Source organism: Roseovarius sp. B-10 (genome assembly GCF_056859295.1).
In genome coordinates this window covers 1-55250 of sequence record NZ_JBSXOE010000017.1, presented here as the reverse complement: position 1 = coordinate 55250, position 55250 = coordinate 1, and the positions used below count along the sequence as shown (strand labels likewise).

53 protein-coding genes, 1 tRNA gene and 1 pseudogene (1 of these 55 running past the window's edge) are annotated in these 55250 nt (G+C 67.2%); 16 read left to right on the top strand and 39 right to left on the bottom strand.

Translation table 11 applies throughout. From position 1 onward, the window contains the following. The 25 genes from AC13D8_RS02170 to AC13D8_RS02050 all read right to left on the bottom strand — a co-directional run. A protein-coding gene (locus AC13D8_RS02170; RefSeq protein ID WP_482967427.1) for an NADH-quinone oxidoreductase subunit J crosses the window boundary here: on the bottom strand, positions 1–473 show its 5' portion. It extends 136 nt beyond the left edge of the window; only the first 473 of its 609 coding nucleotides appear in the window; it begins with the start codon at positions 471–473; its stop codon lies off the left edge, out of view. Then, positions 470–883, bottom strand: a complete 414-nt coding sequence (locus AC13D8_RS02165; protein ID WP_104018784.1) for a carboxymuconolactone decarboxylase family protein — start codon at positions 881–883, stop codon at positions 470–472. The genes AC13D8_RS02170 and AC13D8_RS02165 overlap by 4 nt, the downstream gene beginning before the upstream one ends. Next, positions 880–1374: an NADH-quinone oxidoreductase subunit NuoI gene (gene nuoI, locus AC13D8_RS02160; RefSeq protein WP_104018783.1), complete on the bottom strand. Its 495-nt coding sequence runs from the start codon at positions 1372–1374 to the stop codon at positions 880–882. Before nuoI ends, AC13D8_RS02165 begins: the two co-directional genes overlap by 4 nt. Positions 1375–1377: 3 nt before the next feature. Then, complete coding sequence (nuoH, locus tag AC13D8_RS02155) at positions 1378–2415, bottom strand: NADH-quinone oxidoreductase subunit NuoH (protein ID WP_129433340.1); 1038 nt, start codon at positions 2413–2415, stop codon at positions 1378–1380. Positions 2416–2428: 13 nt separating this feature from the next. After that, positions 2429–2806, bottom strand: coding sequence for a hypothetical protein (locus AC13D8_RS02150; RefSeq protein ID WP_104018781.1), 378 nt, complete (start codon positions 2804–2806; stop codon positions 2429–2431). A 2-nt stretch (positions 2807–2808) separates the two neighbouring features. Further along, positions 2809–4821 (bottom strand): NADH-quinone oxidoreductase subunit NuoG, encoded by a 2013-nt coding sequence (gene nuoG, locus AC13D8_RS02145; protein WP_482967426.1) that lies wholly within the window; start codon positions 4819–4821, stop codon positions 2809–2811. A gap of 6 nt (positions 4822–4827) precedes the next feature. Next, complete coding sequence (locus AC13D8_RS02140; RefSeq protein WP_482967425.1) at positions 4828–5232, bottom strand: DUF5333 domain-containing protein; 405 nt, start codon at positions 5230–5232, stop codon at positions 4828–4830. A 125-nt stretch (positions 5233–5357) separates the two neighbouring features. After that, positions 5358–5711 carry a hypothetical protein gene (locus AC13D8_RS02135; RefSeq protein WP_482967424.1) on the bottom strand — a complete coding sequence of 118 codons (354 nt, stop codon included), beginning with the start codon at positions 5709–5711 and terminating at the stop codon, positions 5358–5360. Further along, positions 5708–7006, bottom strand: coding sequence for an NADH-quinone oxidoreductase subunit NuoF (gene nuoF / locus AC13D8_RS02130; RefSeq protein ID WP_482967423.1), 1299 nt, complete (start codon positions 7004–7006; stop codon positions 5708–5710). The genes AC13D8_RS02135 and nuoF overlap by 4 nt, the downstream gene beginning before the upstream one ends. Before the next feature lie 4 nt (positions 7007–7010). Next, positions 7011–7232 carry a DUF5337 domain-containing protein gene (locus AC13D8_RS02125; RefSeq protein ID WP_482967422.1) on the bottom strand — a complete coding sequence of 74 codons (222 nt, stop codon included), beginning with the start codon at positions 7230–7232 and terminating at the stop codon, positions 7011–7013. 12 nt (positions 7233–7244) lie between these two features. Further along, on the bottom strand, positions 7245–7964 hold the full coding sequence (locus tag AC13D8_RS02120) for an NADH:ubiquinone oxidoreductase (protein ID WP_482967421.1): 720 nt from the start codon (positions 7962–7964) through the stop codon (positions 7245–7247). Positions 7965–8000: 36 nt separating this feature from the next. Further along, positions 8001–9167: an NADH-quinone oxidoreductase subunit E gene (locus AC13D8_RS02115; protein ID WP_129433318.1), complete on the bottom strand. Its 1167-nt coding sequence runs from the start codon at positions 9165–9167 to the stop codon at positions 8001–8003. A 1-nt stretch (position 9168) separates the two neighbouring features. Next, positions 9169–9447, bottom strand: a complete 279-nt coding sequence (locus AC13D8_RS02110; protein ID WP_482967420.1) for a hypothetical protein — start codon at positions 9445–9447, stop codon at positions 9169–9171. Between the two features lie 2 nt (positions 9448–9449). Next, complete coding sequence (locus AC13D8_RS02105; protein WP_482967419.1) at positions 9450–9584, bottom strand: hypothetical protein; 135 nt, start codon at positions 9582–9584, stop codon at positions 9450–9452. Beyond that, positions 9581–10801, bottom strand: coding sequence for an NADH-quinone oxidoreductase subunit D (locus AC13D8_RS02100; RefSeq protein WP_482967418.1), 1221 nt, complete (start codon positions 10799–10801; stop codon positions 9581–9583). Before AC13D8_RS02100 ends, AC13D8_RS02105 begins: the two co-directional genes overlap by 4 nt. Further along, the gene (locus tag AC13D8_RS02095; RefSeq protein ID WP_482967417.1) at positions 10801–11019 is read right to left on the bottom strand and encodes a hypothetical protein; all 219 of its coding nucleotides are present in this window, start codon (positions 11017–11019) and stop codon (positions 10801–10803) included. Before AC13D8_RS02095 ends, AC13D8_RS02100 begins: the two co-directional genes overlap by 1 nt. After that, positions 11019–11624: an NADH-quinone oxidoreductase subunit C gene (locus AC13D8_RS02090; protein ID WP_482967416.1), complete on the bottom strand. Its 606-nt coding sequence runs from the start codon at positions 11622–11624 to the stop codon at positions 11019–11021. Before AC13D8_RS02090 ends, AC13D8_RS02095 begins: the two co-directional genes overlap by 1 nt. Then, positions 11621–12241 carry a NuoB/complex I 20 kDa subunit family protein gene (locus AC13D8_RS02085; RefSeq protein WP_482967415.1) on the bottom strand — a complete coding sequence of 207 codons (621 nt, stop codon included), beginning with the start codon at positions 12239–12241 and terminating at the stop codon, positions 11621–11623. Before AC13D8_RS02085 ends, AC13D8_RS02090 begins: the two co-directional genes overlap by 4 nt. Then, the gene (locus AC13D8_RS02080) at positions 12232–12597 is read right to left on the bottom strand and encodes an NADH-quinone oxidoreductase subunit A (RefSeq protein WP_104018769.1); all 366 of its coding nucleotides are present in this window, start codon (positions 12595–12597) and stop codon (positions 12232–12234) included. Before AC13D8_RS02080 ends, AC13D8_RS02085 begins: the two co-directional genes overlap by 10 nt. Before the next feature lie 217 nt (positions 12598–12814). Next, positions 12815–13600 (bottom strand): crotonase/enoyl-CoA hydratase family protein, encoded by a 786-nt coding sequence (locus tag AC13D8_RS02075; RefSeq protein WP_482967414.1) that lies wholly within the window; start codon positions 13598–13600, stop codon positions 12815–12817. A 53-nt stretch (positions 13601–13653) separates the two neighbouring features. Continuing rightward, a complete protein-coding gene (locus tag AC13D8_RS02070; protein WP_482967413.1) occupies positions 13654–14520 on the bottom strand; it encodes a hydroxymethylglutaryl-CoA lyase in 867 nt (288 codons plus the stop codon). Continuing rightward, the gene (locus tag AC13D8_RS02065) at positions 14520–15179 is read right to left on the bottom strand and encodes a glutathione S-transferase family protein (protein ID WP_482967412.1); all 660 of its coding nucleotides are present in this window, start codon (positions 15177–15179) and stop codon (positions 14520–14522) included. The genes AC13D8_RS02070 and AC13D8_RS02065 overlap by 1 nt, the downstream gene beginning before the upstream one ends. Beyond that, positions 15176–17113 (bottom strand): acetyl/propionyl/methylcrotonyl-CoA carboxylase subunit alpha, encoded by a 1938-nt coding sequence (locus AC13D8_RS02060; protein ID WP_482967411.1) that lies wholly within the window; start codon positions 17111–17113, stop codon positions 15176–15178. The genes AC13D8_RS02065 and AC13D8_RS02060 overlap by 4 nt, the downstream gene beginning before the upstream one ends. 45 nt (positions 17114–17158) lie before the next feature. Beyond that, positions 17159–17677 carry a thermonuclease family protein gene (locus AC13D8_RS02055; RefSeq protein ID WP_482967410.1) on the bottom strand — a complete coding sequence of 173 codons (519 nt, stop codon included), beginning with the start codon at positions 17675–17677 and terminating at the stop codon, positions 17159–17161. Between the two features lie 73 nt (positions 17678–17750). Then, positions 17751–19355 carry a carboxyl transferase domain-containing protein gene (locus tag AC13D8_RS02050; protein WP_482967409.1) on the bottom strand — a complete coding sequence of 535 codons (1605 nt, stop codon included), beginning with the start codon at positions 19353–19355 and terminating at the stop codon, positions 17751–17753. Between the two features lie 137 nt (positions 19356–19492). On the opposite strand from AC13D8_RS02050, the gene AC13D8_RS02045 reads away from it, so the two are divergent. Further along, positions 19493–20104: an OmpW/AlkL family protein gene (locus AC13D8_RS02045; RefSeq protein ID WP_482967408.1), complete on the top strand. Its 612-nt coding sequence runs from the start codon at positions 19493–19495 to the stop codon at positions 20102–20104. Between the two features lie 68 nt (positions 20105–20172). On the opposite strand, the gene AC13D8_RS02040 is transcribed toward AC13D8_RS02045, so the two are convergent. The 4 genes from AC13D8_RS02040 to AC13D8_RS02025 form a co-directional block, all read right to left on the bottom strand. Further along, positions 20173–21741, bottom strand: a complete 1569-nt coding sequence (locus tag AC13D8_RS02040; protein WP_482967407.1) for an AMP-binding protein — start codon at positions 21739–21741, stop codon at positions 20173–20175. A gap of 111 nt (positions 21742–21852) precedes the next feature. Then, entirely contained in the window at positions 21853–23016 is a 1164-nt protein-coding gene (locus AC13D8_RS02035) for an isovaleryl-CoA dehydrogenase (protein WP_482967406.1), read from the bottom strand. Between the two features lie 164 nt (positions 23017–23180). Next, positions 23181–24380 (bottom strand): DegT/DnrJ/EryC1/StrS family aminotransferase, encoded by a 1200-nt coding sequence (locus AC13D8_RS02030; RefSeq protein WP_482967405.1) that lies wholly within the window; start codon positions 24378–24380, stop codon positions 23181–23183. 81 nt (positions 24381–24461) lie between these two features. Then, the gene (locus AC13D8_RS02025) at positions 24462–25127 is read right to left on the bottom strand and encodes an HAD-IA family hydrolase (protein ID WP_482967404.1); all 666 of its coding nucleotides are present in this window, start codon (positions 25125–25127) and stop codon (positions 24462–24464) included. A gap of 146 nt (positions 25128–25273) precedes the next feature. Here AC13D8_RS02025 and glmU point away from each other — a divergent pair, with 146 nt between their 5' ends. Continuing rightward, positions 25274–26629 (top strand): bifunctional UDP-N-acetylglucosamine diphosphorylase/glucosamine-1-phosphate N-acetyltransferase GlmU, encoded by a 1356-nt coding sequence (glmU, locus tag AC13D8_RS02020; protein WP_482967403.1) that lies wholly within the window; start codon positions 25274–25276, stop codon positions 26627–26629. Beyond that, entirely contained in the window at positions 26629–28452 is a 1824-nt protein-coding gene (glmS, locus tag AC13D8_RS02015; protein ID WP_482967402.1) for a glutamine--fructose-6-phosphate transaminase (isomerizing), read from the top strand. The genes glmU and glmS overlap by 1 nt, the downstream gene beginning before the upstream one ends. A gap of 18 nt (positions 28453–28470) precedes the next feature. Here the strand turns inward: glmS and AC13D8_RS02010 are convergent, their stop codons facing one another. Further along, positions 28471–28878, bottom strand: coding sequence for a hypothetical protein (locus tag AC13D8_RS02010; RefSeq protein ID WP_482967401.1), 408 nt, complete (start codon positions 28876–28878; stop codon positions 28471–28473). A gap of 83 nt (positions 28879–28961) precedes the next feature. Between AC13D8_RS02010 and moaA the strand changes: the two genes are divergently transcribed. From moaA to AC13D8_RS01995, 3 genes are read left to right on the top strand one after another with little or no spacing between them, the layout of a single operon-like run. Next, positions 28962–29969, top strand: coding sequence for a GTP 3',8-cyclase MoaA (gene moaA / locus AC13D8_RS02005; protein WP_482967400.1), 1008 nt, complete (start codon positions 28962–28964; stop codon positions 29967–29969). After that, on the top strand, positions 29969–31264 hold the full coding sequence (locus AC13D8_RS02000) for a 3-deoxy-D-manno-octulosonic acid transferase (RefSeq protein ID WP_482967399.1): 1296 nt from the start codon (positions 29969–29971) through the stop codon (positions 31262–31264). Before moaA ends, AC13D8_RS02000 begins: the two co-directional genes overlap by 1 nt. A gap of 43 nt (positions 31265–31307) precedes the next feature. After that, positions 31308–32336 carry a glycosyltransferase family 4 protein gene (locus AC13D8_RS01995; protein WP_482967398.1) on the top strand — a complete coding sequence of 343 codons (1029 nt, stop codon included), beginning with the start codon at positions 31308–31310 and terminating at the stop codon, positions 32334–32336. Positions 32337–32367: 31 nt separating this feature from the next. Here AC13D8_RS01995 and der read toward each other — a convergent pair whose 3' ends face one another. Genes der through AC13D8_RS01980 form a run of 3 tightly spaced genes read right to left on the bottom strand, consistent with a single transcriptional unit; the run spans position 32368 to position 35927 of the window. Beyond that, entirely contained in the window at positions 32368–33822 is a 1455-nt protein-coding gene (der, locus tag AC13D8_RS01990; protein WP_482967397.1) for a ribosome biogenesis GTPase Der, read from the bottom strand. A 48-nt stretch (positions 33823–33870) separates the two neighbouring features. Then, entirely contained in the window at positions 33871–35226 is a 1356-nt protein-coding gene (locus AC13D8_RS01985; protein WP_482967396.1) for a PQQ-like beta-propeller repeat protein, read from the bottom strand. 14 nt (positions 35227–35240) lie between these two features. Continuing rightward, positions 35241–35927, bottom strand: coding sequence for a tetratricopeptide repeat protein (locus AC13D8_RS01980; protein ID WP_482967395.1), 687 nt, complete (start codon positions 35925–35927; stop codon positions 35241–35243). A gap of 197 nt (positions 35928–36124) precedes the next feature. Here AC13D8_RS01980 and AC13D8_RS01975 point away from each other — a divergent pair, with 197 nt between their 5' ends. Together AC13D8_RS01975 and AC13D8_RS01970 are read left to right on the top strand one after the other, a co-directional pair. Next, positions 36125–37369, top strand: a complete 1245-nt coding sequence (locus AC13D8_RS01975) for an efflux RND transporter periplasmic adaptor subunit (protein WP_482967394.1) — start codon at positions 36125–36127, stop codon at positions 37367–37369. Then, entirely contained in the window at positions 37366–41157 is a 3792-nt protein-coding gene (locus tag AC13D8_RS01970) for an efflux RND transporter permease subunit (protein ID WP_482967393.1), read from the top strand. The genes AC13D8_RS01975 and AC13D8_RS01970 overlap by 4 nt, the downstream gene beginning before the upstream one ends. Before the next feature lie 19 nt (positions 41158–41176). Here the strand turns inward: AC13D8_RS01970 and AC13D8_RS01965 are convergent, their stop codons facing one another. Both AC13D8_RS01965 and AC13D8_RS01960 read right to left on the bottom strand, forming a co-directional pair. Next, positions 41177–41842, bottom strand: a complete 666-nt coding sequence (locus AC13D8_RS01965; protein ID WP_482967392.1) for an alpha/beta hydrolase — start codon at positions 41840–41842, stop codon at positions 41177–41179. Continuing rightward, the gene (locus AC13D8_RS01960; protein WP_104019167.1) at positions 41839–42468 is read right to left on the bottom strand and encodes a DNA-3-methyladenine glycosylase family protein; all 630 of its coding nucleotides are present in this window, start codon (positions 42466–42468) and stop codon (positions 41839–41841) included. Before AC13D8_RS01960 ends, AC13D8_RS01965 begins: the two co-directional genes overlap by 4 nt. A gap of 99 nt (positions 42469–42567) precedes the next feature. Between AC13D8_RS01960 and AC13D8_RS01955 the strand changes: the two genes are divergently transcribed. From AC13D8_RS01955 to AC13D8_RS01940, 4 genes are all read left to right on the top strand, one after another. Beyond that, positions 42568–43440 carry a TIGR01459 family HAD-type hydrolase gene (locus tag AC13D8_RS01955; RefSeq protein ID WP_482967391.1) on the top strand — a complete coding sequence of 291 codons (873 nt, stop codon included), beginning with the start codon at positions 42568–42570 and terminating at the stop codon, positions 43438–43440. Between the two features lie 101 nt (positions 43441–43541). Next, positions 43542–43985 (top strand): MaoC family dehydratase, encoded by a 444-nt coding sequence (locus AC13D8_RS01950; RefSeq protein WP_482967390.1) that lies wholly within the window; start codon positions 43542–43544, stop codon positions 43983–43985. 371 nt (positions 43986–44356) lie between these two features. Continuing rightward, positions 44357–45337: a glycosyltransferase family 2 protein gene (locus AC13D8_RS01945; protein WP_482967389.1), complete on the top strand. Its 981-nt coding sequence runs from the start codon at positions 44357–44359 to the stop codon at positions 45335–45337. 127 nt (positions 45338–45464) lie between these two features. After that, a complete protein-coding gene (locus tag AC13D8_RS01940; RefSeq protein ID WP_482967388.1) occupies positions 45465–46973 on the top strand; it encodes a DEAD/DEAH box helicase in 1509 nt (502 codons plus the stop codon). 289 nt (positions 46974–47262) lie between these two features. On the opposite strand, the gene AC13D8_RS01935 is transcribed toward AC13D8_RS01940, so the two are convergent. Further along, entirely contained in the window at positions 47263–48546 is a 1284-nt protein-coding gene (locus AC13D8_RS01935) for an ATP-binding protein (RefSeq protein WP_482967387.1), read from the bottom strand. Positions 48547–48593: 47 nt separating this feature from the next. Between AC13D8_RS01935 and AC13D8_RS01930 the strand changes: the two genes are divergently transcribed. The 4 genes and pseudogenes from AC13D8_RS01930 to AC13D8_RS01915 form a co-directional block, all read left to right on the top strand. Further along, a complete protein-coding gene (locus AC13D8_RS01930; protein WP_482967386.1) occupies positions 48594–49532 on the top strand; it encodes an MBL fold metallo-hydrolase in 939 nt (312 codons plus the stop codon). 58 nt (positions 49533–49590) lie between these two features. Then, positions 49591–49665, top strand: a tRNA-Asn gene (locus tag AC13D8_RS01925). Positions 49666–50051: 386 nt separating this feature from the next. Further along, complete coding sequence (locus AC13D8_RS01920) at positions 50052–50657, top strand: hypothetical protein (protein WP_482967385.1); 606 nt, start codon at positions 50052–50054, stop codon at positions 50655–50657. Positions 50658–50756: 99 nt separating this feature from the next. Further along, positions 50757–50996 (top strand): annotated as a pseudogene (locus AC13D8_RS01915) (transposase); the annotation flags it as partial. Positions 50997–51166: 170 nt separating this feature from the next. On the opposite strand, the gene AC13D8_RS01910 reads toward AC13D8_RS01915, so the two are convergent. The 3 genes from AC13D8_RS01910 to AC13D8_RS01900 form a co-directional block, all read right to left on the bottom strand. Then, entirely contained in the window at positions 51167–52381 is a 1215-nt protein-coding gene (locus tag AC13D8_RS01910; RefSeq protein ID WP_482967384.1) for an efflux RND transporter periplasmic adaptor subunit, read from the bottom strand. A 9-nt stretch (positions 52382–52390) separates the two neighbouring features. Further along, on the bottom strand, positions 52391–54754 hold the full coding sequence (locus tag AC13D8_RS01905) for an ABC transporter permease (protein ID WP_482967383.1): 2364 nt from the start codon (positions 54752–54754) through the stop codon (positions 52391–52393). Positions 54755–54764: 10 nt separating this feature from the next. Beyond that, on the bottom strand, positions 54765–55250 hold a 486-nt coding region (locus AC13D8_RS01900; protein WP_482967382.1), incomplete at its 5' end, for an ABC transporter ATP-binding protein.

The following is a 55250-nucleotide window of genomic DNA, read 5'->3' as shown; positions in this document are numbered from 1 at the left end:
ACCAGCAGGATCAGCCCGGCGAGCTGGAACAGGATGAAATATGTGTCGTAGAGCAGCATCCCGAGCGCCGCCGTGTTCTGCACGCCATCGGGTGTCACCGCCGCGCGCGCGTCCATCGCGCCATCGGCCATCTGCCAGTTGCCGAAGACCAGCCCGAACTGCATCAGCAGGATCACCCCGATGAGCAGCGCCAGCGGCATGTATTTCGCCATCTCCGCCTTCAACTCGGCGAAATCCACGTCGAGCATCATCACCACGAAGAGGAACAACACCGCCACCGCGCCGACGTAGACGATGATGAGCAGCATCGCCACGAATTCCGCACCCAGAAGCACGAAGAGCCCCGCCGCGCTGATGAACGACAGGATCAGCCACAGCACCGAATGCACGGGGTTGCGGCTGATGACGGTCAACAGCCCCCCGGCAAGCAGCGCCGTGGCGAAGAGATAGAAGGACATCGCCGCAATCGTCATTTTTCCGATCCTTTCTCGTCGTCCTCGTCCATCACCTCGCGGGCGAAATCCATCGCCCGGGTCATCGAGGGCACGCCGGCAAACATCGCCATCTGGGCGATGGTCTCGGCGATCTCTTCCTTGGTCGCGCCCGCCTCGAGCGCGTGGCGCACGGTGAGGCGGATTTGGGTGTCGCTCTGTGCACCCAGCATGGTCAGCCCCGCGAGCGTGAGCAGCAGCCGCGTCTTGGCGTCAAGCCCCTCCTTGCTGAGGCCCCGACCGAAACTCATCTCCATGAATTCCTTGGGCATGGTCGGCCACAGCTTCTCGAACCCCTTGGGCGAAAAGCTCTCGAGCGCGGGATTCACGGCCTTGGCCATCTCCTGCGCCTGCCGCATCATCATCTCGAAGGGGTTCTGGCGGTCACTCATCTGTAGGGTGCATCCATCTCGAGGTTGCGGGCGATTTCGGCCTCCCAGCGATCGCCGTTCGCAAGCAGTTTTGCCTTGTCGTAGAACAGCTCTTCGCGGGTCTCGGTGGCGAATTCGAAATTCGGGCCCTCGACGATGGCATCCACCGGGCACGCCTCCTGGCAGAAGCCGCAATAGATGCATTTCGTCATGTCGATGTCGTAGCGCGTGGTGCGGCGGCTGCCGTCGTCGCGCGGCTCGGCATCGATGGTGATCGCCTGCGCGGGGCAGATCGCCTCGCACAGCTTGCAGGCGATGCACCGCTCCTCGCCGTTAGGGTAGCGGCGCAGCGCGTGCTCGCCGCGGAACCGGGGCGAGAGCGGCCCCTTCTCATGCGGGTAGTTGAGCGTCGCCTTGGGCGCGAAGAAGTACTTGAGGCCCAGCTTGAAGCCCACGAAGAAATCCTTGAGCAGGAAATACCCGGCGGCGCGGTTATAGTCGATCTGCGTCATGGATCAGCCTCCAATCGCCCAGCGGGCCCAGAACCCGCCGAACACTTCGAATTTCGCGAGGAACGCCACGATCACGACCCAGCCGAGCGACAGCGGCAGGAACACCTTCCAGCCGATGCGCATGAGCTGATCGTAGCGGTAGCGCGGGGTGATCGCCTTGACCATCGCGAAGAGGAAGAAGAAGAACGCCATCTTGGCGATCATCCACACAACCCCGTCGGGCAGGCCCGGAATCGGCGACAGCCAGCCTCCGAAGAACAAGAGCGAAGTGAGCGCGCACATCAGGAAGATGGCGATGTATTCACCGGCCATGAACAAAAGGAAGGGCGTCGCGGAATATTCCACCTGATAGCCCGCCACCAGCTCGGATTCGGCCTCGGGCAAATCAAAGGGCGGGCGGTTGGTTTCGGCCAGCGCGGAGATGAAGAACAGGAACACCATCGGCAGGTGCGGCAGCCAGTACCAGCCGAAGAAGCCGTAGGCGGTATCCTGCGCCGCCACGATGGCGCCGAAATTCAGCGAGCCGGTGGAGATGATGACGCCGATGATGATGAGTCCGAGCGACACCTCGTAAGAGATCATCTGCGCCGCCGAACGCAGGCTGCCGAGGAACGGATACTTGGAGTTCGACGCCCAGCCACCCATGATGACGCCGTAGACCTCGAGCGAGGAGACGGCGAAGACAAAGAGGATCGCCACGTTGATGTCGGACAGCACCCAGCCCTCGTTGAGCGGGATCACCGCCCAGGCGAGCACCGCCAGCACGAAGGAGGTAAGCGGCGCCAACATGAACACCGTCTTGTCGGCACCGGCGGGCACGACCACTTCCTTGACCACGTATTTGAGCGCGTCGGCGACCGTCTGAAGCAGACCGAAGACGCCCACCACGTTGGGCCCCCGCCGCATCTGCACCGCCGCCCAGATCTTGCGATCGCCGTAGACGAGGAACAGCAGCGACACCATGACGAAGCCGACCACGGCAAGGCACTGCGCGAGGATCAGCACGAAGGTGCCGAACGGGGTTGTCAAGAATTCAGCCATTGGGTCCTTGTCCTCACACCATCGGTATTCCGTTTTCCGCGCAATTGGCGGCTGTCACTTGGGCGTCGATCGTCCTCAATCCGCGCGGCAGCGCCGCCGAGATCGTGTAAATCGCATCGCCGCGCCAGATTCCACCCTCTTCGGTCACGAGGGTACGCACATGGCGCGCAAAACCGTAGCCGCGGATGAGCGCGTATTGCGCGGCCGCGCACTCGGCATAGCGCTCGACATCGGCCTCGTCGCGCGCCCCGCGCATGGCGACCCGGAAATTCACGAGGTCACCATCCAGAAGCCCCGTCTCGATTCCGTCATAGACGGGCGCGAAGACGGGCTCGGCGTCGCCCTCGGCACAGCCCGACAGGGCCAGCGCGGATATGAGCACCGCCGCCATTCTCACTCCGCCGCCACCGGTCGCTCGCGGCGCGCCTTGGCATTGGCGCTCAGCTCCGCCATCAGTTCGCTGGCGCGCGCGATCGGGTTGGTCAGGTAGAAATCCGCGATCGCCGCCTCGAGCTGCCCTGCCCCGAGTTCGGCGGCGGGAACCGGCTGCCAGTCGTTTTCCGGCACCTCGTCGATGCGCGCAAGGTGCGGCACCTCCGCCACCAGCGCCTGCCGAAGCTGCGCGAGGTTGTCCCACGGTAAGGTGCTGTCCAGCTCGCCCGAGAGCGCGCGCAGGATCGCCCAGTTCTCCTTGGCGTCGCCCGGCGGGTGGCCGGAGCGCAGGGCAAGTTGCGGGCGGCCTTCGGTGTTGACGAAGACGCCCTGCTCTTCGGTCCAGGCCGCCGCCGGCAGGATCACGTCGGCGCGGTGCGCGCCGCGGTCACCGTGGCTGCCCTGGTAGATGGCAAAGGCCCCGGCGGGAATGTCGATCTCGTCGGCACCGAGGTTGTAGACCACGTCGGCGCCGTCGAGCGCCGCGTCGATCCCGCCTTCGCAGGTGGCATCCACGTCCATCGCGCCGACCCGGCCCGCCGCCGTGTGCAGCACCAGAAGGCCCGCGCCCTGCGTCTCGGCCAGTTGCATGGCATGGCTGAGCGCCGCCGCGCCGCCCGGCCCGCGCAGCGCACCCTGTCCGACGATGACCAGAGCGCCCTCGGTCGGGGTCGCGTCCTTGACGAGCCGCGCGAGGAACTTGTTGCGCGCGCCCATCTGCGTGGCCTCGAAGGTCAGGTCTGCCGGTTGGCCGACATGGATCACCTCTGCCCCGGCGAGCCACGCCTTGCGGATACGCGCGCCCAGCACTGGCGCCTCTGTGCAGGGGTCTGTGCCGATGAGGGTGATGTGCTTCGCCGTGTCGATTTCCTCGATCCGCGCGGTGCCGGCATAGCCGGAGCGATTTCCGGCAGGCAGTTGCGCGTCGTCGGTGCGGCACTCGACCATGCCGCCGCGCCCCTCGACCAGCGACTTGAGCGAGAACGCGGCCTCGACCGGGGCCAGATCGCCCACCAAGCCGGTGAGCTTCGAGGCCCCCTTGATCGCCTTGGCCGCCGCGCCCAGCGCCTCCGGCCAGGTGGCGGGGCGCAGCCGACCATCCTCGCGGATGTAGGGCTTATCGAGCCGCTGACGGCGCAGCCCGTCCCAGACGAAGCGCGTCTTATCGGAAATCCATTCCTCGTTCACGCCGTCGTGGTTGCGCGGCAGGATGCGCATGACTTCGCGGCCCTTGGTATCGACGCGGATACTGCTGCACAGCGCGTCCATCACGTCGATGGTCTCGGTCTTGGTCAGCTCCCACGGCCGCGCGGTAAATGCATAGGGCTTGGACACCAGCGCGCCCACCGGGCACAGGTCGATGATGTTGCCCTGGAGGTTGCTGTCCAGCGTCTCGCCCAGGTAGGCGGTGATCTCCGCATCCTCGCCGCGGCCGGTCTGGCCCATGACATGCAGGCCCGCCACCTCGGTGGTGAAACGCACGCAGCGGGTGCAGGAGATGCAGCGCGTCATGTGCGTCTCGACCAGCGGACCGAGGTCGAGATCCTCGGTGGCGCGCTTGGGCTCGCGGAAGCGCGAGAAATCGACGCCATAGGCCACCGCCTGATCCTGAAGATCGCATTCGCCGCCCTGATCGCAGATCGGGCAATCGAGCGGGTGGTTGATGAGCAGGAACTCCATCACCCCCTCGCGCGCCTTTTTCACCATCGGCGATTTGGTCAAGACCTGCGGCGGGCTGCCATCGGGGAAGGGGCGCATGTCCTTGACCTGCATCGCGCAGCTTGCGGCCGGTTTCGGTGGGCCGGGCTGCACCTCGACGAGGCACATCCGGCAGTTGCCGGCGATCGACAGCCGCTCGTGGTAGCAGAAGCGCGGGATTTCCACCCCCACCTGCTCGCAAGCCTGGATGAGGGTCATCGCGCCCTCGACCTCGACTTCCTGCCCGTCGATGATGATCTTGCGTAGGTCAGCCATCTTCTCTCACCTTGCTACCAGAAGCGCGCCGATCCGGCTCTGCTTCGCGATTTCGCTCTCGCCCAGCGCGCACAGGCTCGGCCCGTCATCGGGGACCGCGCCCTGCGCCCGGATATATTCGTTGCGCCGTGCGCGCATCTTTTGCTTCTCGGCCTTGTCGTTCACGTAGGCGTCGATCTCGGCATCCGAATAGCCGCGCCGCCGTGCCTCGGACTTGAGCGCGTTCATCCGCCCGATCGCGGTAAAGATGCGCGGGCTGATGCTATCGCATTCCTTGCGTATCTCGTTGGCGACCGCGATCTCGAACAGCGCGGTGTTGATGTCCGTTTCCTGCGACAGCGACGCCGCGCTCGCCGCGGGCACCATCGCCGCTACCGCGAGCGCGGCCAGTCCCGTACCTGTCATGCGCATGGCCTGTCTCCTTTCACCTGTCCGGCGGGCACGGGCCGTGACGGCCCGCCCGTATGCCCCACAGATGGGTGCGCGGCGGCCGGTCATGCAATAACAGGCGCGCGGGGCCGCGGGTATGCAACGGATCACTTCCATATGATACAGCGCCCCGATACCGACAGACGATCCCCGGAACGGGCATAGACCGGCCCCTCCTGCCCCTCGGCCACGCCAGACCACGCGATCTCGGACGTGCCGAAGTTCTCGATACAATAGCGCGTCGCCTCATGAACCGCGGCCTTTTGCGCGCCCTCGATGCCGCGCCCGGCGCGGCGCACCGTGGCGGTGAAATCGCGGCGATCTTCCCGCTCGCCACGTGCCTTGCCAGGATAGTAATTGCCATCGAAGAGCACACGCTCCTTGCGCTCGGTGCACCCTGCCACGAGAGCAAGCGCAAGCAGCGCCACGGCCCCAAGCCGGTATTTGCCCGCGTGCCTCATTCCGCCGCCACCGCCGATGTGCGACCACGCTCGCGGGCGCGGATGCGATCCTCGATTTCGTCGCGGAAGTTGCGGATAAGGCCCTGGATGGGCCAGGCCGCGGCATCGCCCAGCGCACAGATCGTGTGACCCTCGACCTGCTTGGACACCTCGAACAGCATGTCGATCTCTTCGACACCCGCCTCGCCGCGCACCAGCCGGTCCATCACCCGCATCATCCAGCCGGTCCCCTCGCGGCACGGCGTGCATTGCCCGCAGCTTTCGTGCTTGTAGAACTTCGCCAGCCGCCAGATCGCCTTGATGATGTCGGTGCTGTTGTCCATCACGATCACTGCCGCCGTGCCGAGGCCGGATTTCAGCTCTTTCTGCAGGTGGTCGAAATCCATGATCGCATCGCGCATGTGCTCGCCGCGCACGCACGGCACCGACGAGCCGCCGGGGATCACCGCCTTGAGATTGTCCCAGCCGCCGCGGATACCGCCGCAATGGCGGTCGATCAGTTCCTCGAAGGAAATCGACATCTCCTCCTCGACGACGCAGGGGTGGTTCACATGCCCCGAGATCGCAAAAATCTTGGTGCCGGCATTGTTGGCCCGCCCGAAGCCCGCGAACCATTCCGGGCCGCGCCGCAGGATGGTGGGCGCGACGGCGATGGATTCGACGTTGTTGACGGTGGTCGGGCAGCCATAGACCCCGGCCATCGCCGGAAAGGGCGGCTTCATCCGGGGCATCCCCTTCTTGCCCTCCAGAGATTCCAGCAGCGCCGTTTCCTCGCCGCAGATATAGGCGCCCGCGCCATGATGCAGGTAGAGGTCGAAATCCCAGCCTGATTTACACGCGTTACGACCGATGAGCCCGGCCTCGTATGCCTCGTCGATGGCGACCTGAAGCGCCTCGCGCTCGCGGATATATTCGCCGCGGATGTAGATATAGCAGGCATGGGCGTTCATCGCGAAGCTCGCGATCAGGCAACCCTCGATCAGCGTGTGCGGATCATGGCGCATGATCTCGCGGTCCTTGCAGGTGCCGGGCTCGGATTCGTCGGCATTGACCACCAGATAGGCCGGGCGCCCGTCGCTTTCCTTGGGCATGAAGGACCACTTGAGCCCGGTTGGAAAGCCCGCGCCGCCGCGCCCGCGCAGCCCGCTCGCCTTCATCTGATCGACGATCCATTGCCGCCCGTTCTGAAGGATTTTTGCCGTTCCATCCCAATGGCCACGGGCCATCGCGCCCTTGAGGCTGCGATCGTGCATCCCGTAGAGATTGGTAAAGATACGGTCTTCGTCTTTCAGCATCCCGTTACCTCCGGTTGCCCTGACGCATGCGCCAGAGTTGATAGATGAGCACGAGCGCGAAGACGAAGCCGCCCAGCGCCATCAGGTCGAACAGCGCGCGCACCCGTAGATCGAGCGCCAGCCAGCCGCCGATGAGCGTGGCGAGTATCCAGAAGACCCCCGTGCCCGCGATCACCAGCGCGGCCAGCCGCCCCTTGCGCGCGATTTCTGCATCCTGCTGCGGCATCTTTCCTCATGCTCAGTAAACATCGCCCTTGCCCACCCGGGTCGAGAACTCGGTCTCGCCCCCCGCGGCAAGGGTTTTCGCCTGTTCCACCCAGTTATCGCGGCTCACGCGGCCCTTGAACCCCTTGAGATTGTCATCGACCCAGGCAACTTCGGCCTCGGTCCAGTTCGCGATCTGGTCGAAATGGTAGAAACCCAGCTCGTTGCAGACCTTTTCCAGCTTGGGCCCCACGCCCTTGATCTTCTTGAGATCATCGGCCTTGCCGTCGCGCGGTGCGTCGAGCGCCTCGGGGCGGGCGGCATCGGACTGTGCCGCGGCTCCACCCTCGTAGCGCCATTCGCCCTTGCGCGACGCCAGTTCCTCTTCGCCCGAGAGCGTCGTACCCGAGCGCACCGCCGTGGCGGGGGCCTCGGGCTGCGCCGGCGGCTCGGCCGTGGCCGCGCTCGCCGTCGGTTCGGCGGCGGGGGCCGGTTCGGGTGTGGGGGCGGGTTCGGGTCTGGGCGCCGGTTCGGGTGTGGGGGCCGCGTCCGCCTCGGAAACGGACGCCTTGTCGCCGGTGCAGACCAGCCGCGTGGAGGCCAGCCCCAGCAACGCCACCAAGGCGATCGCCAGAAGCAGCGCCGCGAGGAAGCCGACCGCGCCGGTCGCCGCCCACAGAACAATGAGGCCGACGAGGCCCGAAAGACCCCAGCAGACGATCTGGCAAGTGCTCAGTTTGGACGTATCGGACATGTGCGTTTCCCCCGTTGGTTATCAATTAAGACGCGGTCAGTAGACCTCGCCCTTCTTGACCCGGGTGGAGAACTCCGTCTCCTTGCCCTCGGCCAGCAATTTGGCCTGCTCGACCCAAGCGTCGCGGCTCACGCGGCCCTTGAACCCCTTGAGATTGTCATCGACCCAGGCGACCTCGGCCTCGGTCCAGTTCGCGATCTGGTCGAAATGGTAGAAGCCCATCTCGTTGCACAGCGTTTCCAGCTTGGGCCCCACGCCCTTGATCTTCTTGAGATCGTCGGCCTTGCCGTCGCGCGGGGCATCGAGCGCCTCGGGGCGTGTGCCCGCCTCGGGCGCGGTCTCGGTTTTCGCTGGCGCGGGCTCTGCGGGCTTGGGGGCGGCGGCCTTTAGCTCCGGCTTGGGCGCGGCGGCCTTGGGCGTTGCCCCCTTCGCGGTGATCTTCACCGGTTCCTCGTTGAGCGCCACCGACGACGGCGCCGGCGCGTGATTGGCCCCGAGGTCGTGCCACGGCGCGGTGAGCGGCACCTCGCTGCCGTCGATGCGTTTGATCGTGTCGCGTTGATCGGCGGCAAGCTGGACGCTGGCATTGAATTGCGCGCGTCCGCTCTCAAATTCCTTGAGGCTGGTGAGGCCGGATGCCGGCTCGCTCGCATAGCGCCCGTTCTGCGGGCCCGGCAGCGGCACCTCGCCCGCCGACATGGCGTCGATCAGCCCGGCAAAGCCCTCGGGCGTGAGATCCTCGTAGTAATCCTTGCCGACCTGCGCCATCGGCGCGTTGGAACACGCGCCCAGGCATTCGACCTCTTCCCACGAGAATTTGCCATCCTCCGAGAGCTGGAACGGCTCCGGGGCGATCTTGTCGCGGCACACGGCGATAAGGTCTTCGGAGCCGCACAGCATGCAGGGCGTGGTGCCGCAAATCTGGAAATGCGCGACCGCACCGACGGGATGCAGGTGGAACATGAAGTAGAAGGTCGCCACCTCGAGCGCGCGGATATAGGCCATGTCCAGCATTGCGGCAATGTGCTCGATCGCCGGACGGCTCAGCCAACCCTCCTGCTCTTGTGCGCGCCACAGCAGCGGGATGATCGCGCTCGCCTGTCGCCCTGAGGGATACTTGGTGATCTGCGCCTCGGCCCAGGCCTGGTTGGCCGGGGTGAAGGCAAAGCTCTCGGGCTGCTCATGGTAAAGACGGCGTAGCATCTCAGGCACAGGCTCCTGTGGTCAGTTTCACGCCCCCGTCGGGCAGCCGCTCGGCGCCCCCGGTGGACAGTCGATAGGCCGCGAGGTCCAGAAGCTGCTGGCGCGCCAGCCCGGTCTGGATCTCCATGGCCAGGTAATCGCCCTCGTCGCGCAGGGTGCAGCCAAGGCTCCCGGCCGCGGCGTCAAAACGCGCCGCATCCTCCTGCGTGGTGCCCGGCGGCGGCGCCGCACAGGCCACAAGCACGCCCAGCGCGCAAAGCGGGATCGTGGGGCGCAGCACTCTCATATCCCCCCGGCGCGATGACCGGCCAGCCGCAGGCCCGATGCCGGATCGCGCAGGACGGCAAGGCCAAGCACCGCGAGCGAGACACCCCCGACCCCGGCCAGCCCCGCGCTCAGACGGCCCAGATCGATCACCTGTCGACCTCCCCGAACACGATGTCCAGCGTGCCGATCAATGCCGCCACGTCGGCCAGCTGGTGCCCCTTGGCGACATGGTCCATCGCCTGGAGGTGCAGAAAGCCCGGCGCGCGCAGCTTTGCCCGATAGGGCCGGTTGGTGCCGTCGGCCACGAGGTAGACGCCAAATTCCCCCTTGGGCGCCTCGACCGCGGCATAAACCTCGCCCTCGGGGACGTGGAATCCTTCGGTATAGAGCTTGAAGTGATGGATCAGCGCCTCCATCGAGCGCTTCATCTCGCCGCGCTTGGGCGGGGTCACCTTGCCCCGGGTGAGGATATCGCCCTGCCCTTCGGGGGCGCGAAGCTTCTCGATGGACTGGTGTATGATCCGCAGGCTCTGGCGCATCTCTTCCATCCGCACGAGGTAGCGATCGAAGCAATCGCCGTTCTTGCCCACCGGCACGAGGAAGTCGAACTCGTCATAGCATTCGTAGGGCTGCGCGCGGCGCAGATCCCACGCCATGCCACTGCCGCGCACCATCACGCCGGAAAAGCCCCAGTCGAGCGCCTCCTGCTGGCTGACGACGCCGATATCGACGTTGCGCTGCTTGAAGATTCGGTTCTCGGTGAGCAGGCCGTCGATATCGTCGATCACCTTGGGGAACTCGTTGGCCCAGGTCTCGATATCGTCGAGCAGTTCCGGCGGCAGGTCCTGGTGGACACCGCCGGGGCGGAAATAGGCCGCGTGCAGCCGCGCGCCACAGGCCCGCTCGTAGAAGATCATCAGCTTTTCGCGCTCCTCGAAGCCCCAGAGCGGCGGGGTGAGCGCGCCGACGTCCATCGCCTGCGTGGTGACGTTCAGGAGGTGGTTGAGGATGCGCCCGATCTCGGAATAGAGCACGCGAATGAGGCTCGCGCGGCGCGGCACCTCGACGCCGGTGAGACGCTCAATGGCGAGGCACCAGGCGTGTTCCTGGTTCATCGGCGCGACATAGTCGAGTCGGTCGAAATAGGGCAGGTTCTGGAGGTAGGTGCGGCTCTCCATCAGCTTTTCGGTGCCGCGATGCAGCAGGCCGATATGCGGGTCACAGCGTTCGACCAACTCGCCGTCAAGCTCCAGCACCAACCGAAGAACGCCATGCGCCGCAGGGTGTTGCGGGCCGAAGTTGATGTTGAAGTTGCGGATCTTCTGCTCGCCCGTGAGGGCGTCGTCGAAGCCTTTGGAGCCGTCCATTACTTGCGCCCCCCGTCAAACTTGTCGCGGAACGCCATCACCCACAGCAGGATCAGCGCCCCCAGCGGGATGATCGCCGCCAGCGACACCCAGTTGGGGATGCCGAATTTCGGGAGCAGCCGCCAGAACGGCACCACCATAAGCAACGCAATGATCAGCATGAAGATCAGACCGCCGCCACCCATGCCGTAGCCTCCCATTCCATAGCCCGTGCCCATCACTTGGTGTCCTCCTTCTCATCGCCCGGAAGGATGTAGTCGGCGCCCTCCCAGGGAGACATGAAATCGAATTGCCGGTACTCCTGCACCAGGTTCACCGGCTCGTAGACGACGCGCTTCTGCACCTCGTCATAGCGCACCTCGGTATAGCCCGTGGTCGGGAAATCCTTGCGCAGCGGATAGCCGCGAAAACCGTAATCGGTGAGGATGCGGCGCAGGTCGGGATGCCCGGTAAAGATGATGCCGAACATGTCGAACACCTCGCGCTCGAACCAGTTGGCCGCCGGATAGACCTCGCAGAGCGAGCGGATCATGTCCTCCTCGCGGATCGCCACGCGCAGGCGGATGCGATGGTTCTGATACATGCTGAGCAGGTGATAGACTACGTCGAACCGCTTGGGCCGCTCGGGCCAGTCCACTGCGGTGATGTCCACCAGCGTGGAAAAGGCGCAGTTCTGATCGGTCTTTAGAAACTCCGCCAGCCCGGCGATGTTCGAGGGGGCCACATCGACGGTGATCTCGCCATGCGCGATCTGCCAACCCAGCACGCAATCGGCGCGCTTGGCCTCGATATACTCGCCCAGTTCCTTGAGTTGCTTGCTCATCTCACGATCGTCCCCGTCCGGCGGATTTTGCGCTGCAACTGCATGATCCCGTAGACCAGCGCCTCGGCCGTGGGCGGGCAGCCGGGCACGTAGATATCCACCGGCACGATCCGGTCACAGCCGCGCACGACGCTGTAGCTGTAGTGGTAGTAGCCGCCGCCATTGGCGCACGATCCCATCGAGATGACATAGCGTGGCTCGGGCATCTGGTCATAGACCTTGCGCAGCGCGGGCGCCATCTTGTTGGTCAGCGTCCCCGCCACGATCATCAGGTCGGACTGCCGCGGGCTGGCGCGCGGCGCGGTGCCGTAGCGCTCGAGGTCATAGCGCGGCATGGAGGAGTGCATCATCTCCACCGCGCAGCAGGCGAGGCCAAAGGTCATCCAGTGCAGGCTGCCGGTGCGCGCCCAGTTGATGATGTCCTCGGTCGAGGTGACGAGGAATCCCTTGTCCTGCAGTTCGGCATTGAGCGCCTGCGAGGCGGGATCGACGTCCTTGCCGGGCTGGTACGCTTCGGTCGGTGCGAGGCTCGACGGCCCGGATTTGACCCGCGGGCTCTGTTCGCCCAGCCCCTGGGTCTCTGTCACGAGCGCGTCGTCACGATCTTTTACTGCCATTCCATCGCTCCTTTGCGCCATTCGTAGGCAAAGCCTGCGGTCAGGACCGCCAGGAACACCATCATCGACCAGAAGGCGGCCATGCTGAGGTCCTGAAACGCGACTGCCCAAGGAAATAGCATGGCAATCTCGAGGTCAAATATGATGAACAGGATCGACACGAGATAGAACCGCACGTCGAACTTCATCCGCGCATCGTCGAAGGCGTTGAAGCCGCATTCATAGGCGCTCACCTTCTCGGGATCGGGATGGCGCACGGCGAGCACCACGGCGGCGAGGATCAGGACGAGCCCCAGGCCGATGGCGACCGCGAGAAGGACCAGGATCGGGAGATATTCCCTCAGCATCTCTTCCACGGGATGGCTCCTTTCATGCGCGGCCCAGCGCGCATCAAGTTGGCTGCATATGGACCGGGTTTAAACCTGCCCCTCTGCCCGGTCAACCGAAGCCACACCGGTTTGCAAGCCCGGGGAGGTGGAATCTTGAGGTTTGTATGCGATGGTATGCGGCTTTGTGCCGCAATTGGTCCAAAAACCGGACCGCGCCTTGCCGCGGCGCGGCAAGGGCCGCGACTCACTCGTGCTGCCAGCCCGGTGTGCGGCGCTCGAAAAAGGCGGCGATGCCCTCGGGGGCCTCGGTCCCGGCCCACGTCTCCGCCAGTGCCGCGATGGTGTGCTCGATCACCGCGTCGTCGATGCGCGGCCCGAAGCCGCGCAGCAGCGCCTTGGCCCGCGCCACGGCCCCCGGCGCGCAGGAGAGGTAGGGCAAGACCTCTTGCTCCACGGCGGCGTCGAGTCCGGCTTCCGGCACCGCCCGCGCCAGAAGGCCGAGCGCCACCGCCTCGTCCGCGTCGAACCGGCGGCCCGACATGAAAACGCGCCGGGCCTTTGCCTCGCCCATGCGCGCGGCCACGTATGGCCCAATGGTGGCCGGGATAAGCCCCAGCCGCGTCTCGGTAAGCGCGAACTGCGCGCCCTCTACCCCGATCACCACGTCGCACACGCTCATCAGCCCGATACCACCGCCAAAGGCATTGCCATGCACCCGCCCGATCAGGGGCTTGGGCAGGGTATTGAGCGCCTGAAGCATGTGCGCCAGCTTCGCGGCCTCTTTCGACCGGGGCTCCGGCTCGGCGTCGAACTGCGCCCGCATCCAGCCCAAATCGCCACCGGCGCAGAACGTGCGGCCCCTTGCTGCCAGCACCACGGCCCGCACACCGTCATCGGCGCCGAGATCCTGCGCCGCCCTGTGCAACTCGGCGATCATCTGCGCCGACATGGCGTTATGCTTCTCGGCCCGGTCGAGCCAGAGCGTGGCCACGCCGCGCGTGTCAGCCTCGATGGTGATGGTCTCGGTCATGCCCTCTCCTTCTTGCGCCAAATTTCTTCATAGGAAATTTGGGAAAAATCTGTTCAAGATTTTTGCCCCTCGCCCCGCAGCGCCCGCGCCATCGCGGCGGCGCGCACCAGCACCTCGCGGTCGAGCCCGGTCTGGTAACCCAGGGCCGCCAGCCGCTCCTGCACCGCCTCTGTGGCCACGTTGCCCGCCGCACCGGGCGCATAGGGACAGCCACCCAGGCCCCCGACGGCGGCGTCGAACACCCGCACCCCGCGCGCCAGCGCCGCCTCGATATTGTCGAGCGCGCGGCCCGAGGTGTCGTGGAAATGCCCGGCGAGCCGATCCACCGGCACCACGTCCATCACCGCCGCGAGCATCGCGTCCACCGCCTCGGGCGTGCCCCGCCCGATCGTGTCGCCGAGGCTGATCTCGTAGCAGCCCATCTGCCACAGGCTCTCTGCCACCTGCGCCGCCTGCGCGGGGTCAACCGGCCCGTCATAGGGGCATTCCACCACGCAGGAGACATAACCGCGCACGCGCAGCCCCTCGGCCCCCGCCGCCTCGGTGACGGGGGCAAAGCGTGCGAGGCTTTCCTCGATGGTGGCGTTGATATTGGCCTTCGAAAACCCCTCGGATGCCGAGCCGAAGATCGCCACCTCGTCGGCCCCCGCTTCGAGCGCATCCGAGAGCCCCCGCATATTGGGCGTAAGCGCGGCATAGCGCACCCCCGGTGCCCGCCGGATGCCGCGCAGCACCTCGGCCGAGTCGGCCATCTGCGGCACCCATTTGGGGCTGACAAAGCTCGCCACCTCGATCCGGGCAAAGCCCGCCTCGCTCAGGCAATCCACCAGCGCGATCTTGTCGCGCGTGGCGATCCGGGCGGCCTCGTTCTGCAGCCCGTCGCGCGGACCGACTTCGAAGATTTCAACACTCTCGGCCATCACCCCTCCTCCGGCACGGGATAGAACTCCTGCACATAGATGTCCTGCTCGCCGTCCCGCGCCTTAGCCCTTTGATAGGCGGGGCGCGCGCGCAAGCCATCCCAATAGGCCATCAGGCGCGGGTATTGGTCCAGATCGACGTAATAGCGCGCCAGTTCGAACCCGTAGGCGAACATGATATCCGCGGCCGAGAAACCCGAGGGCAGGAGGTGATCGCCCTCCATCCGCGCCTCCATCGCCGCCAGCACCGCGCGCAGCCGCGCGTTCAGGAGCTTCACCACAGCGGCCGAGGGGCGCGCGGGCGGTCGCAGGAACACCTGGTTGAGGTTGAGATTTTCCAACAGGCACCCCACCGTCTCGGACAGGCTCAGCACCTCCAGAAACAGCGCGCGCTCGGGCTGGCCCGGCGGTGGCATCAGCCCTGCCTCGCTGTAGGTCTCGCACAGCATCTGCACGATGGCCGCGCTCTCGACCCAGACCGCGCCATGATGCTCCAGCACCGGCACCCGCCCGGCGGGCGACAGCGCGAGGAATTCGGGCGCGCGCAACGAGCCGTCGCGGATCGAGTAATACGCCACTTCGTAGTCGAGCCCCAGCTCCTCGAGCAGCCACATCACCCGCAGCGAACGCGCCAGCGGCACATGGTGCAGGCGGATCATGCCTCTTCCTCCAGCCGGATCAGCGCCGCGCCCGCCGAGACCTGCTCGCCCGCGGCTACTAGGACCTCGCCCACCACGCCGTCACGCGCGGCCAGCAGGCTGTGCTCCATCTTCATCGCCTCCAGCACCGCCAGCCGGTCGCCTTTGCTGACGGTCTGCCCGGCCTGCGCCAGCACCGCCTTCACCAGCCCCGGCATCGGCGCCTCGACGAGCGCGGCATCGCCGCCCGCCGCGCCCTCGCGCGCCAGCGGATCGACCAACTCGAAGCGCAGCCCGTACTGTGCAAAGACGGTGATCAGCGCGCCGTCCACGGCCACTTGCGGCGCGAACGCGCCGTCAAGCCGCCATTGCCCCTCCACGCGCCGCACCGCAACGCAGACCCCGCCCACCGTCACATCATGAGCATTCGCCGACAGGGTCGCCAGGCGAAGCACAATCTCGTCGCCCGCGTGGAGCAGCGTTACCGTGCGTTCCAGCGGCTGCCATAGGGCGAACCCGGCCTCCGGTGGCGCCTCGTGCATGAGGCCCAGCCCCGCCACCGCCGCCAGCGCGATCTCGCGCGGGCCCGGTGCGGGCGGCACGACCAGCGCGTCGATATCCCGTGCGATCAGCCCGGTATCCACGTCTCCCGCCGCGAACCCCGCATGCCGCGCGAGCGCGCCGAGAAAGGCAAGGTTGGTCACCGTGCCTGCCACCTCGGTGCGCTCCAGCGCGCGCGCCATCCGACGCAGCGCGACTGCGCGGCTCGGGCCGTGGGTGACCAGCTTGGCGATCATCGGGTCGTAGAACGGGCTGATCTCGTCGCCCGCCCGCACGCCGCTATCGGCACGGGCCCCGTCCGGAAACGCGAGGTGCGTCAGCCGCCCCGTCGCGGGCAGGAACCCCTTTGGCACATCCTCGGCATAGAGCCGTGCCTCGAAGGCATGGCCGGTGATCGCCAGATCCTCCTGGGGGAGCGGCAGCCCCTCGCCCGCCGCCACGCGCAACTGCCACTCGACGAGGTCCACGCCGGTGATCGCCTCGGTCACCGGATGCTCGACCTGCAGGCGCGTGTTCATCTCCATGAACCAGAACCTGTCGGGGCGCAGCCCGTCCGAGCCATCGACAATGAACTCCACGGTGCCCGCCCCCGTGTAACCTATGGCCTCGGCGGCGCGCACGGCGGCCTGCCCCATGGCCGCGCGCATCTCGGGTGTCATGCCCGGCGCGGGGGCCTCCTCGATCACCTTCTGATGGCGCCGCTGAAGCGAGCAGTCGCGCTCGAAGAGATGCACCGCGCGTCTGCCGTCGCCGAACACCTGCACCTCGATATGGCGCGGCTTTTCCACGAATTTCTCGATCAGAACGTCGGCGTTGCCAAAGGCGGTGCGCGCCTCGCCCCGTGCGCTCTCCAGCGCATCGGTGAAATCCCCGGCGCGCTCCACCAGCCGCATCCCCTTGCCGCCGCCGCCCGCAACGGCCTTGATCAGCACCGGGTAGCCGATGGCCTCGGCCGCCCCTGCCAGATGCTCGCGGTCCTGATTGCTGCCGTGATAGCCCGGCACCACCGGCACGCCAGCCTCCTCCATCAGGGTCTTGGCGGCGTCCTTGAGCCCCATCGCCCGGATTGCCTGCGCCGATGGGCCGACGAAGGTCAGCCCCGCCGACTCCACCGCCTCGACGAAATCGGGGTTCTCGCTCAGGAAGCCATATCCGGGATGGATCGCCTCGGCCCCCGTCTCCAGCGCTGCCGCGATGATCGCATCGCCCTTGAGATAGCTGTCGGCAGGCGCCGACCCGCCGATATGCACCGCCCGGTCCGCCATCGCCACATGCGCGGCGCCGCGGTCGGCATCGGAATAGACCGCCACCACCTCGACGCCCATCGCCTGTGCCGTGCGCATCACCCGGCACGCGATCTCGCCCCGGTTGGCGATCAGGATACGTTCAAACATGGCCCGCGCCCCTTGCTTCATCTTGCATCAATTCTATGAACTCCCTCACGCCGCTTTCCCCGTCATCGCTTCACACCAGCCCTCTCGGTGGCCACCATCATAGGCGCGCGCATGTCCGCGTTCGATCATCATTCGAGCCACAGGCACCCCGTCGGATGCCAGAAAGATCAAAGCACGCTCGTACCTGTCAGTCCCTTCCCGCACGACTGTGATGTCCTCGGTTGTAAGGAGGATCCATCGCAAGGCCCACTTTGCCCGCAGTGCCATAGCAAATTCGGAGAAGCACTTTGGACTGAAGAGTTCGGGCGCATCAAACCCCGTCAATCGTCCGGATAGAAATCCACGGCCAGAACAATAGAGCCGAACCGTGTCACCGTCGGTCACATGAACGATCCGGCAGCCAGTCACGTCGTCTTGCGTCTTGCTTGTAATGAACGCATCCGACGTTAAGGGGAGCGCGATCAATGCCACAGCGCAAACAACCATGACTGCTTTGAGATAAAAGTGCGGGTCGGCAATCTTGTCACGTACCGCACGCGCCTGCTGACCTGGCGGCGTTCCCAAATCCCACTTCGGGTGGCGACGCGCACCTCGGTAAAAACGAGTGACCTTTCTCCTCGACACGGCACCAGCCCCCTCACATCCGGAACACGCCGAAGCGCGTCTCCTCCACCGGGGCATTCAGCGCCGCGCGCAGGGATAGCCCGAGCACATCCCGGCTCTTGCGCGGGTCGATGATCCCGTCATCCCACAGCCGCGCCGAGGCATAGAGCGGGTGCGCCTGCCGCTCGAACATCTCCACCGTCGGGCGCTTGAACGCCTCTTCGTCCTCCGCCGACCAATGCTCGCCGCGCTTTTCCATCGCGTCGCGCTTGACCGTGGCGAGCACCCCCGCCGCCTGGGCGCCGCCCATTACCGAGATGCGGGAATTGGGCCAGGTCCACAGGAAGCGCGGCTGATAGGCCCGCCCCGCCATGCCATAATTGCCCGCGCCGAAAGAGCCCCCCACCAGCATGGTGATCTTCGGCACAGAGGTTGTCGCCACCGCCGTCACCATCTTGGCCCCGTGCCGGGCGATGCCCTCGTTCTCGTATTTGCGCCCGACCATGAAGCCGGTGATGTTCTGCAGGAACACCAGGGGCGTGCGCCGCTGGCTGCACAGTTCGACGAAATGCGCGCCCTTGGAGGCCGATTCGGAGAACAGCACGCCATTGTTGGCGACGATCCCCACCGGACAGCCCTTCACATGGGCAAAGCCGCAAACCAGCGTCTCGCCAAAGCGGGCCTTGAACTCGTCGAAATACGACCCGTCCACCAGCCGCGCGATGACCTCGCGGATATCGTAGGGCGTGCGCAGATCGGCCGGCACCACGCCGAGGATTTCCTCTGGATCGTAGGCGGGCTCCTCGGGCGTCTGCCACCCCCGGACAGGGGCCAGCCCACCGCCCAGATTGCCCACGGCGCGCCGCGCCAGCGCCAGCGCGTGCGCGTCGTCCTCGGCGAGGTAGTCCGCCACGCCCGACAGCCGCGTGTGCACGTCGCCACCGCCCAGGTCCTCGGCTGTCACGACCTCGCCTGTCGCCGCCTTGACCAGGGGCGGACCGGCCAGAAAGATCGTGCCCTGATCGCGCACGATGATCGTGACATCGGACATCGCGGGCACATAGGCCCCTCCGGCGGTGCAGCTTCCCATCACCACGGCGATCTGCGCGATCCCCTTGGCGCTCATCTGCGCCTGGTTGTAGAAGATGCGCCCGAAATGGTCGCGGTCGGGGAACACCTCGTCCTGGTTGGGCAGGTTCGCGCCACCCGAGTCGACGAGGTAGATGCATGGCAGGTGACATTCCTCGGCGATCTCCTGCGCGCGCAGGTGTTTCTTGACCGTCATCGGGTAATAGGTGCCGCCCTTCACCGTGGCGTCGTTGCACACGATCATGCAGTCGCGCCCCATCACGCGGCCCACCCCGGCAATCACGCCCGCGCAGGGCGCGGCCCCGTCATAAAGACCGTGCGCCGCAGTGGCCCCAACCTCCAGGAACGGGCTGCCGGGATCGAGCAGACCCGCGACCCGCGCGCGGGGGGACATCTTGCCGCGCGCCTTGTGCCGCTCGCGCGCCGCCTGGCCGCCACCCTCAGCCGCGGCCACGGCGGCCTCTTCGACCTCGCGCAGCGCCTCGAGATGGGCGTCACGGTTGGCCCGGAACGCCTCGGATGACGGCAGCGCCGATGATGTCAGACGCATGGCTGCACCTCCTGTGTCAGGTCGCGTGTTGCAATTATGCCGCAGTGCGGCAGGACGGGGCGAATTTGATTCACGTCAATGTGATCGGGCCGCGGCCGGTCCATACCGAGCGGCGTCAAAACAAGAGTGGACAGACCATGAAAAAGATCACCGCCCTCACCCTCGCCGCCCTCATGAGCGCGACCGCCGCCCCGGCGCTCGCGCAGTCGCAGGGCGATTTCACCCTCGGCCTCGGCATCGGCTGGGTCGAGCCCACGCGCAGCTCCACCACCGCGGCTGGCAGCATTGATGTCGATGGCAACCTGCGCCCGACGCTCACGGTGGAATATTTTGTCGCCGACAATATCGGTGTCGAACTGCTCGCGTCGTGGCCGTTCCAGCACGACATCAACCTCGCGGGTGCCGGCAAGGTGGCGGAAACCAAGCACCTGCCGCCCACCCTGTCGCTGCAATACCACTTCACCAACAAGAGCGGGGTCACTCCCTTTGTCGGCGCGGGCATCAACTACACCTACTTCTTCGACGACACGGGCAAGGGCGCGCTCGCGGGCGTGCCGGTCAGCCTCGACGATTCCTGGGGCCTTGCGCTGCACGCGGGTGTGGACGTGGCGATCAACGAGAAATCGGCGTTCCGCTTCGACGTGCGCTACATCGACATCGAGACCGACGTGAAGGTGGGCGGCGCGCCCATCGGCACCGTCAAGATCGACCCTTGGGTGATCAACGCGGCCTATGTGATGAAATTCTGATCCCCTCCCGCACAGGATCGGAATGACGGGGTCGGCCATCGCGCCGGCCCCTCTTTCGTGGTGCACCCTCATTGCTCCGCCTCCCGCGCCGCACGCGCCTTCAGCTCCTTGCGAATCACCTTGCCCGTGACGGTCATCGGCAACGCATCAATAAAAGATATTTCCCTTGGGTAAGAATGCCTTGAAAGCCGCTCCTTAACCCATGCCTGAAGTTCCTCGGCGCCAACCTCGACGGCAGGGCGCAACACCACGTAGGCCTTGACGATCTCGGTGCGCAGCGGGTCGGGCTTGCCCACCACGCCGGCAGTTGCCACCGCCGGATGCGTGAGCAGACAATCCTCGATCTCCGCAGGCCCGATTCGATAGCCCGCCGAAGTGATGACGTCATCCTCGCGGCCAACGAACCGGATATACCCATCGACGATCACGCCCCGATCTCCGGTCAGCATCCAGTCGCCTCGGAACTTTTCTGTCGTCTCACTCGGTTTGTTGAAATATTCCAGCATCATGGAGGCGGATCCTCGCGCGATCGCGATATCGCCCTCGCCCGCCGTCTCGCGCCCCTCGGCGTCGATCACGGCCACCGCATGCCCGGGCACCGCCCTGCCCAGCGCACCGGGGCGCGGGGGAAACAGCGCGGCGCAGGAGCTTGCCACCATGTTGCACTCGGTCTGTCCGTAGAACTCGTTGATCGTCAGGCCAAATGCCTGCCGCCCCCAGTCGAGCATCTCCGGCCCCAGCGGCTCGCCACCGCTCGCGACGCTGCGCAACCCGTCTAGGTGGGCCTCCTCCGCGCGCAACATCCGAAGCGCGGTTGGCGGGAAAAAGACATTTTTGACAGCGCCTTCGCGGATGATCCTCAAGCACTGATCGACATCGAATCGCGCCATCCGCGCGGCCACCACCGGCACGCCGATGGCCAGCCCCGGCATCAGCACGTCAAACAGCCCGCCGATCCAGGCCCAGTCCGCGGGCGTCCACAGGCAATCGCCCTCCTGACCCAGAAAATCATGGCTCATCTCGACCCCCGGCAGGTGGCCGGTCAGCACCCTGTGGCCGTGCAGCGCGCCCTTGGGGCTGCCCGTTGTGCCGCTCGTGTAGATCAGCACCGCCGGCTCTTCGGGCCCGGTCTCTGCCGTGTCGAACCGGCCGTCCGGCAGTGTGGTCTTTTCCGGAACGAGGGCAGTCACGCCATCCAGAGCGGCCAACATGTCCACGCCCTCGGCATCTGTGATAACCACCTGCGCGCCCGCATCACCCACCCGGCTCGTCAGCGCATCCTGCCTGAAGAGTTTGAACAAGGGGATTGAAATCGCGCCGATTTTCCAGATCGCGATATGCGCCGCCGCGCACCACGCGCCCTGGCTGCGCAACACGCCCACCCGGTCGCCGCGCGCCACGCCCCGCGCCACCAGCGCCTGCGCCAGCCCGTCGGCCATACGCCGCAGCGCGCCATAGCTCACCTCGTGCGGGCCCTCACCCGACAGATCGCGGATCGCCAGCCGGTCCGGCTCCTGCGCTGCCCAGTCGTCGCAAACCTGCGCCGCCATGTTGAGCCGCGCCGGGATGTCCCAGCGAAACCCATCACAGAGCGCCTCGTAAGGCGCGCGGCGCAGGAGGGGCCGCATCGTGCTCATGACGCCACCCCCGGTCGCGCCACGTCCACCACCCGGCCAAGGCTATCGACGAAATATTCGTGCCCCGCACAGGCCACCAGCGGCAGATGGATCAGACGACACGGCATCGGCTCACCCCATCGCCCCCATCATCTCGCGGCCTACCAGCATCCGGCGGATCTCGCTGGTTCCCGCGCCGATCTCCATGAGCTTGGCGTCGCGGAAGATGCGAGCCACCGGAGAGTCGTTGAGAAAGCCCGCCCCGCCCATGGCCTGCACCGCCTGGTGCGCCTGCACCATCGCCTGCTCGGAGGCATAGAGACAGCAGGCCGCGGCGTCCTGGCGGGTCACGTCGCCCCGGTCGCAGGCCTTGGCCACCTCGTAGACATAGGCGCGCGCCGAGTTCATCGCGGTGTACATGTCCGCCATCTTGCCCTGCATGAGCTGGAACGAGCCGATCGGCTGGCCAAACTGGTGGCGCTCGGCCATGTAGGGCATGATCTCGTCGAGGCACGCCGCCATGATCCCGGTGCCGATTCCCGCCAGCACCACGCGCTCGTAATCAAGGCCGGACATGAGCACGCGCACGCCGCGCCCCTCCTCGCCCAGCACGTTCTCGAACGGCACCTCGACATCCTCGAAAATAAGCTCGGCAGTGTTCGACCCGCGCATCCCCAGCTTGTCGAAATGCGGCGAGGTGCTGAAGCCTGTCATCGTCTTCTCGATCAGGAAGGCGGTGATGCCCTTCGATCCGGCATCGGGATCGGTCTTGGCATAGACCACCAGCGTATCGGCATCGGGGCCGTTGGTGATCCAGTACTTGTTGCCATTCAACCGGTAGTGATCGTTGCGCCGCTCGGCGCGCAGCTTCATCGACACCACGTCGCTGCCTGCCCCCGCCTCGGACATGGCGAGCGCGCCGACATGCTCGCCACTGATGAGGCCGGGCAGATATTTCGCCTTCTGCTCCTCGCTGCCGTTGAGCTTGATCTGGTTGACGCAGAGGTTGGAATGCGCGCCATAGCTGAGCGACACCGAGGCCGAGGCGCGGGCGATTTCCTCCACGGCGACGACATGGGCGAGATAGCCCATCCCCGCGCCGCCATATTCCTCCGGCACGGTGATGCCCAGCAGACCCAGGTCGCCCATCTCGCGCCAGAGCGCGCTCGGAAAGGTGTTTTCGCGATCTATCTCCGCCGCCATCGGCTTGATGCGCTCCTGCGCCCAGCGATGCACCATCTCGCGCAGGGCGTTCACATCCTCGCCCAGATCAAAGCTCATTACCGCGTTGAACATCCCCGGTCTCCGGCATTTATTGAACACTTGTTCATTTATAGCCGCAAACCGCACACCCCGTCAATCCCGCGCGCAGCGGCTTCTTCTTGGCAAATACTCCGGGGAAGTCGCCGCGGCGGTGGGGGCAGCGCCCCCGTCCGGCCGGTGCCATCGGGCCGGTCAGGTCAGGCCGCGCGGCTCTGCCAGACCGCGCCCACCTCGGCGCGGATGATGCGGGCGATCTGCGCGCAGTCGTCGAGGCTGAAAGTCAACGGCAGGCGCATGTCGAGGATGCCGCGCAGGATGCGGTCGGTGGCGGGCATGGGCGCCGACGGCGCATAACGCCAGCTGTCATAGCGACTGGTAAAGCCCGCGGGCTCCGCGCCCCCGAACCACTTGAGCTCGACCCCGCGCGCGGCGCAACGACGGATTACCTCCGCCACGGCGCCGCCCTCCCAGTCGAGCAGCAGGAACTGGATCGACGAACCGACATAGCGCTCGGCCTCGGGCCGCTCGACCAGCATGAGGCCCGGCGTGCCGCGAAGCCCTTCCTCCACCACGCGATAGCGCGCGTTCCAGCGGTCGCACTGATCCTCCAGCATGCGCAGTTGCGGGCGCAGGATCGCCGCGCGCAGGTGGTCCATCCGCCCCGAGACGTTGGGCGTGTCGTACTTCACCCGCGCGAACACCTCCTCGGGCGGCACCGTGCCGTGGCGCTCGTAGAGCATGTAGGATCCCGACAGGATCACCGCGCGCGCCATCACCTCATCGTCATCCGTGACGAGGAATCCGCCCTCGCCGGAATTCATGTGCTTGTAGGTCTGGGTCGAGAAACAGCCCACCTTGCCCCAGCGCCCGGAGGGGATACCGCGCCACGCCGCGCCCATCGTGTGCGCGCAATCCTCGATCACGGTGATGCCGTGCGCATCGCAGACCTCCATCAGCCGGTCCATGTCCGCCAGGTGCCCGCGCATGTGGCTGAGCATAAGCACCCGTGCCTGTCCCGCCTTGGCGGCGAGATCGTCAAGGTCGATGGTCAGCCCCTCGGTCACGCCCACGAAAACGGGCTGCGCGCCGACGCTCGCGATGGCACCGGGCACCGGCGCAAGGGTAAAGGCATTGGTGAGCACCCGGTCGCCGGACCCCACCCCCAGCGCCCGCAGCGCGGTGGCCATCGCGTAGCCCCCCGAGGTGACGGCAAGCGCGTGGCGCGCGCCGACATGATTGGCAAACTCTTGTTCCAACATCGCGGCCTCGCCCGGCTCGCCGGGGGCGAGGTTGTAGCGGTGCAGCCGCCCCGACCGCATCACCTCGAGCGCCGCCGCGATTCCCTCGTCGGGAATCGGCTCCTGCTGGGTGAAGCTGCCTTTGAATACCTCGGTCATACACCGGTTTTGGCGTGCGCCGGGCCTTGCGTCAATGGCCCGCCGCCGCTCTTTCACGAAAGCCGAAACCGCGCCCCGCGCTCAGCCGATGAGCCGCGCCACCGCGGCAGGAAGCTCGTCGAAATGGCCGATGATGGCCTCGGGCGAGAGCGCGGCCATGTCCGCACCCGACGGCCCGAACCCCACCAGCACCGACGGCACGCCTGCGGCGCGCGCCGTGTCGCGGTCGGTGTCGCTGTCGCCCACCAGAAGCGCACGCACCGGATCGCCGCCCGCGCGGCGCACGGTCTCGCGCAGGTGCTCGGGGTCGGGCTTGCGCACCGGCAGCGTATCGGCCCCGGTAAGCGCGTGAAACCGGTCGAGCACGCCCATCCTCTCCAGCAGAAGCCGCGCCAGCGCCTCGGGTTTGTTGGTGCAAATGGCCACGCGGTAGCCCGCTTCGCGCAGGCCCTCCACCGCCGCCATCGCACCGGGATAGAGCCGCGTGTGCCGGTCGATCGCGCCCTCGTAGGCGGCGAGCAACAGCGGATACTGCCGGTCGATCTCGGCCTCGTCTCCGCCGCGCCCGAGCCGCTCCATGCCCAGCCGCAGCATCGCCCGCCCGCCGCGCAGTGCCACCCCCACGTCGCGCGAGGGGCACAGCAAATCCGCCACGCCCATTCCGCGAAAACAGGCATTGGCGGCGGCGATGAGATCGCCGCTGGTATCGGCCAGCGTGCCGTCGAGATCAAAGACCACGGTGCGCATCGCGCCCCCTTATCGTGCGTGTTCCGGCAGGAAACCGCTTAGCGCTGTCACCGAACGGTCACAAGGTTTTACTGGCCCCGCCCTTGCGCGACTTTGCGGAATGTCTAGAACGACGCAGACGTTGTCACCGGAAAAGAGATTGAAACATGTCCGTTGCCCTGATCGTTCTCGCCGCCGGAAAGGGCACGAGAATGCACTCGGACCAGCCCAAGGTTCTGCACGAGGTGGCGGGCGCGCCGCTGCTCGTCCATGCCATCGCGGCAGGAGAGGCGCTTGACCCTGCACGCACGGTGGTGGTGGCGGGGCATGGCGCGGACGCGGTGCGCGCGGCGCTGGCCGCGCATGACAGCGTGGCGCAAGTGGTGATCCAGGCCGAACAGCGCGGCACTGCCCACGCGGTGGCGCAGGCTGCGGACACGCTTGGCGATTTCGACGGCGACGCGTTGGTGCTCTATGGCGACACGCCCTTTATCCGCCCCGAGACGCTCGGGCGGATGATGGAGGCGCGGCGCCATCACGACATCGTCGTGCTGGGCTTTGCCCCCGAAGAGCCGGGCCGTTACGGGCGGCTGGTGATGCAGGGCGAGAGCCTTATCCGCATCGTCGAATTCAAGGACGCCAGCGACAGCGAACGCGCCATCGGGCTGTGCAACAGCGGCGTGGTGATGGCGCCCGCGGGCCTGCTCTTCGACCTGGTCGCCGAAGTGGGCCGCGACAACGCCGCCGGGGAATACTACCTCACCGATATCGTTGGCATCGCCCGTGCGCGGGGCCTCAAGGCCACCGCCGTCACCTGCGACGAGGCCGAGACGCTGGGCGTCAATTCCCGTGCCGAGCTTGCCGCCGCCGAGGCCGCCTTTCAGGCCCGCGCCCGCGCCGAGGCGCTGGAGACAGGCATCACCCTCACCGCGCCCGAGACGGTGCATTTCGCCCGCGACACCGTGGTGGGCCGCGACACGGTGATCGAGCCTTACGTGGTGTTCGGCCCCGGCGTTACGGTCGAGTCCGGCGCGCATATACGGGCGTTCTCGCATCTCGAGGGCTGTCACGTCTCGCGCGGCGCGGTGGTGGGGCCTTATGCCCGTCTGCGCCCCGGCACCGAACTGGCCGAGGACGTGCGCATCGGAAATTTCGTCGAGGTCAAGAACGCGATCCTCGACGAGGGGGCCAAGGTCAACCACCTGAGCTATATCGGCGATGCCGCGATCGGCGCCAACACCAATATCGGCGCGGGCACGATCACCTGTAACTACGACGGGGTGAACAAACACCGCACCACCATCGGCGCGGATGTGTTTATCGGCTCTGATACGATGCTCGTCGCGCCGGTGCGCGTGGGCGACGGAGCGATGACGGGCTCGGGCTCGGTGATCACCCGCGATGTCGAGGCCGGCGCGCTCGCCGTGGCGCGGGCGCGGCAAGAGGTCAAGCCCGGCTTTGCCGCGCGGCTCTTCGCGCGGCTGCGCGCGGCGAAAGACACTCGCAACGAGGGAGAACGCTGATGTGCGGGATCGTCGGGGTTCTGGGAAATCACGAGGCGGCACCGATGCTGCTCGACGCGCTCAAGCGGCTGGAATACCGCGGCTATGACAGTGCGGGGCTTGCCACGGTCAACGCGGGCGGCCTCGACCGCCGCCGCGCGGTGGGCAAGCTGGTCAACCTCTCCGATCTGCTGGTTCACCAGCCGCTGCCGGGCAAGGCGGGCATCGGCCACACCCGCTGGGCCACCCACGGCGCGCCCACCGAGACGAACGCCCACCCTCACCGCGCCGGACCGGTGGCGGTGGTGCATAACGGCATCATCGAGAATTTCCGCGAGCTGCGCGCCGAGTTGGCCGAGGCCGGGTTCGGCCACGAGACCGACACCGATACCGAGACGGTGGCGCTGCTCACCTGCCGCTACATGCACGAGGGCATGAGCGCCGAAGAAGCCGCCCGCGCCACCATCGCGCGGCTCGACGGGGCCTATGCGCTGCTGTTCCTGTTCGAGGGCGAGGACGACCTGCTCATCGCCGCGCGCAAGGGCAGCCCGCTGGCCATCGGCCACGGGAAGGGCGAGATGTTCGTGGGCTCGGACGCCATCGCGCTCGCGCCGATGACCGACCGCATCACCTATCTCGAAGAAGGCGATATCGCCGTCGTCACCCGGGAAGGCGCCACCATCACCGACGCCGAGGGACGCCGCGCCAACCGGCTCGTCAAGACCATCGCGCTCGACCACGCGCTGGTGGACAAGGGCGGGCACCGGCATTTCATGGCCAAGGAGATCGCAGAGCAGCCGATGGTCATCGGCAACGCCCTGCGCCACTACCTGACAGAGGCCGGCGACGACATCCGCCTGCCCGACGCGCTGCCCGATCTCGCGCGTATCGAGCGGCTTACGCTGGTGGCCTGCGGCACGGCCTATTACGCCTGCCTCACCGCGAAATACTGGTTCGAGCAACTGGCGGGTTTGCCCGTAGACGTTGATATCGCGTCGGAATTTCGCTACCGCGAGCCGCCCATCGTGCCCGGCACGCTGGCCATTTTCGTAAGCCAGTCGGGCGAGACCGCCGACACGCTGGCCGCCCTGCGCTATTGCCGCGACAGGGTCGAGGGGATCGTCTCGGTGGTCAATGTCGAGGAAAGCTCGATCGCGCGCGAGAGCGATCTGGCGTTGCCGATCCATGCCGGGGCCGAGATCGGCGTCGCCTCGACCAAGGCGTTCACCTGCCAGCTCACCGTTCTGTTGCTGTTGGCCCTGCGCGCGGCGCGGGTGCGCGGACGGATGGACGCGGCGCGGCTTTCAGACCTGCTGTCGGCCCTGCGCGGCCTGCCTGCCACGCTCAACACCGCGATGGAGATCGACCACCGCATTCGCGACGTGGCGCGCGACCTGGCCGCGGTGCAGAGCGCGCTGTTTCTCGGCCGCGGGCTGATGTATCCGCTGGCGCTGGAAGGGGCGCTGAAATTAAAGGAAATCAGTTACATACACGCCGAAGCTTATGCATCAGGCGAACTCAAGCACGGCCCCATTGCGCTCATCGACGAGAGCCTGCCGGTGATCGTCATGGCACCCTGCGACGCGCTATTCGACAAGACCGTGTCGAACATGCAGGAGGTGATGGCGCGCGGTGGACGGATCGTTCTGGTTTCGGATGCCGCCGGGATCGCGGCGGCGGGCGAAGGCACGTTCCGCGCGATCACCATGCCGGTGACCGACCCGGTGCTGGCGCCCATCCTCTATGCGCTGCCCGCGCAGCTCATCGCCTATCACACGGCGATCGCCAAGGGCACCGACGTGGACCAGCCCCGCAACCTCGCGAAATCGGTGACGGTGGAGTGAACCTCACGGTTCAAACGCTCAACCTGCAGGTTCGACGCGCAATTCCGGCAGGGCGGTGAGCGGCAGGTTAAGCTGTTGATAAGCCGCGAGCGACATCCGGCTTCCCGCCCCCGGCTCGGCCTCGAGCGGGATGAGATCGAGCACCACCGCGCGCCCGGTGCGCGGGTCGCTCACCCGCCCGCGCATCGGGGAGGTGACGAGCGGGGTGCGCATCCACAGCCCCGGGCGGGTCACATCGCCGAGCGAGGCGACGGTCGTCGCGGGCAGCATGGGGGTAGCGGGCGCGTCCTGGGGCGTGGCGGTCTCGTCTTCCGCGGTTTCGGACGGTGGGGCGGGCGGCGGGTCGGTGGATATCTCTGTCGGCCCGAGGAGCGCACAGCCCCCGGCAAGCAGGCAAACCAGCACGACACGCACCATTCCCGACATGGGATCAGCGTAACCGCCGCAACCGCGCACCGCAACGCAAGATGCCCCTTGCCCCGCGTCGCACCGGGGCCTAGTTTCCTGACATGACCGTTCCTCTGATAGATCCGTTCCAGCGCGCCATCTCCTACCTGCGCGTCTCTGTCACCGACCGCTGCGATTTTCGCTGCGTCTACTGCATGTCGGAGAACATGACCTTCTTGCCCAAGAAGGAACTGCTGACGCTGGAAGAGCTTGACCGCATGTGCTCGACCTTCGTGCGCCTCGGCGTCGAAAAGCTGCGCATCACCGGCGGCGAGCCGCTGGTGCGCAAGGGGATCATGACCTTCTTCAACGCCATGACCCGGCATCTGGAATCGGGCGCGCTGAAGGAGTTGACGCTGACCACCAATGGCTCGCAGCTCGGGCGGTTCGCGGATGACCTTTATGCTGCGGGGGTGCGGCGGGTGAACATCTCGCTCGACACGCTCGACGAGACGAAATTCGCTGACATCACCCGCTGGGGCCGCCTGCCGCAGGTGCTCAAGGGGATCGACGCCGCGCAAGCCGCCGGGCTGCGCGTCAAGATCAACACCGTGGCGCTCAAGGGCTTCAACGAGGACGAGCTGTTCTCGCTGGTCGAGTGGTGCAAGAGCCGCGACATGGACCTGACCTTTATCGAGGTCATGCCGATGGGCGATATCGGCAACGAGGACCGGCTCGACCAATACTGGAAGCTGAGCGACCTGCGCGCCCGGCTGGCCGAGGACTACACGCTCACCGATCTGGACGAACGCTCGGGCGGCCCGGCGCGTTACGTGCGGCTGGAGGAAACCGGGCAAAAGATCGGCTTCATCACGCCGCTCACCCATAATTTCTGCGAAAGCTGCAACCGCGTGCGGCTGACCTGCACCGGCGAGCTCTACATGTGCCTCGGGCAGGAAGACATGGCCGACCTGCGCCCGGCGCTGCGCAACCATCCCGGCGATGACGCGCCGCTGGAAGAGGCGATCCGCGCGGCCATCGCGATGAAGCCCAAGGGCCACGATTTCGACTATTCGCGCCAGTCGGTCGAGGGCCGCATGTCGCGCCACATGAGCCATACCGGCGGCTGATGCGCCGCGGCAATGCGCCCCTGCCGCTGCGGCTCTACGGCGCGGCGGCCGACCTCATGGGGCCAGTGGCCTACGCCCGCGTGCGGCGCAAGCTCGCAGCCCACGGCACCGACCCGGCGCGCTGGCGCGAGCGGATGGGTCACGCCACCCTGCCCCGGCCCGAGGGGCGGCTGGTCTGGTTCCACGCCGCCTCGGTCGGCGAGAGCGCCTCGGTCCTGCCGCTCATCGCGCAATGGGGCCGCGCGCAGCCGGAGACCGAATTCCTGATCACCTCGGGCACCGCCACCTCGGCAGAGATGCTCGCCCGCCGCCTGCCGCCGCGCAGCCGGCACCAGTTCGCGCCGCTCGACACGCGGCCTGCGCTGCGCCGGTTCCTGCGCCATTGGCGGCCCGATGCGGGCGTTTTCGTGGAAAGCGAGCTGTGGCCGCAAATGCTGCGCGAGAGCGCAGGCGCAGGCGTGCCGCTGGCGCTGGTGAACGCGCGGTTGTCGGACCGCTCGGCGCGCGGGTGGGCGCGCGCGGCGCGCACCGCGCGCCATCTGTTGGGCCATTTCCGCCTGATCCACTGCCAGGACGCCCGCACCGAGGCCAACCTGCGCACGCTCGGGCTCGATCGGGCGCGGCAGGGGCCGAACCTCAAGGCGCTGTCGGGCGCGCTGCCGGTGGACGAGACCGCGCGCGCGTCGCTAGCCGGGCAGATCGGCAACCGCGCGGTCTGGCTTGCCGCCTCGACCCATCCGGGCGAGGAGGAGATCGTGCTCGACGCGCATCGCCGCCTGCTGGCGCATCTGCCCGAGGCATTGCTGATCGTCGCGCCGCGTCACCCCGAGCGGGGCCCGGATCTGGAGGTGCTGATCGCGGAGCGGGGATTCACCGGGGCGCGCCGCACCATCGGGGCCGTGCCCACGCCGGAGACGCAGGTCTATCTCGCCGACACGCTGGGCGAGATGGGGCTGTGGTATGCGCTCTGCCCCGTCACCTGCCTGTGCGGGTCGTTCACGGCGGTGGGGGGTCACACGCCCTATGAGCCCGCCCATGCCGGCTCGGCCATCCTGCACGGGCCGCTCTATGCCAATTTCGCCGAAATCTACCCCGCGCTCGATGCCGCCGGGGCGGGCGAAGAAGTCGCGGACGGGGCGGCGCTCGCGGTGTCGCTTTCGCGGCTCCTGGGCGCGTCCGACCGGCTCGAGGCGATGCGCGACGCCGCGCGCGGGTTCGTCGCCGGGGACGCGGGCGCGCTGGACACGCTTACCGCCGACCTGACCGCCGCGCTGGGGCTGGAGGGCGCGTCATGACCGATCACTTCATCTTGCCGGAAATATCCGGATCCCACCGCCCATGACCGAGCTCATCGTCACCAATTTCAACCGCAACTTCACCGGGGTCTCGGCCACGGCGGCGGGGGTGGTGCGGGTGCAGGCAGAGCGCTACGACATGGCGCTCTCGGATGTCGCCCTGCCCGGCTGCCCCGCGCCGGTGAGCCGGGCCGAGGCGCGGCGGCTGTCGCGGAGCCCGGGGGCACGGCCGTTCACCATCTGGCACGTGCGCCGCAACAGCGAGATGCGCGCCGCGCTCTGGGCGCGCGACGTGCTGCGGCTGCCCATCCGCATCGTTTTTACCTCCGCCGCGCAGCGCCGCCACTCGGCGCTGCCGCGCTGGCTCATCTCGCGGATGGATGCGGTGATCGCCACCACCGACGCGGCGGGCGAGTTGGTTCCGCACCTGCACGCGGTGGTGCCCCACGGGGTGGATTGCGACCGCTTCGCCCCCGCCCGCGAGCGCGCGGCGGCGTGGCGGGCCACCGGCTATCCCGGTGCGCGGGGCATTGCCACCATCGGGCGCATCCGCCCCGAGAAGGGCACCGACCGGTTCGTGGCCACGATGCTGGAGGTGCTGCCGCGCCATCCCGATCTCACCGCGCTGGTGATCGGGCGCGCGGCCAAGGCGGACATGGCGTTTCTCGACCGGCTCAAGGCGCAGGTCGCCGGGGCGGGGCTGGCCGGGCGGTTGCTGTTCGTGGGCGAGATCGCGCCCGGTGATTTGCGCGGGCTGCTGCCCGCGCTGAGCCTGATCGTACAACTGCCGCGCTACGAGGGTTATGGCATGGTGCCGCTGGAGGGCATGGCCTGCGGCGTGCCGTTCGTGGCCGCCGATGCCGGGCATTACGCCGAGTTCTCGGCGCAGGGGCGCGCCGGGATCGTGACCGGGGATGCGGTGGGCGCGGTCTCGGGGTTGCTCGACGATCCGGCCCGCCACGCGGCGATGGCGCGCGCGGCGCGCGAGGTGGCCACGGGCCATTACAGCGTCACCCGCGAGGCCGACGGGATCGGTGCGGTGTACGAGGCGCTGTGGTCGGAGGGCCGCTAGCCGGGGAAGGCCGCCGCCGGCGCCGACCGCATCACAGGTGCTTGCGCAGCCGCGACGGGCCCGGCTTTTTCCGGGACTTGTAGGGGTTCTTGTCGGACTGGCTGCGCAGGTGCAGGCGGATGGGCGTGCCCGGCATGTCGAAATCGGTACGCAGGCCGCCAACGAGGTAGCGGCGATAGCTCTCTGGCATCTTGTCGGGATGCGAGCACATCACCACGAACCCCGGCGGCCGGGTCTTGGCCTGGGTCATGTAGCGCAGCTTGATGCGGCGGCCGCCCGGCGCGGGGGGCGGGTGTTGCTCGACCATGCCGGCGAGCCAGCGGTTGAGCTGTGCCGTGGGGATGCGGCGGTTCCAGACCTCGTGGGCCTTTTGCACCGCGTCGCGCAGCCGATCGAGCCCCTTGCCCGTCCGCGCCGAGACGGTGACCAGGGGCGCGCCGCGCAATTGCGGCAGGAGCCGGTCGAACGCCTCCTTCAACTCGCGCAGCTTGCCCTGCCGGTCCTCTTCGATGTCCCACTTGTTGACGGCCACCACCACGGCGCGGCCCTCGCGCTCGGCCAGGTCGGCGATGCGCAGATCCTGTTGCTCGAAGGGGATGGCGGCATCCAGAAGGACCACCACCACCTCGGCGAATTTCACCGCGCGCAGCCCGTCGGAGACCGACAGTTTTTCCAGCTTGTCCTGCACCCGCGCCTTCTTGCGCATCCCCGCCGTATCGAAGAGGCGCACCGGCAGCCCGTCCCAGTCGAGCGTGAGCGAGATCGCGTCGCGGGTGATCCCGGCCTCGGGGCCGGTGAGCAGCCGCTCCTCGCCGAGGATGGTGTTGATGAGCGTGGATTTCCCGGCATTGGGGCGGCCCACCACGGCCACCTGCAACGGGCGCTCGGGCGTCGGCGCGAGATAGGCGGGCACGGTCTCGTCGTCGGGGTCGGCTTCCTCGTCGAGCGGCACGTCGGTCTCGGGCGCCTCGGCCTCGGCCCGCGCGTCGAAGCTGTCCGAGAGCGGCATCAGCCGCGCGTAAAGCTCGTTCATCCCCTCGCCATGCTCGGCCGAAATCTGCACCGGGTCACCAAGGCCCAGCCCGTAGGCCTCGTAGACGCCCGGCTCGGCGGCGGCGCCCTCGGCCTTGTTGGCGGCGAGGATCACATGGCCCGAGCGTTTGCGCAGGATATCGGCGAAGATCTCGTCGGTGGGCGTCACGCCCGCGCGCGCGTCGATCACGAACAGGCAGACATCGGCCATCTCCACCGCGCGCTCGGTCAGCCGCCGCATCCTTCCTTCGAGGCTGTCGTCGGTGGCGTCCTCGAGCCCGGCGGTGTCGATCACGGTAAAGCGCAGATCGCCCAGCCGCGCCGCCCCCTCGCGCAGGTCGCGGGTCACGCCGGGCGTGTCATCGACCAGCGCGAGGCGCTTGCCGACGAGGCGGTTGAACAGCGTGGATTTGCCCACGTTGGGGCGACCCACGATGGCGAGGGTAAAGGACATGACGCGGCTCCGCTGTCGATCAAGCGTGCGTGATACAGGATCGAGGGCCTAACGGAAAGCGAGAAGCTGACCCTTCTTGGACACGACGTAGAGCGTGCCGCCCGCGACCACCGGGTTACTCGCCGCCCCGCCGGGAAGCGCCGTCTCGCGGGTGAGTCGCCCCGAGACCGGATCGAAGAAGCGCAGCCTCTCGTCGGCGGATGCGAGCACGAGCTGCCCGCCCGCCAGCACCGGGCCGTAATGGCCGACGATGCCCGCCTGCCGCTTGGGCTTGCGCGCGGTGAAGAGCGGCAGCGGCTGGCCCCAGATACGGCTGCCATCCTCGGCCGAGAGGCGCACCAGCTCGTTTCGGTCGCTCACCAGGAACAGCGATCCGCCCGCGGGCCAGATCGGGTTGAGCGGCCCCTCGCCCGCGGTCCAGAGGCGTTTGCCGCTGCCGAGGCTGAGCGCCACCATGCGGCCCGAATGGGTGCCCACGTAGACGCGGTCGCCCACCACCAGCGGATCGCCGGTGACGTCGCGAACACGCGCGCTCGCCACGCCGCGGCGCTCGCCCGCGATCTGCGCGTCCCAGAGCCGCAGCCCACCCTTGCGGAACGCGCCCTGCACCTCGCCCGCGCCGAAGGCGAAGACGGCGTATTTCTCGGTGATCGCCGGGGCGGGGCCACCGAGCACATTGTGAATGTCGGGCGTGCCCGAGAGCTGCCAGCGCACGCGCCCCGTCTCGGAATCGAGCACCCAGGCGACCTCGTCGCCCGCCACCACGTAGACCAGCCCATCGTAGACCGCGGGCGCGGTGGTGGTCGGCGCGTCGACATCCTGCTGCCAGAGCACCGCGCCGGTTTCGGGGTCGAGCGCGGTGACAGTGCCGAAGGCCGAGGTGACGAAGAGCCGCCCATCACCATAGGCCAGCCCGCCGCCGCTAGCGTTGTCGGGGCTGTCATTGGGCGGTGTGAGGTCGGTGGCCCACAGCACCTCGCCCGCCGTGGAAACCGCCGAGACGCGGGTCTGCGCGTCGAGGGTAAAGACGCGGCCCGCCGCCACCACGGGATCAGCGGTGATGCGCGCGCGGCGGCCATCGCCCGCGCCGATGCCCGCCGACCACGCCAGCGCTGGAGAAGCGGAAAGCGCGGGATGCGCGGTGCGGGTGGCGGGCGAGCCCGGGCGTTGCGGCCAGGCGGCGTTGGTCACCGCCGCGGGCAGCGAGATCGGGGCCGCGCGGTTGACCGGGGTCTCCTCGGCCTGTGCGCGCCGCGCCTCGCTCTGGAGCACCTCGCGGATGTTTTCGCGCTCGCCGGGCAGGATCGGCTCCCGCTTTTCGCAACCTGCAAGAACGAGGGCCGCCGCCATCGCGAGAAGAACCGTTTTCGCCGTCACCACGCCTGCCCCCATCTGTCGCGTCATACCCGGCCCCCCGGTCATTGTCCGACCCCGGCCTGCCCGGGCGCGCCCGGTATCTCGGGCACATCCTCGCCCAGCGCCACAATCACCTGTGCCACGCGGCGGCGCAAGGCCTCTGTCGCCTCGGCATCCACCGCCAGCGTCGCCAGCCGGTCGAGCGCATCGGCGCGGGCGCCGGTCTCGATGTCGATCATGGCGAGTTGTTCCTCGGCCAGCAGCCGGACAAGACCCGGCGCGTCGGTCAGTGGAACGAGCCGCGCACGGCGCGCCTCGGCCGAGAGCCCCGTATCCGGCAGCGCCACCGCCTTGAGCGTCGCGATGCGGCGGTAGATGGCGGGCACGTCGGGCCGGTCCGCCAATGCGAGCAGCCGGGTCGCCGCGCCCGGCGCGTCCCCCCGGGCCTGTGCGTCCGCGGCGAGCAGTCCCGCCACCGCCGCGCCCCCGGGGCCTGGGGCCGGGATCGCCTGCAACGCATCGGCGCGCTCGGCCGCGTCCTCCTGTGCCAGCGCCGTGAGGAGCGCATCGCCGAAGGCCTGCGCCTCGGCCTCGGCCTGCGCCTTGCGCCACTCGTTCCATGCCGCGCCGCCCACCAGCAGCAGGATCGCCAGAACACCGATCCAGCCATAGCGGCGCATCAGCCGGAACAGCCGGTCGCGGCGCACCTCCTCGGTCACCTCGTCAATGAAACTGTCCGTGTCGCTCACGCCGCACCCCCTGCAGGATTTCCGCCCCTCTTAGCGTGTCGGCCCCGCGCTGCCAAGGGCCGCGGGGCGCGCGCGAGATCGCGCTTGTCGGCGGCGGCGGAAAGGTTTAATCTGAACCGGTCGGTTCAGCGTATGACGGTAAGGCCGTAATGCGCGGCCTTCTTGTGTGCCGCAGTAATCCGTTCGAAAGACATGACATGCGCCTGTTTCCAGTTCTGATCGCCCTCCTGGTCGCTGCGGCCATCTATACCTTCGTGTTCGAGCGGGAGCGGCTGGTTGCGATGCTGCCCGCCGGCGCCGGGGACGCGGCCGAAGCAGAGGCCGCACAGGAGACCGGCACCGCCGGCGCCACGGAGGCGGGCGAGCCGGGCCTGATGCGCGTCGTGGTGCAGCGCTCGGAGGCGCGCGAGGTGGACAGCGCGGTGAAGTTGCGCGGGCGCACCGAGGCCGACCGGGAGGTCGATCTGCGCGCCGAGACATCCGGGCTGGTGGTTTCCGAGCCGCTGGGCCGGGGGGCGTTTGTCGAGGCGGGTGACGTGCTCTGTCGGCTCGACCCGGCGGCGCGGCAGGCAACGCTGGAGGAAGCCAGGGCGCGGCTCAAGGAGGCACAGGCGCGCGTGCCCGAGGCGCAGGCGCGGCTGGAGGAGGCGCGCGCGGCGCTGGAGGAAGCGCAGATCAACTATCGCGCGGCAAGCAACCTGGTGAAAAACGGATACGCCTCGGAAACCCGCGTCGCCGCCACCCGCGCCGCGCTACGCGCTGCCGAGTCGGGCGTCGAGAGCGCCACATCGGGGCTCGAATCCGCCCGCGCCAACATCGAATCGGCCCGTGCGGGCGTGACCGCTGCCGAGGAAGAGATCGACCGGCTGACGATTCACGCCCCGTTCGGCGGCGTGCTGGAGACCGAGACCGCCGAGCTGGGCAGCCTGCTTCAGCCAGGTGCGCTCTGCGCCACCGTGATGAAGCTCGATCCGATCACGCTGGTGGGGTTCGTGTCGGAGACCGACGTGGCGCGCGTCGAGACCGGCGCGCGCGCGACCGCGCGCACCGCCTCTGGCCAAGAGGTGGCGGGCGAGGTGAGCTTCGTGTCGCGCTCGGCGGACCCGACGACCCGCACCTTTCGCGTGGACGTGCGCGTGCCGAACCCAGACCTGACGCTGCGCGACGGCGAGACCGCCGAGATCGCCATCGCCTCGGCGGGGCGGCGTGCGCATCTGGTGCCGCAATCGGCGCTGACGCTCAATGACGAGGGCACTCTGGGACTGCGGCTCGTGGACGAGGAGAACCGCGTGCGATTCGCCCAGGTGACGCTCATGCGCGACACGCCCGCGGGTGTGTGGCTGACCGGGCTGCCCGAGCGCGCCGACATCATCGTGATCGGGCAGGAATACGTGCGCGCGGGCGTGCGCGTGAAGCCGAGCTACCGGGAGCTGGGTCAATGACCGGGATCGTCGACTGGGCCGCCGCGCACGCGCGGATGGTGCTGGCCTTCGTGGTTCTGTCGGTCCTCGCCGGCACGTTCGCCTATATCGGCCTGCCCAAGGAGGGGGAGCCGGATATCGAGGTGCCCGCGCTGTTCATCTCGGTCCCGTTCCCGGGCATTTCCGCCGAGGACAGCGAGAAGCTGCTGGTCAAGCCGATGGAGCGCGAGCTGAGCGATCTCGACGGGCTGAAGAAGATGACCGGCACGGCGGCCGAGAATTACGGCGGCGTGGCGCTGGAATTCGAGTTTGGCTGGGACAAGACCAAGATCCTCGCCGATGTGCGCGACGCAATGGACACGGCGGAGGCCGAGTTTCCCGACGGGTTCGAGAAATACACCCTCAACGAGGTGAATTTCAGCGAGTTCCCGATCATCATCGTCAACCTCTCGGGCCCGGTGCCCGAGCGCACCATGTCGCGGCTGGCCAATGACCTCCAGGACCGGCTCGAATCGATGGAGCCGATCCTCGAGGCGGGCATCGCCGGCAACCGTGACGAGATGGTGGAGGTGGTGATCGACCCGCTGCGGCTCGAGGCCTACAACGTTACCGCGCTCGAGCTGATCAACGTGGTGCAGAACAACAACCAGCTGATTGCCGCGGGCGAGGTGGACACCGCGCAGGGCACGTTCGCGGTCAAGATCCCGTCGTCGTTCGAGGAGACGCGCGACATCTACGACCTGCCGATCAAGACCAATGGCGACCGGGTGGTGACGCTGGGCGATCTGGCCACGATCAACCTCACCTTCGAGGACCGCACCGGCACCGCGCGGTTCAACGGCGAGACCAGCGTTGCGTTGCAGGTGGTCAAGCGCCGGGGTTTCAACATCATCGAGACCGCCGACATGGTGCGCGCGGAGGTGGCCGAGGCGGAGAAGACTTGGCCCGAGGAATTGCAGGTCGCGGTCAACGTGGGCACCTCTAACGACCAGTCGCGCACGGTGGAATCCATGGTCAGCCAGCTCGAGGGCTCGGTGCTGACCGCGATCGCGCTGGTGATGATCGTGACACTGGCCGCGCTGGGCATCCGGCCCGCGCTCTTGGTGGGATTCGCGATCCCGACATCGTTCCTGCTGTGCTTTGCCCTGCTGGCCGTGATGGGGGTGGCGGTGTCGAACATCGTGATGTTCGGCCTCATCCTCGCGGTGGGGATGCTGGTGGACGGGGCCATCGTGGTGGTGGAATACGCCGACAAGCGCATCGCCGATGGCGAGGGCCCGATGCACGCCTACGTGGCCGCCGCCAAGCGCATGTTCTGGCCGGTGGTCAGCTCGACCGCCACCACGCTCTGCGCGTTCCTGCCGATGCTGTTCTGGCCGGGCATCCCGGGCGAGTTCATGGGGATGCTGCCGGTGACGCTCATCTTCGTGCTGTCGGCCTCGCTGTTGGTGGCGCTGGTCTACCTGCCGGTGCTCGGCGGCGTGACCGGGCGGCTGGAGCGGTGGTTCGATCAGCGCACCGCGGCAATCGCCGGTGGTTTCTGGCTGTGGCACCTGTTGCTGCTGCCGGGGGCGGCGGGCGCGGCGGCGCTGGCGGGGCGGACGCTGCCAATGGTGCTCGAACAGGTGAGCGCGCAATTCGCGATGATGGATGGCGGCGACATCCTCGGCTCGGTCATCCCGGTGCTGGCCACCGTGTTCGGGCTGGTGCTGGGTGCCGTGGCGCTGATGGCTACCGGGGTCGCGGGGGTGACGGCGCTATTGCTGGGGCTTCTGGCCATCCCGCGGCGGCTTGGCAACGGGGTGCGGGCGCTGGGGCGCATGGTGCTGCCGCAAAGGCGGGGCCGCGTGCGCGCGGGCTATCGCCGCTCGGCCTTTGGCTGGGTCATCCACGCCATCGTGGGCAACCCGGTGATGCCGCTGGTGGCCTTCGGCGCGGTGTTCGTAATCGTCGGCTCGGTACTGATGTTCTACGTCAACAACAACAACGGCACAGAGTTCTTCGTGGACAGCGAACCGGAGCAGGCCATCGTCTACGTGCGCGGACGCGGCAACCTGTCGCTCGACCAGAAAGACAGCCTGGTGCGGCAGGCCGAGGATATCGTGCGCGCCCATCCCGGCGTCACCACCGCCTTTGCCTTTGCCGGCGAGGGCGGGCTGAACAACAATACCGGCGGCGCGCAGCCGCCGCGCGACACGATCGGGCAGGTGCAGTTCGAGACCATCCCGTGGGAAGACCGCCCGCAGTCCACCGAGGCGTGGTTCACCGTGCCGTTCCTGGATTTCGAGGTGCGGCGCAGCGTGGTCGATCCGGCGTATGACGGCGACCGCATCATCGACGACCTGACCGCGGAACTGGAGCGCATCCCCGGCATCATGGTCGAGATTCTCGCGCAGGCGCGCGGGCCCTCCTCGGCCAAGCCGGTGCACCTGCGAATCCGCGGTGACGACTGGGCGGCGCTGCAACGCTTTACCAAGGAGGCGCGGGCGCGGTTCGAAGAGACCGAGGGCCTCTACCAGATCGAGGACACGCTGCCGCTGCCGGGCATCGACTGGCAGGTGGACGTGGACGTGGAGCGCGCGGGCCGATTTGGCGCGGACGTGGCGACCGTGGGCGCGATGGTGCAGCTAGTGACACGCGGCATCCTCCTGGACACGATGCGCGTGGACAGCAGCGACGAGGAGATCGAGATTCGCGTGCGCCTGCCCGAGGACGACCGGGTGCTCTCGACCCTCGACACGCTCAAGGTCCGCACGGAAAACGGCCTCGTGCCGCTGTCGGCCTTCATCACGCGCAGGCCGGTCGAGCAGCTTGCGCAGATCGACCGCATCGATCAGACCCGCTTCTTCGACGTAAAGGCGGCGGTGCGTGACGGGCTGACCACCGCGGTGACCGGCGCGGATGGCGAGACGCGCGAGGTGCCGCTCACCGCCAACGAGCGCATCGAGCGGCTGACCGGGTGGCTGGAGAGCGGCGTGTTGCCGCCGGGCATCAGCTATGAATGGACCGGCGACGCCGAGGATCAGGAGGAATCGGGCGAGTTCCTGCAAAAGGCGTTCGCGGGGGCGCTTGGCCTGATGTTCATCATCCTGCTGGCGCAGTTCAACAGCGTCTACAACGCGGTGCTGGTGTTGCTGGCGGTGGTGCTGTCCACCACCGGGGTGCTGGTAGGGATGCTGGTGATGAACCAGCCGTTTTCCATCATCATGACCGGCACCGGCATCGTCGCGCTGGCCGGTATCGTGGTGAACAACAATATCGTGCTGATCGACACCTACCAGGATTATTCCCGCTACATGCCGCGCATTTCGGCGATCACCCGCACGGCGCAGGACCGCATCCGCCCGGTGCTTCTGACCACGATCACGACGATGGCCGGCCTCGCGCCGATGATGTTCGGCCTCAGCCTCGATTTCATCAACGGTGGCTATGCCTTTAACAGCCCCACCGCGCTCTGGTGGAAGCAGTTGGCAACGGCGGTGGTGTTTGGCCTCGGTATCGCGACGGTGCTGACGCTGGTCTTTACGCCTGCGATGCTGGCGCTGCGGGTCTGGGCGGTGACCTATGTGCTGTGGGTCGCGCGGGGGCTGGCGGTGCTGTCGCTGGGCCGGACGAGCCGGACGGCACGCGACTGGGCGCTGGCGCGCGCGGCGCGGCGGGCGCGGGGAACGGAGCTGGTCTGGCCCGATGAGCGCGACGCAGCCCACGCAGGCTATGGCGAGAACGAGGAGGCCGACACGCCGCGCCCCGAAGACGTGTCGGACGTGTTGCGCGCCAGCGGCCGTTCACCGCTGCGCGCGGCGGAGTGAGCCCGCGGCCCCGCGCCGCTCAGAGCCCCAGCTTGTCGCGCATGAACGCCAGCGCCACGGACAGCCCGTCGGGCGCGATGCCGTGGCCGGTGCCCTCCATCACGTGGGCATAGACGTCCTTCCAGCCCGCCCCCTGCAAGGCCTCGGCCGCCTGCGGCAGCGACTGCACCGGCACCACGTCATCGGCATCGCCATGCACCAGCAGGACCGGCGGGCGGCTGCGGGTCTCGTCGGCCAGCAGGTCGGGGCGCAGCAGGCGGCCCGAGAAGGCCACGATCCCGGCCACCTCGTCCTCGCGGCGCGGGGCGACATGGAGGGCCATCATCGTGCCTTGGCTGAAGCCGAACAGCACCACCTGTTCGGGCAGCAGATCCTCGTCCACCATCAGCGCGTCGAGAAAGGCGTCGAGGTCGGCGGCGGCGGCCATCAGGCCGCGCTCGGCCTCTTCCTCGCTCGAGCCGTCGATCCACGGGATCGGGAACCATTGCAGGCCGAAGGGCATGCCGGGGATGCTCTCGGGGGCGTCAGGGGCGACGAACAGAGTATCGGGAAGATGCTCGGCCAGCGGATCGGCGAGGCCGAGGAGGTCCGCGCCATTGGCGCCGTAGCCGTGCAGGAACACCACCGCCGAGCGCGCCTGTCCCGATTGCGGGTCCTTGCGGCCCGCCTGCAAAACTCGTGTCATGCGATCCCTTCCCTGTCCTTGGCGACGTGGTAATAGGCCCACAGGAGCCGTGCCGCAACCGCGCGCCACGGCGACCAGTCCGCGGCCATCGCGCGCAGCGCCGCGGGCTTCGGTCGCTCGGGCAGGCGGTAGAGCAGCCGCGCCGATTCCTGCAAGGCGAGGTCGCCGGGGGCAAAGACATCGGCGCGCCCGAGGCTGAACATGGCGTAGATTTCGGCGGTCCAGACGCCGATTCCCGGCACCTCGGTGAGCGTCGTCACCACTTCGTCGGTGGGGGCCGTGCGCAGGGCCGCGTAATCGAGATCGGCCTCGGCCAACGCGCGCACGTAGCGTGCCTTTTGTCGGCTGAGACCGGCGGCGCGCAGCCCGTCCTCGTCCGTGGCGGCGATGGCCTGCGGCGCGGTCAGTCCCGCCGCCTCCAGCCGGGCCCAGATCGCGCGGGCGGCGGCGACGCTCACCTGCTGGCTGACGATCGCCCCCATGAGCGCCGCGAACCCGTCTTCGCGGCGCCTGAGCGGCACCTCGCCCACCAGGTCGCGGGCATGGGCCATGCGCGGGCAAAGCCCCGCGAGGTGCGCCGCGCCCTCGGCGATATCGGCCTCGGTGTGGATGATGCGTTCGGTCATGGCGCGAGCATAGATCGCATCGCGGCGGTTGGCCATGCGCGCTGGCCAAAGCGTGGCGGCCCTGCCATATCTGCCCGCGACCCATGCACGGAGACGCCCATGACCCGCCTCATCACCGCCCTTTCGGAGATCGCCCCCCGCTACGACGCGCTGTTCGTCGATCTGTGGGGCTGTGTCCATGACGGGGTGCGCGCCCTGCCCGATGCCTGCACCGCGCTGGTGCGCTATCGCGAAACCGGGGGCGCGGTGGTGCTGGTGACCAACTCGCCCCGCCCGCGCGGCGACGTGGAGCGGCAGATGCGCGCGTTCGGCGTACCGGATGCCGCGTGGGACACCATCGCCACCTCCGGCGACAGCGCCCGTGCCGCGATGTTCGAGGGCGCGGTGGGCGAACGGGTGTATTTCATCGGCCAGCCGCATGAAGAGCTGTTCTTCGAGCCGATCAGGGTGGTCGACGCGCCGGTGCACGTCACGATGGTGCCGCTGGAAGAAGCCGAGGGCATCGTCTGCACCGGCCCGTTCGACCCGATGGCCGACCCCGCCGAGATGCGCCCGACGTTCCTCTATGCCAAGCAGAAGGGTCTCAAGCTGCTCTGCGCCAACCCCGATATCGTGGTGGACCGGGGCGAGGTGCGCGAATGGTGCGCGGGGGCGCTGGCGCGGCTCTATACCGAGATGGGGGGGACAAGCCTCTATTTCGGCAAGCCACACCCGCCGATTTACGACCTCGCCCATCGCCGCCTGGCGGAGGTCGGGCACGACGCCGCCAACGCGCGCATCCTCGCCATCGGCGACGGGGCACGGACCGACATCCTGGGCGCGATGGGCGAAGATATCGATTCCCTCTTCATCACCGGCGGGCTGGCGGCGAAGGAGACCAAAACGTCGCAGCAGCCCGATGAGAAAGCGCTAAAGGCATACCTCGAAAAGGAAAATGTCTATGCCAACTATGCCATCGGCTATCTGAGGTGATGGATTAGGGGTTGATTTTTCTGCGCCCGCAAAGTAATAAAATTCCAAAGCGGGGCCTGAATTCGCCTCATAATTACGCACCAAACCACCCGGAGGGGCGAATGTTGGACAACATGCCGCGCGGCACGATCTGCATCGAGGATATCGAGATGGGCATGACGCGCCACCTCGCAAAGGTGGTGACCGACCGCGATATCGAGATGTTCGCCGAGGTTTCGACCGACCGCAATCCCGTTCACCTCGACGATGATTACGCGCAGGACACGATCTTTGAGGGGCGCATCGCCCACGGGATGCTCACCGCCGGGCTGATCTCGGCGGTGATCGGTGAACAACTGCCGGGCCACGGCACCGTCTACATGGGGCAGACGCTGAAATTCCTCGGCCCCGTGCGCCCCGGCGACATGGTCCATGCCGAGGTGGAGGTGGTGGGCATCGACCACGGCAAGCGCCGGGTGCAGCTCGACTGCCGTTGCCTCGTCGAGGGCAAGAAGGTGCTGATCGGCGAGGCCACCGTGCTGGCACCGTCGCGCAAGTTCGACTGAGCGGGCCGGAGGTCGGCCCGGGTGGGACGGAACCGCTAAGGCTGGTTGCGTCGTTAGGGGTGCGATTGGCCTGGAGCGGACGTTGCAGTGAGCCGCGCCATCGCATGTCCGCGGGCAGGCGATCCAACGGTTTTTCAGGGCACTTTATTTCTGCTTTCCCGAAAAACATTTAATCGGCGCGCCAGCTTAGCCAAATCGCCTGTCCGGGGGGCGGACATGCGATGGCGCGGCGGCCTTCGGCCTTGAATCCGCGCCGGGACCAGATGGTCCAACGTCCGCTCAAGGCCATTCCCGTCTAAACCCCACTGACCCTGACCTGCCCCCACACCTGCCCCCTTGCCCCCGCCGCGCGGCCCGCGCATCCTTGGCCCATGAGCAGCCTTCCCACATGGGGCGTGGTGGCCACAATCAAGGCCCCGGCCCGCGACATCCTGAATTTCGCCGCCCATCACCTCGACCTGGGCGCGCACCGGGTGCATGTCTATCTCGACGCCCCCAACCCGCAGGCCGAGGCGGCGCTGCGGGACCATCCCAAGTGCCGGGTGATCGTGTGCGATGACGGCTATTGGCGCAGGCGGCGCAAGCGCGCGGGGCGCCCCGACGCGCATCAGCCGCGCCAGAGCATCAACGCCACGCATTGCCTGCGCCGCCGCCCGCAGGTCGACTGGCTCGTCCATATCGACGTGGACGAGTTTCTCTGGCCGGCCACCCCCCTGCCCGAGCAGTTGGCCGCGCTGCCCGATGGCACGCTCAGCGCGCGGGTCCGCCCGGTCGAGGCGCTCGCCCCCGACCCGGACGATCCGCCACCCGAGGGCGTGACCTGGTTCAAATCCTGCGCGCGGCTGCCCGGGCAGCGGCGCGAGGAGACGGAGGCGATCTATCCCGGCTTCGGCGCCCATCTCAACGGCGGGTTCCTGAGCCATGTGGCGGGCAAGGTGTTCGTGCGCACCGGCGATCCCGAGGTCAGCTTTCGCATCCACAACGTCTTTCGCTCCGGCGAGATGGATGCCAGCCCGCCGGAATTGCAGGGCACAAGGCTGTGCCACCTGCACGCCACCGGGTGGGAGCACTGGCGCGAAACCTATGCCTACCGGCTGGCCCACGGTTCCTACCGTGAGGGGCTAAAGCCCGCCGCGCCGGACGGTACCGGGCTCAACATGAATGCGCTCTTTCGCCGGATCGAGGCGGAGGGCGGCGCGGCGGCGCTGCGACGCTTTTGGCAGGAGGTCTGCGTCGCCACGCCGGGGCTGCGCGCGCGCCTCGATGCGCATGGCCACCTGCACGCCATTACCCTCGATGCCGATGCCGCGCGCGCGCGGCACTTTCCCGACGCCCCCGACCGCCCGCATTGACCGCCCCCGGCAGTTGATGTAAGCGGGCAGCGATGGGGGGCTCGCGAGGGCCTGGCGCGCAATGGGTGCGCGCATCCCGATGACAGACGTGCGGGCCGGGTTCAGCGTCCGCTTAAAGCGGATACACATGACCACATTCAGCGAACTCAACCTCAATCCCAAGGTACTCAAGGCCGTCGAAGAGGCCGGATACGAAACCCCCACCCCGATCCAGGCCGATGCCATCCCCTCCGCGCTCGAAGGGCGCGACGTGCTGGGCATTGCGCAGACCGGCACCGGCAAGACCGCCGGGTTCACCCTGCCGATGCTGTCGCTTCTGGCACGGGGACGCGCGCGGGCGCGGATGCCGCGCAGCCTGGTGCTGTGCCCCACCCGTGAATTGGCCGCGCAGGTGGCCGAGAATTTCGACACCTATTCCAAGTATCTCAAGCTGACCAAGGCGCTGTTGATCGGCGGGGTGAGCTTCAAGGAACAGGACAAGCTGATCGACAAGGGCGTCGATGTGCTGATCGCCACGCCGGGACGTTTGCTCGACCATTTCGAGCGCGGCAAGCTGTTGCTGACCGGCGTGCAGATCATGGTCGTGGACGAGGCCGACCGGATGCTCGACATGGGCTTCATCCCGGATATCGAGCGCATCTTCAGCCTCACGCCCTTCACCCGGCAGACGCTGTTCTTCTCGGCCACGATGGCACCCGAGATCGAGCGCATCACCAACACCTTTCTCCAGAACCCGGTGCGGGTCGAGGTGGCGCGGCAGGCCACCGCGTCGGAAACCATCGACCAGCACGTGGTAATGGTGAAACCTTCGCGCCGCGACCGCGCGGATGCCGAGAAGCGCGCCGCCCTGCGCGCGCTGATCGACGGCGAGGGCGAGGCCTGCACCAACGCGATCGTGTTCTGCAATCGCAAGATCGACGTGGATGCCGTCGCCAAGTCGCTGAAGAAGCACGGCTATGACGCGGCCCCGATCCACGGCGACCTCGAACAGAGCCAGCGCACGCGCACGCTCGACGCGTTCCGCGCGGGCGAGCTGAAGCTGCTGGTGGCCTCGGATGTGGCGGCGCGGGGGCTCGATGTGCCGGCGGTCAGCCACGTGTTCAATTTCGACGTGCCCGGCCATGCCGAGGATTACGTCCACCGCATCGGACGCACCGGGCGCGCGGGCCGTTCCGGCAAGGCGCTCACCATCTGCAACCCGCGCGACGAGAAGGCCCTCGCGGCGGTCGAGGCGCTCTTGCAGAAAGACATCCCCCGGCTCGACGATCCGACCGGAGCCCGCCCCGCGGCCGACGAGGACGCGACCGCGCAGAGCGGCGATAACAACGGGGACGCGCCGAAATCCGAACGCCCGCCCCGGTCGAGCCGCAGCCGGGGTGGCCGCGGGCGGAGCGTCAGCCGCAAGAAAGCCGACGCGCCCGAAGCACCCGAAGCACCCGTAGCGGCCCCCGAGGAGGCCAGGACCGAGAGCGCGCCCGAGAAGGACGCACCCAAGCCGCGCGAGGAGAAGCGCGCCGCAGAGCCCAGGCAACGCGGCAGGCGCGGCGACGACAATGGCGGCGGCAAGGTCGTCGGCATGGGCGATCATCTCCCCGGCTTCATCGCGCTGAGCTTTGACGAGCGGCGCACCGGCTAAGGTCGGCGCGTTCGCGCAAGTGGGCGTGGAGCTTTTGGCCTTGAGCGGACGTTGCAGTGAGCCGCGCCATCGCATGTCCGCGGGCAGGCGATCCAACGGTTTTTCAGGGCACTTTATTTCTGCTTTCCCGAAAAACATGCAATCGGTGCGCTAGCTTAGCCAAATCGCCTGTCCGGGCGGCGGACATGCGATGGCGCGGCGGCCTTCGGCCTTGAATCCGCGCCGGGACCGGATGGTCCAACGTCCGCTCAAGGCCAAAAGCCCCGCCCCCCCCTCTCCGCCCCTGCCGCTACCGCGCGATCACGATATCGGCGCACAGCCCGCCAAGCCGCGCGCTTTCGCCCAGCCGCAGCGCGCCGCCGTGGGCGCGCGCCACATCCACCACGATCGACAGCCCCAACCCGACGCCGGTGCCGCGGTTCTGGTTGCGGGCGGGTTCCAGCCGGGCAAAGGGGCGCAGCGCCTCGTCGCGGCTCTCGGGCGGGATGCCCGGCCCGTCATCCTCGACCCGGATGCGCAAGCTGCGCTCCGACAGCGTCACCGAGACCTCGGCGCAGGTGCCGTAGCGCACGGCATTGCTGATGAGGTTTTCCACCGCGCGCCTGACCCCGTCGGCGCGCAGCGGCACCTCCCCCGTGCCCTCGGTTTCAACCAGCGTCACCGCCACCTGCGCGCGCCGCATGTCATCGACGATCCGGCGCACGAGCGCGACCGGATCGACCGGCTCGGCCTCGCCCTCCTGCGCACCACGGGCGAAATCAAGGAATCCGTCGAGCAGCCGCTGCATGTCATCGACATCGCGCAGCATCGGCGCGGCCTCCTCCTCGCCCAGCATGGCGAGACCCAATCGCAGCCGCGTGAGCGGCGTGCGCAGGTCGTGGCTCACCCCCGAGAGCATCAGGGTGCGTTGCTCGATCTGCCGTTCGATACGCGCACGCATGTCGACGAACGCCCGCCCCGCCGCGCGCACCTCCGTTGCGCCCGCAGGACGGTAGGGCACATGCCGCCCCCGCCCGAACGCATCAGCCGCCTCTGCCAGCCGGGTGATCGGGCGCAGCTGGTTGCGCAGGTAGAGAAACGAGATCACCGTCATCAGCGCCCCGAACACAACCATGTTGACCAGCAGCTGATGCGGCTGGCTCGCCGAGACATGGCGGCGGTCGAAGACAAACCGCAAGAGCCCGCCGCTGCCCCGGAAATAGAGCTCGACCACGTCGTCATCGGCGAGCGCAACGCGCAGCAGGTCGGGAAAGGCGGCGTGCAGCTCGCGCGCCACCACGATGCCCGAGAAATCATACCACAACCGCGTGTCCTGCGCGGGCATCGCCGCCTCGGGCACCGGCTGGACCGAGATTTCGAGCATCTCGGCCACCTCCGGGTCATCGGTACCCAGAACCAGCCGGATCTCGCGTATCATGGTGTTGGTCATCTGCTCGGTGACGCCCTCGAAATGGCGCTGGATGAACACCACCGAGACAACCAGCAGGAGCGTGACCACCGGCAAGAGCAGGATCAGCGTGGCGCGTCCGTAGAGGCCGCGGGGCAGATAGGGTTTGAGCCAGCGAAACGACATGGCTAAACCTACGCCCGAGCGCGCCGGGAAGAAAGAGCGAGACCGCGATGACCGACACGACCCAGCCCGACACGCCCCCGCCAGTGGGTGAGGCGCGTGATATGGGCGGTGGCATCCGCGCGATCCTCGCGCCGAACCCGTCGCCGATGACCCATTGGGGCACCAACACCTACCTGCTGGGACAGCGGCGGCTGGCGGTGATCGACCCCGGCCCCGACGACCCCGCCCATCTCGCGGCGATTCTCGACGCGCTCGGGCCCGGACAGAGCGTCAGCCACATCTTCGTGACCCACGCCCATCTCGACCATTCGCCGCTGGCTCGCCGCCTCGCAGCGGAGACCGGCGCGCCGATGCTGGCCTATGGCGGGGCCGAAGCGGGGCGCAGCGCCGTGATGACGCAGCTGGCCGAGGCAGGCGGGATCGGCGGCGGCGAGGGGGTGGATGCGAGCTTTGCCCCCGATCACGCGCTCGCGGATGGCGAGGCGATTGCGGGCGACGGCTGGCGGATCACCGCGCACTGGACGCCGGGGCATTTCTGCAACCACATGTGCTTCGAGAGTGGCGGGACCATGTTCAGCGGCGACCTGGTGATGGGCTGGGCCAGCACGCTGATCTCGCCGCCCGATGGCGACCTGACGCAGTTCCACGCCTCCTGCGCGCGCCTCGCCGCCGCCTCCCCGGCCCGCCTGCTGCCGGGTCACGGCGCGCCGGTGACGGAGCCTGCGACACGCGTCAGGTGGCTGGTCGCGCATCGCGACGCGCGCGAGGCCGCGATACTCGACAGCCTCGCCCACGGCCCCGCCGATGCCGCCACGCTGGCGCGGCGCATCTATACCGACACACCCCCCGAGCTGATGCCGGCGGCGGCGCGCAACGTGCTTGCGCACCTTGTGGACCTGATGCAGAAATCCCGTGTCAGGGCCCTGTCGCCGCTGTCGCGCACGACCCGTTTCGCCCTGTCCGACGATGGCGGGCAAAGCGCATGATTTTTGTCACAAAGCCTCTGGACCTCTCCGAACCGGATTGCTATACGCGCCCACGTGTTCCGGCGTAGCTCAGCGGTAGAGCAGTTGACTGTTAATCAATTGGTCGTAGGTTCGATCCCTACCGCCGGAGCCAAAAAACCCGAAGAAAACAGGAAGATACAAGGAAGCGCGGCAAGCGCCTTCCCTTCCTCGTTTTCCGTGTCCGTCCTATGTCCGCAAGATGAAAAGCTGTGTCCGTGGTCTCAGAATCAGCCGCCCGGCACCTACGCGCCCGCCCCGAATAACCTTTATGCCCGGCACCAGCGCGGGCGGCGATACCGATAGACGGGGTTCGGAATTTCTTGCGCCGCGCAGCGCGAAGGCGACAGGTCAGCCTCCAGGATTATGGCGCGGCCAGATTGTAGACACTGGCGCAAGATCACGTGGGTTGCGTTTGAGAAGCGTTCTTGGCACAGTTTGAGGATGATGCTCGACGTGTGCAGGTTGAGGACTAGATCAATCCAATGAGGGAGGATATGAATGGCTATTTTCAAGCAGAGAAGCCTGAATTTGCTGCTAAGCCTTCCGTGTTCCTTAGTTTTTCTGATGAGCGCACCGGCAATATCACAAGAAACAATAACATGGAAAGAGGACGTCAAAGGCTGGAGCATCAACGTCGATACCACAATTGATTACGGATGTTTTATGTCAGCCGCTTACGATGGCGGAGCAGTTTTACGCGCTCAACTCAATCCGACTGATGACATTTTTCAGTTCATTATTGGCAATGGAGCCTGGCAATCTTTGGAGTCCGGAAAACTTTACGATATGAAGATTCAGTTTGGCAACTTGGAGCCATGGACTGGATTGGCGACGGCCCATCGTTTTAATGATCAATTACCTGTTTTAGTTTTTGACTTGTCTTTCGAAGAAGGGAAAGCAGATTCATTTATTAATGAGTTTATGCGAATGACCGGCGTTCGCGTCTTTTATTCCGGGAATGAAATTGCAAACTTATCTTTGAGAGGAACATATGACGCTTTCCAAGAAGTAATGGCCTGTCAATCTCAGATGATGGAACGAATAAATAATAGTGCAGACCCGTTCTCAAATCCTTCGAATAGCAGTAGCGATCCGTTTGAATGATCAAATCAAATATTGGAAATTCTTGATGGATATTTGGGTCAGGACCCAATGATTTCCTCTGGGTCGCGTGATTCACGGTTCGAAAATCGAGCGGTGAACATGCCTGATCTCTTCTGGCTGACCGACGCGCAGATGGCGCGTCTGGACCCCTATTTTCCGAAGTGCCACGGCAAGCCGCGCGTCGATGATCGGCGCGTCCTGAGCGGTATTATCTTCATCAATCGCAATGGGTTGCGGTGGCGCGATGGTGAGGGCCCGAACGCGGAATACGGTCCGCACAAGTCCCTGTATAACCGCTGGAAGCGGTGGAGCGACAAGGGCGTCTTTGCACGCATCATGTGGCAGCCACCGCGCTGACCACGAACCGAAGCATGTACCCGAGGGGCCTCTGCCGAAAGCCGCGAGAGAAATCAGTGCCGACACGACGAACCAAAGGCACGGCTCTGGCGGATCATTCTGCTTGCCCGAAACATGTTGACTGAACCGACCCCGTTATCGAAGTCCTGACCCTAATTTTGCGCCGCCGTTCTCAGCCTGACCACGGGAATTCCATCTTCGATCCGCTCATTCGGGTGAACCAACACCTCGTCGCTAGCCGAGAGCCCATTCAGGATTTCGGCGGACAGATCGTTCATGCGGCCGATTTCTACCCGGCGTAACCGAGATGTGCCGTCTTCGGCGACGAAGACGGCCCACTTGCCGTCCTGCCGGAACAACGCGCTGAGCGGGATTTGCAGAACGTCGTCACTTTCCCATTCGACCACCCGCAAATAAACGGCAAAGCCGTGTCCGAGGGACGGGCGCTGCGTGACCGGAGAGATCAGGTCAAACACCACGTCGACGCGCTGTTCCTCGATGCCGAGGGCCGACACCTTGGTGTAGCCGGACGGCTCGATTCTGGACACCCGCGCCTCCAGCACATCGGCGCCGCCCCATCGCTCGACGATGGCGCGGTCCCCGATCTCGAGGCGCACGGCGTCGGTCGAGAGCACATCGGCGACGATCTCGAGATCATCCGGCGCACCGATGGACAAAAGCCGCGTGCCCGCCGCAACCGGGCGTTCGCTGATGACCTCGATATCCAGCACGCGACCGTCGACCGGGGCGGTGATCCGCAGGCAGCACTCGGCTTGCGCGCCGGGATCGGTGCCCGGCTCGATGAGCGTGGCGCGGGCACGGTCCAGCACGCTTTTCGCCCGTTCGAGATTGGAGATGGCCGCCTCCTGCGCTGCCTGGCTCATCCCGAGCGTCTGCTCGGCGGTCTCCAGTCGGGTCAGCGTGGCGACCCCGCGCTCGACCAGCTCCTTCGCGCGGCGGTATTCGCTTTGCGCGAGATCGAGCTCTTCGCGGGCCTGGCGCAGGGTGCTGCGCGCCATGTTGAGCCCCGCCTCGGCTTCGCGCGCGGTGGCCTCAGCCTGAACCCGGCTGCGCGGGTCGAGCGGGTCCGAGGCGGCAGGGTCGATCATGGCGATCACGGTTTCGCCCGCCGTCACGGCATCGCCCACCCGGACAGGCGAGCGGCGCACCACACCGCGGATCGGGGCCGCGACCTCGTAGATCTCGGCGATCCGGGTTTCGCCCTCGACATCGACGGTAACCTGCATGGGCGCGCGCTGGACGGGGGCGATATCCACCGGCACAGGCTCGGTCCGGAAGGCGACGATGCCCAGCATTCCAGCCGTCAGGACACCAAAGGCAGTGAGCATGATCGTTCTGGTTTTCATGGACATTCCCTACTCACGTGTTTTCATCACCTGCACCAGATCGAGTCGGTCCAGACGCCGCCGCACTACCAGCGACGAGACCAGCGCGGCCGCCAGCACCACGAGGCTCGCGAGTGCAAAGCCCGCCGGTTTCAGGACCAGCGGTATCTGGTAGAGATCGCTTGCCGAACCATCTGCCAGCGCCTTTGCGATCCCGGCCCCCAAAAGCCAGCCAAGCGGCTGCGCCAGCAACGCGAGTATCATCGTCTCGCCCACGAGGATGAACGATACCTCGCCGCGCGAAAACCCCAGGATGCGCAGGCTGGCCAGTTCGCGTGCGCGTTCAGAGAGCTGGATGCGCGCGCCGTTATAGGCCACGCCCACGGTAATCAGCACCGCGACCGTCAGGTAGATTGTGGTCATGATGTCGACATTCTGGCGGATCGTTGCCTCGAATGAGCGCTGCATCCTGGTCATGTCGATCAAGCCGCTGAGTTCGGGCGTGTCCTTGAGCACCCGGTGCAGGTCCGGCAGCGCCTGCGCATCGACCTTGAGATTGGCGACCGATATTCGCGGGGCCTGCCGCAGCAGGCGGCTGAGCGTGTCGAGGTCCATATAGGCGCCAAGGCCGATATACTGCGTCACCAGTCCGGCCACGGGAACAACGTGCGTTTCGTTGATCCGACCGAGGAATTCCACCTCGACCAGATCGCCGGGCCGCACGTTCAGTTGCCGCGCCAGCCGCTGGGACAGCATCAGCCCCCGCGGCGGCGGATCGACCGCGCGCCCATCCGAGGAGATGATCCGCGCCAGGTCGGCACCGGGACGACGGGCCTCGATGGCGACCTCCTTCTCGCGGTGCCCGCTACGCAGCACGGCAGACTGGAATTGCTGTCCCTCAGCGCGCATCACACCGGGCAGACGCATCACCTCGGCCAGCGCGGTTTCGGGGATATCTGGATCGAACATCAGGATGGCATCCTGCCGGTTGGACCGGTCGAAGGTGGTCGAGACCAATTCGTCGAGCGCCGCCGGGAAAAAGCTCGTGGCGACCAGCACCGCGACCGCGAGCGCCAACCCCAGCGAGGTCAGAGCTGAGCGGAGCGGCCAGCGCAGCAGGCTGCGCAGGATCATCACCACAGGCTGCGACAGGTGTAACGCCGCCATCGCCCGGTCGAGCCATGTGCGCTTGAACCTCGGTGGCGCGGGCGGGGCCATCGCCACTGCGGGCGGCAACCGCGCGGCGCGCAAGGCGCTGCGTCCCGCGCCCGTCGCCGCGCTGGCAATGGCCAGAACGCCCGACAGCGCATAGGCGCCCAGGTCGAGATTGTAGATCAGGTAGGGAAAGTCGAAGAATTGTGCGTAGAGCCGCGCCAGTGCCCGGGCAAGCCATGTGCCCGCGCCCCAGCCGATCAGCGTGCCAGCCATCGCGATCAGCACGGCCAGCAGCAGGTAGTGCACGCAAATCTCGACATCGGAATAGCCGATCGCCTTCAACAGCCCGATCTCGCTGCGCTCTAGCGCAATGATGCGGCTCATCACCATGGCGACCAGAAAGGCCGAGATCGCGTAGAAGATTGGCGGCAGGATCAGCGCGCTGGTCTTGAGCTGCTCCAGTTCCGCCTCGATGAAGCTGTTGGAGACCTGAAGATCGCGGCCATAGGCGCCCAGCCCGCCGTAGGTATCGAGCAGATCGTCGAGGCGGTCGATCACGTCTTCCGTGTTTGTTCCGCGGTTCAACTTGAGCGTCACGTTGTTGAAAGCCCCGTCCATGTCAAAGGCCGCAGCGACAGCGGTTTCGGGCATCCAGAGCACGCCATAGGTTTCATTGTCGGGCATCAGGGCGCCGGGGCCGATCGTATAGATGAACTCCGGCGACAGGAGAGTGCCGGTAAGGGTCAGCTCGCGCCGGTGCCCGTTAAGATTGACGTGAAAGGTGTCGCCCGGTTGCAAGTGGCTGGCCCTGGCAAAAGGGGCGTTCACCGCCACCTCGTTCGCCGCATCGGGCGACGGCAGCCGCCCGGTTTGCAGAACCGGCAGGTTCAGGCGCGGGGTTCCGGTGGCGGGCAGAGAGAGAATGCGTGCGGTGACGGTTTCCTGTTGTCCCGGTACGTCCAGCACCGCGAATTGCGATATGCGGGCATCGGCTGCGCGCACGCCCTGGATCTGTCGGATTTCCTGCATCAGCCAGCGCGGCGCGCGGCTGGCCTCGGCAAAGACATCGGCAAACCGGTTGCGCTCGTAATAGGCGTTGCGCGTGTCCTCCAGCGACATGAACGTGCCGAATGTCGTCAGCAGGATCGCCACGCCGCATGCCAGAACCAACGCGATGGCCAGTGCCTGCGCCCAGAGGCGGCGGAAATCGCGGACGAGCTTGCGGTCGAGCGCGGTCATCGCCCCGCCCTCACCAGCTTATCTCGGAGGGCGCGAGGCGGATGGCGTTTTCCTCAACCCGGTCGATCCGCCCGTCGCGGAAATACACCACACGGTGGGCCATCCGGCGGATCGCTGCGTTATGGGTGATGACCGCCGTGCTGGTGCCCAGCCTTTCGTTCACGTCGCGCAGCACCTCCAGCACCTGAACGCCGGTCTTGCTGTCGAGCGCGCCGGTCGGCTCGTCGCACAACAGCACCTCGGGCCGCTTGGCGATGGCCCGCGCGATGGCCACGCGCTGCTGCTCGCCGCCCGACATCTCGGCCGGAAAATGGTCCATCCGATGCTCAAGTCCGACCTGCGCCAGCGCCTCTTCGGCGGGCATCGGGTTGGGCGCGACATCGGTGACCAGCTGCACGTTCTCGCGCGCCGTCAGGCTGGCCACAAGGTTGTAGAACTGAAAAACGAACCCGACATGATCTCGCCGATAGAGGGTCAAATCCCGGTCCTTGAGCGA

What these genes read in the sequence shown, in the direction of transcription:
- AC13D8_RS02040 (WP_482967407.1), bottom strand. Translation starts at nt 21,741, where the DNA reads ATGAGCACGATGCGGCCCCTCCTGCGCCGCGCGCCTTACGAGGCGCTC.
- nuoF (WP_482967423.1), bottom strand. Translation starts at nt 7,006, where the DNA reads ATGCTGAAAGACGAAGACCGTATCTTTACCAATCTCTACGGGATGCAC.
- nuoH (WP_129433340.1), bottom strand. Translation starts at nt 2,415, where the DNA reads ATGGCTGAATTCTTGACAACCCCGTTCGGCACCTTCGTGCTGATCCTC.
- AC13D8_RS02095 (WP_482967417.1), bottom strand. Translation starts at nt 11,019, where the DNA reads ATGGGCACGGGCTATGGAATGGGAGGCTACGGCATGGGTGGCGGCGGT.
- AC13D8_RS02085 (WP_482967415.1), bottom strand. Translation starts at nt 12,241, where the DNA reads ATGGCAGTAAAAGATCGTGACGACGCGCTCGTGACAGAGACCCAGGGG.
- der (WP_482967397.1), bottom strand. Translation starts at nt 33,822, where the DNA reads ATGTCCTTTACCCTCGCCATCGTGGGTCGCCCCAACGTGGGCAAATCC.
- AC13D8_RS02050 (WP_482967409.1), bottom strand. Translation starts at nt 19,355, where the DNA reads ATGCGTCTGACATCATCGGCGCTGCCGTCATCCGAGGCGTTCCGGGCC.
- nuoG (WP_482967426.1), bottom strand. Translation starts at nt 4,821, where the DNA reads ATGGCTGACCTACGCAAGATCATCATCGACGGGCAGGAAGTCGAGGTC.
- AC13D8_RS02065 (WP_482967412.1), bottom strand. Translation starts at nt 15,179, where the DNA reads ATGATCCGCCTGCACCATGTGCCGCTGGCGCGTTCGCTGCGGGTGATG.
- AC13D8_RS02025 (WP_482967404.1), bottom strand. Translation starts at nt 25,127, where the DNA reads ATGCGCACCGTGGTCTTTGATCTCGACGGCACGCTGGCCGATACCAGC.
- AC13D8_RS02030 (WP_482967405.1), bottom strand. Translation starts at nt 24,380, where the DNA reads ATGACCGAGGTATTCAAAGGCAGCTTCACCCAGCAGGAGCCGATTCCC.
- AC13D8_RS01945 (WP_482967389.1), top strand. Translation starts at nt 44,357, where the DNA reads ATGAGCAGCCTTCCCACATGGGGCGTGGTGGCCACAATCAAGGCCCCG.
- AC13D8_RS02090 (WP_482967416.1), bottom strand. Translation starts at nt 11,624, where the DNA reads ATGAGCAAGCAACTCAAGGAACTGGGCGAGTATATCGAGGCCAAGCGC.
- AC13D8_RS01910 (WP_482967384.1), bottom strand. Translation starts at nt 52,381, where the DNA reads ATGAAAACCAGAACGATCATGCTCACTGCCTTTGGTGTCCTGACGGCT.
- AC13D8_RS02060 (WP_482967411.1), bottom strand. Translation starts at nt 17,113, where the DNA reads ATGTTTGAACGTATCCTGATCGCCAACCGGGGCGAGATCGCGTGCCGG.
- AC13D8_RS01960 (WP_104019167.1), bottom strand. Translation starts at nt 42,468, where the DNA reads ATGACCGAACGCATCATCCACACCGAGGCCGATATCGCCGAGGGCGCG.
- AC13D8_RS02125 (WP_482967422.1), bottom strand. Translation starts at nt 7,232, where the DNA reads ATGCCGCAGCAGGATGCAGAAATCGCGCGCAAGGGGCGGCTGGCCGCG.
- AC13D8_RS01995 (WP_482967398.1), top strand. Translation starts at nt 31,308, where the DNA reads ATGACCGAGCTCATCGTCACCAATTTCAACCGCAACTTCACCGGGGTC.
- AC13D8_RS01970 (WP_482967393.1), top strand. Translation starts at nt 37,366, where the DNA reads ATGACCGGGATCGTCGACTGGGCCGCCGCGCACGCGCGGATGGTGCTG.
- AC13D8_RS02045 (WP_482967408.1), top strand. Translation starts at nt 19,493, where the DNA reads ATGAAAAAGATCACCGCCCTCACCCTCGCCGCCCTCATGAGCGCGACC.
- AC13D8_RS01950 (WP_482967390.1), top strand. Translation starts at nt 43,542, where the DNA reads ATGTTGGACAACATGCCGCGCGGCACGATCTGCATCGAGGATATCGAG.
- AC13D8_RS01935 (WP_482967387.1), bottom strand. Translation starts at nt 48,546, where the DNA reads ATGTCGTTTCGCTGGCTCAAACCCTATCTGCCCCGCGGCCTCTACGGA.
- AC13D8_RS02135 (WP_482967424.1), bottom strand. Translation starts at nt 5,711, where the DNA reads ATGAGGCACGCGGGCAAATACCGGCTTGGGGCCGTGGCGCTGCTTGCG.
- AC13D8_RS01955 (WP_482967391.1), top strand. Translation starts at nt 42,568, where the DNA reads ATGACCCGCCTCATCACCGCCCTTTCGGAGATCGCCCCCCGCTACGAC.
- AC13D8_RS01905 (WP_482967383.1), bottom strand. Translation starts at nt 54,754, where the DNA reads ATGACCGCGCTCGACCGCAAGCTCGTCCGCGATTTCCGCCGCCTCTGG.
- nuoI (WP_104018783.1), bottom strand. Translation starts at nt 1,374, where the DNA reads ATGACGCAGATCGACTATAACCGCGCCGCCGGGTATTTCCTGCTCAAG.
- AC13D8_RS01920 (WP_482967385.1), top strand. Translation starts at nt 50,052, where the DNA reads ATGGCTATTTTCAAGCAGAGAAGCCTGAATTTGCTGCTAAGCCTTCCG.
- AC13D8_RS02035 (WP_482967406.1), bottom strand. Translation starts at nt 23,016, where the DNA reads ATGTTCAACGCGGTAATGAGCTTTGATCTGGGCGAGGATGTGAACGCC.
- AC13D8_RS02010 (WP_482967401.1), bottom strand. Translation starts at nt 28,878, where the DNA reads ATGTCGGGAATGGTGCGTGTCGTGCTGGTTTGCCTGCTTGCCGGGGGC.
- AC13D8_RS02150 (WP_104018781.1), bottom strand. Translation starts at nt 2,806, where the DNA reads ATGGCGGCGGTGCTCATATCCGCGCTGGCCCTGTCGGGCTGTGCCGAG.
- AC13D8_RS02000 (WP_482967399.1), top strand. Translation starts at nt 29,969, where the DNA reads ATGCGCCGCGGCAATGCGCCCCTGCCGCTGCGGCTCTACGGCGCGGCG.
- AC13D8_RS02140 (WP_482967425.1), bottom strand. Translation starts at nt 5,232, where the DNA reads ATGCGCATGACAGGTACGGGACTGGCCGCGCTCGCGGTAGCGGCGATG.
- AC13D8_RS01940 (WP_482967388.1), top strand. Translation starts at nt 45,465, where the DNA reads ATGACCACATTCAGCGAACTCAACCTCAATCCCAAGGTACTCAAGGCC.
- AC13D8_RS01965 (WP_482967392.1), bottom strand. Translation starts at nt 41,842, where the DNA reads ATGACACGAGTTTTGCAGGCGGGCCGCAAGGACCCGCAATCGGGACAG.
- AC13D8_RS02120 (WP_482967421.1), bottom strand. Translation starts at nt 7,964, where the DNA reads ATGTCCGATACGTCCAAACTGAGCACTTGCCAGATCGTCTGCTGGGGT.
- AC13D8_RS02100 (WP_482967418.1), bottom strand. Translation starts at nt 10,801, where the DNA reads ATGGACGGCTCCAAAGGCTTCGACGACGCCCTCACGGGCGAGCAGAAG.
- glmS (WP_482967402.1), top strand. Translation starts at nt 26,629, where the DNA reads ATGTGCGGGATCGTCGGGGTTCTGGGAAATCACGAGGCGGCACCGATG.
- AC13D8_RS01985 (WP_482967396.1), bottom strand. Translation starts at nt 35,226, where the DNA reads ATGACGCGACAGATGGGGGCAGGCGTGGTGACGGCGAAAACGGTTCTT.
- AC13D8_RS02115 (WP_129433318.1), bottom strand. Translation starts at nt 9,167, where the DNA reads ATGCTACGCCGTCTTTACCATGAGCAGCCCGAGAGCTTTGCCTTCACC.
- moaA (WP_482967400.1), top strand. Translation starts at nt 28,962, where the DNA reads ATGACCGTTCCTCTGATAGATCCGTTCCAGCGCGCCATCTCCTACCTG.
- AC13D8_RS02075 (WP_482967414.1), bottom strand. Translation starts at nt 13,600, where the DNA reads ATGACCGAGACCATCACCATCGAGGCTGACACGCGCGGCGTGGCCACG.
- AC13D8_RS01975 (WP_482967394.1), top strand. Translation starts at nt 36,125, where the DNA reads ATGCGCCTGTTTCCAGTTCTGATCGCCCTCCTGGTCGCTGCGGCCATC.
- glmU (WP_482967403.1), top strand. Translation starts at nt 25,274, where the DNA reads ATGTCCGTTGCCCTGATCGTTCTCGCCGCCGGAAAGGGCACGAGAATG.
- AC13D8_RS01930 (WP_482967386.1), top strand. Translation starts at nt 48,594, where the DNA reads ATGACCGACACGACCCAGCCCGACACGCCCCCGCCAGTGGGTGAGGCG.
- AC13D8_RS02165 (WP_104018784.1), bottom strand. Translation starts at nt 883, where the DNA reads ATGAGTGACCGCCAGAACCCCTTCGAGATGATGATGCGGCAGGCGCAG.
- AC13D8_RS02070 (WP_482967413.1), bottom strand. Translation starts at nt 14,520, where the DNA reads ATGGCCGAGAGTGTTGAAATCTTCGAAGTCGGTCCGCGCGACGGGCTG.